Origin of the sequence: Actinomadura chokoriensis (genome assembly GCF_041463665.1) — a bacterium.
Lineage (GTDB): Bacteria > Actinomycetota > Actinomycetes > Streptosporangiales > Streptosporangiaceae > Spirillospora > Spirillospora chokoriensis_A.
In genome coordinates, this window is sequence record NZ_JAXCEJ010000016.1 from 113,032 (window position 1) to 169,838 (window position 56,807).

Here is a 56,807-nt window from a genome sequence, read left to right on the forward strand (position 1 = left end):
ACCTGCTGCCCGGCGACGAAGGCGAGCGCGGCCTCCTTGGCGCTGCCGATGTGCTCGGAGTTCTCGGTGCCGCGCATCCGGAAGACGGCCTGGCCCCACGCGAACATCGCGAGGTCGCGCATGGTGAACAGCTTGCGGGCGGCGAGGCCGCGCGCGAAGTAGTAGATGGACGCGCCGCGCATCATCGTGTTGTCGACGTCGAAGAACGCCGCCGCGGTGGGGTCGGGCGTGGGGACCGGGCCCGGCGGGGCCACGACGGTCGCGGCCGCGGCGGCGGCCTCCCCGGCCTTCTTGTGGTCCACGTCGCGCTGCCAGAATCGCCGCATGAGGCGAAGCCTAGTCAACCGCCTCCCGATGGCCACCGTCACGGCGGTGGTTGCGGCAGTCTTCACTCGCGTCGTTCGCGGCCGCCATCAGCCGTTCACGCAGTGTCTCGCGGAACCGCGGATCCGGTCCCGTGGCGTTCGCCCGAAGCCGGGCCAGCGCGTCCCCCCGCTCGACGGTCCTCTCTCGCCTGGTCTTCACAGCCCGGTTCTCATCGGCCGCTCCCTCGCGGAAATCCGGGCGCGCAAAGCGCCTCTGCCCGCAAAACGATCGGGCGGCGCGGCGGGTTACGGCCAGGAGATTAATTGATAAACAGTCCAATAATGCCGTCCGAAGACCGGGTGCGGCGGCGCGTCACCGGCGCAGGTCGTCCGGGAGCATACGGCCGAGCGACCGGACGGCGCGGTACTGCAGCGCCTTGATCGCCCCCGGCTTCTTGTCCATGACCAGCGCGGTCTCGGCGACCGACAGCCCGTGCAGGAACCGCAGGACGACGCACTCCTGCTGCTCGGACCCGAGCCGCCGGACGGCCAGCAGCAGCGTCCGGTTGGTCAGCGCGTCCAGGACGGCCCGCTCCGGCCCCTCGTGGTGGTCGCCCGGCTCGATCAGCTCGCCGGTGCAGATCTCCAGCCGGTAGCGGCCGGACTTGAAATGGTCGGCGACCAGGTTCCGGGCGATCGTCACCAGCCAGGCGCCGAAGTCCTTGCCCTGCCAGTGGAAGTCGCAGATCCGGCGGAGGGCGCGCAGGAACGTCTCGCTCGTCAGGTCCTCGGTGAGGGAATGCGTCCCGACCCGGTAGTAGATGTACCGGTAGACGAGTTCGACGTAGTGGTCGTAGAGCGAACCGAACGCGTCGGCGTCGCCGTCCCGCGCGCGCAGCACCAGCGCCTTCAGGAGCTCCGCCCGGTCGGCCCCCGGCTCGGCGGGACGGGCGGGGCGCTTCAGGGAAGGCCGAGGAAGCGGGATGACCCCGGCGTCGAGGGACAAGCTGCTCATGCAGTTCTCCTCGGGGCGTACGCGACCTCCGGCGTGATCTGCCACTCTAGATACCGGAAGGTACGGGAAGCAATGGCCTGTTACATGGCGCTTTCCGTGGCACGGTCACCGGTTTTGCACGGTGCGGTTACCCGTCCGCCCGCGGCATCGGGCACCATTAGGCGCGATGGTCGATGCTCTTCTCGCGCTCCTGGCGACCCTCGGTGCCCTGGCGGCCACGGGGTTGCTGGTTCAGCGCGCCCACAAGGACCGGCTGCTCTACCTCATCGCCTGGTCGTTCACCCAGGTCGGGCTGACGCTCGCCCTGCTGTGCATGGCCTTCGGCTTCATGATGGGGTTCAACGGCCCGCTGTTCCGCGTCATGGAGCTCGGCGCCGCGCTGATCGGGCCGGTCTGGCTCGCGCTCGGCATGATCGAGCTGATCGCGCGGTACGTGCAGGTGCGGTTCGCCGCCTGGCTGTTCGCGATCTCCTACACGGTCGTCGCGATCGTCATCCTCGTCCTGGACCCGCTCAAGGGCTCGCTCTCCAAGAGCCTGCCGAAGCCGGGCTCCACCTACGGCGCGCTGCCGCTGCTGCTGGTCGACGGCGCGCACGTCGTCGCGGTGATCGCCCTGGCCGCGTGCACCGGCGTCACGGCGTGGCTGGCCAGCAAGCAGGACCAGGAGGCCGGCGAGCTGCTGATCCCGATGGCGCTGATCGCGCTCGCGGGCGTCCTCGTGGTCAGCGGCACCCGCGGGTTCCTGCCCGCGCCGCTCGCGGTGATCGCGCTCGGCGCCGCCGCCGGCCTGGTCTGGTACGGCGGGATGCGCACCGTCCCCGTGTACGACGAGGAAGAAGAGGGGTACGACGGCCGCGGCGAGTACGGGGACGAGCCCGCGAGCGGCTACGAGGGACAGGCGTACGCGGCGAAGGCCGAGCAGCCCGTCCCGGCGCCGACCCCCTCGCCGGAGTCGAGGGCGCCCGAGCCGAGGCGCGGCGAGCTGCGGTTCCCCGAGCCGGCCGCCGAGGAGCTGCGCTTCCCGTCCGGCAATCCCGCCGGGCCCACCGCCGTCGACGGCCTCGGCGGCCCCCCCGGGCTTCCCGCCCCCGCCGGGCTCCCCACGCCTGCCGGACTTCCCGGCCCCGCCGGGCTTCCCGCCCCTGCCGGGCTTCCCACGCCTGCCGGGCTTCCCACGCCTGCCGGGCTTCCCACGCCTGCCGGGCTCCCCACGCCTGCCGGGCTTCCCGGCCCCGCCGGGGTGGCGCCGAAGGGCGCCGAGCTGGCGAACGCGTGCGGCCAGATCACCGTCTACACGCTGCTGGACGGACGCGAGGACGCCTTCGACCGGCTCGCCGCCGACCTCGTGAAGGCCGCGCTGGCGACCGAGCCCGACACGGTGATCTTCGCCTGCCACGAGGTGGTCGGCGGCCCCACGCAGCGGATCTTCTACCAGCTCTTCCGGGACGAGGCGGCGTTCGCCGCGCACCGCGGGCAGGCGCACCTGCGGCGGTTCCTGGCCGAGTCCCGCACCCACGTGCTGGCCACGAACGTGATCGAGCTGAAGCTCGGCCCCGCCAAGGTGCCGCTGCCGGCGCCGGAGATCCCCGGGAGGTGACATGCCGGACGAGATCGTGATCACGTTGCTCGGCAAGCCCGGCTGTCACCTGTGCGACGACGCCCGCGCGGTGATCGAGCGCGTCGCCCGCGACCTCGGCGTGGCGTGGGAGGAGCGCGACATCACGCAGTCGGAGGACGACCACGAGCGGTACTGGGAGCAGATCCCGGTCACGCTGGTCAACGGCGTCCAGCACGACTTCTGGCGCGTCGACGAGGGCCGCCTCCGCGCCGCCGTCACCGGACTGCGCTGATCCGCCTTCGATCGTGCCGATCCGCCCTTTCGGGGTGTCTGGTCGGTCACATCCGAACGAGATTCGGGTAACGTGGCCGTAACCTGTAAGTCCTTGATGGACGGCCTTTTCGCGGTGCCGTCCGGCCCACCCGACCGGAGGGTGACTTTGTGCGCGTGTTCACAAAGGCTTACCCTGGTGGCCAGCCCTGGGGCGGTCAGGCCGCGGTTGTCAGGCCGCTACCGAGCCGCGCGAGCCGGGGCGAGGGGTTCACCGAGCGCCCCGTCCCCAGCGTCGAGCCCGAAGAGCAGGCCGTGACACCTCGACAGAACCGGCACCGCGACCGCGGCGGCCGTGGCATCCCCGAAGCCACCGTGGCGCGGCTCCCGGTCTACCTGCGGGCCCTCACCGGGTTGCAGGAGCGCGGCGTCGCGACCGTCTCGTCCGAGGAGCTGGCGGCGGCGGCCGGCGTGAACTCGGCCAAACTCCGCAAGGACCTGTCCCACCTCGGCTCCTACGGGACGCGCGGGGTGGGCTACGAGGTCGAGTACCTCGTCTACCAGATCTCCCGCGAGCTGGGCCTCACCCAGGACTGGGTGGTCGCCATCATCGGGGTCGGTAACCTGGGCCGCGCGCTGGCCGGCTACGGCGGTTTCGCGTCCCGCGGCTTCCGCGTGGCGGGCCTGCTCGACGCGGACGAGTCCATCGTCGGCCAGGAGATCTCCGGCATGACGGTGCGGCACATCGACCGGCTGGAGGAGATCATCGCGGGCCACGGCGTGTCCATCGCCGTGATCGCGACCCCCGCGGCCGCCGCCCAGGGGGTGTGCGATCGCGTGGTCGCCGCGGGCGTGACCAGCGTCCTGAACTTCGCTCCCGTCGTCCTGTCGGTGCCGGACGGCGTCGACGTGCGCAAGGTCGACCTGTCCATCGAGCTGCAGATCCTCGCGTTCCACGAGCAGCGCAAGGCCGGCGGCCCGGACGGTCTCGAACCGCTCGCCACCGGCGACGCGCCCCCCGGCGCGGCGCAGTACGTAGAGACGGTGGAAGCATGAGGACGGCGAACCGGGGGCCGGCGGGGGGCCGCCCCCCGCGGGCGGCAGGCATGAGTCGGACGATCGCGAGCGAGGGTGCGGCATGAGCATTCTGGTGGTGGGCCTGAGTCACCGCAGCGCGCCCGTGGCGGTGCTGGAGCGGGCGGCGGTGGCCGGGGACGACCTGGTCAAGCTGCTGCACGCGGTGCACGAGTCCGCGAACATCGCCGAGTCCGCGATCGTCTCGACGTGCAACCGGGTCGAGATCTACGCGGTGGTCGACAAGTTCCACGGCGGCGTCTCGGCGATCTCCGAGCTGCTGGCGCTGCACTCCGGCGTCCCGATGGACGACCTGTCGCGGCACCTGTACGTCCACTACGAGGAGCGGGCCGTCCAGCACGCGTTCGCGGTGGCGTGCGGGCTGGAGTCGATGGTCGTCGGCGAGGGGCAGATCCTCGGCCAGATCCGGCAGGCGTTCAGGCTCGCGAAGGACGAGGGCACCCTCGGCCGCGACCTGCACGACGTCCTGCAGCAGTCGCTGCGGGTGGGCAAGCGCGCGCACCACGAGACCGGCATCGACAAGGCCGGCGCGTCGCTGGTGAGCGTCGGGCTGGACGTCGCCGCCCGGCATCTCGGGCCGCTGGAGGGCCTGCGGACGCTGGTGGTCGGCGCCGGTTCGATGAGCTCGCTGGCCGCGGCCACGCTGAGCCGCGCGGGAGCGGGCGAGGTCGTGGTCGCCAACCGCACGCACGCGCGCGCCGTCCGCCTCGCGGAGTCGCTGGACGTCCCGTCCCGCGCGGTCGAGTTCGCGGGCCTGGACGCGGCGATCGCCGACGCCGACCTTGTGGTGTCGTGCACCGGCGCCACCGGCCTCGTGCTGACGGCCGAGCGGCTGGAGGCGCGCGGCGTCGGCGACGACGGGCGGCGCCGGTTCTTCCTCGACCTCGCGCTTCCGCACGACATCGACCGGTCCGTCCGGGAGTTGCCGGGCGTCGGGCTCGCCGGCCTGGACGATCTGCGGACCGCGCAGGAGGCCGTGCATGCGGTCGGCCCGGCGGCCGTCGAGGCGGTCCGGCGGATCGTGTGCGAGGAGGTCGAGGCGTTCCTCAGCGCGGCCCGCGCCGCCGCCGTGGCGCCGACCGTCGTCGCGCTGCGCAGCAAGGCCGCCGAGGTGGTGAACGCGGAGCTGGCCCGGCTGTCCGGCCGGGTGCCCGAGATGGACGACCGGGACCGCAGGGAGATCGAGCAGACCGTGCGCCGCGTGGTGGACAAGCTGCTCCACGCGCCGACCGTCCGGGTGAAGGAGCTGGCGGCGGCGCCGGGCGGCGACTCCTACGCCGACGCGCTGCGCGAGCTGTTCGACCTGGATCCGAAGGCCCCCGAGGCGGTGGCTCGCGCCGACCTGCGCGAGGACGAGCCGGTCGCGCGGACCGCGCCCGACTGCGCCGAGGCCGACTGCGTCAGCCCGGCGCCCGCGAGCGGAGCCGCCCCGGCGAGCGGCGTATCGGCCACGACGGCGCAGGCCGGCGCGGCGCCGCCGGACGGTGTGAACGTGGAGACGGTGAACGCCCAGGCCGCGAGCGTCCGGGCGGTCAGTGCCCGGGACGCGGTCCCGGGGCGCGAAGGAGACGAGACGTGAGTACTGGCAGGGGCCCGCTGCGGCTCGGCACCCGCAAAAGCCTGATGGCGACGACCCAGTCGCAGGGCGTCGCGGACGCGTTGACGCAGCTGACGGGGCATGCCGTGGAGCTGGTCGGGGTAACCACGCAGGGTGATGTCTCCAAGGCCCTGCTCGCCCAGATCGGCGGGACGGGGGTGTTCGTGAACGCGCTCCGCGACAAGATCCTCTCCGGCGAGGTGGACTTCGCCGTGCACTCGCTGAAGGACCTGCCGACGTCGCAGGCGCCGGGGATCGCGCTGGCCGCGACGCCGCCGCGCGACGACCCGCGGGACGCGCTGTGCGGGCCGGGCAAGCTCGCCGACCTGCCGCGCGGCGCCCGGGTGGGCACCGGCTCGCCGCGCCGGGTCGCGCAGCTGCGCGCGCTCCGTCCGGACCTGGAGATCGTTCCGATCCGCGGCAACGCCGACACCCGGCTCCGCAAGGTCGCCGATGGCGAGCTGGACGCCGTGGTGCTGGCGCACGCCGGCCTCAAGCGGATCGGCCGGCTGGCGGACGTCGGCGAGGTCTTCGACCCCGACCAGATGCTGCCCGCGCCCGGGCAGGGGTCGCTCGCCCTCGAATGCCGTTCCGACCGTGCCGATCTGCGCGAGCTGCTCGCGGCGATCGACGACGCCCCGACCAGGCGTGCCGTCACCGCCGAGCGGACGGTGCTGAACGTGCTCGAGGGGGGCTGTTCCGCTCCCGTGGGGACATACGCTGCCGAAGTAGATGAAAAGCTGCATCTGACGGCGACCGTCGCGGCGTACGACGGGAGCCGGCAGATCAGGCTGTCCGCAAGCGGCCACCCGGATGCCGCCGAGCAGCTCGGACGCGACCTCGCGGCCCGGCTGCTCGCGCAGGGGGCCGACCAGTTGATGGGGGAGCGCGATTGAGCCCCGCCGCGAAGAGCACCGCCGCCGCCGGCAAGACCGCTGACGGCGCGGTCGCCGAGAGCACGGTCGCCGAGAGCACACCTGCCCCGGGCAGGACCGGCGCCAAGGGCGCCAAGAACACGGCGCCCGCCGCCGCCGAACCGGCGGCGGCCCGCCGGACGGCCGACCCCGGGACGGTCGCGATCGTCGGCATGGGCCCGGGCGACCCGGGGCTGCTGACGCTGCGCGCCGCCGCGGAGCTGGAGCGCGCCGACACCGTCATCGTGAGCCGCGCGCACTGCCCCGCCGAGATCCTCGGGCACTGCCGCGCGGACGCGGAGATCCTCGACACCGCCGAGGGCGACCCGGTCAAGCTCGCCGTCCGCGCCGCCAAGGCCGGCCGCCGCGTCGTCCGCATGTTCGCCGGCGACCCGGGCGTCGCCTGCAGCCTCGCCGCCGAGGGCGCCGCGCTGCACAAGGCGGGCGTGCCGTTCGAGGTCGTCCCGGGCGTGTCCGCCGTGACCGGCGTGCCGGGCTACGCGGGCATCCCGCTCACCGACGCCGAGCACCGCGAGTTCCGGTTCGTGGACGCCTCGGGCGGCGGCGTCGACTGGGAGGCGTTCGCCGGCCCGGGCGCCACCCTCGTCATCGCCGGCGCGGAGGGCGCGGTCGCCGAGGTCGCCAAGGGCCTGATCGCGGCCGGGCGCGCCGACTCCACCCCCGCCGCGATGACCAGCCTCGGCACCACCACCGAGCAGGAGACCGTCGTCTCGACGCTGAGCAAGCTCACGTCCGACACCAAGGGCATGGAGTCGCCCGCCCTGATCATCGTCGGGGACGTGGTGCGCTGGCGCGACAGGCTGTCCTGGTTCGAGACGAAGCCGTTGTTCGGCTGGCGGGTGCTGGTGCCCCGCACGAAGGAGCAGGCCGCGTCGCTGTCGGACCAGCTGCGCGGGTACGGGGCCGTCCCGGACGAGGTGCCGACGATCTCCGTCGAGCCGCCGCGGACCCCCCAGCAGATGGACCGGGCCGTCAAGGGCCTCGTCACCGGACGCTACGAGTGGGTGGTGTTCACCTCGACCAACGCGGTCCGGGCCGTCCGGGAGAAGTTCGTCGACTACGGCCTCGACGCCCGCGCGTTCGCCGGGCTGAAGGTCGCCGCCGTCGGCGAGCAGACCTCCGCCGCGCTGGTCGAGTTCGGCGTGCAGCCCGACCTCGTCCCGTCCGGGGAGCAGTCCGGGGAGGGCCTCGCCGCCGAGTGGCCGCCCTACGACGAGGACCTCGACCCGATCAACCGGGTGCTGCTGCCGCGCGCCGACATCGCCACCGACGTGCTCATCGCCAAGCTGACCGAGCTGGGCTGGGAGTGCGAGGACGTGACCGCCTACCGGACGGTCCGGGCCGCGCCGCCGCCCGCGCCGATCCGCGAGGCGATCAAGGGCGGCGGGTTCGACGCCGTGCTGTTCACCTCCTCGTCCACGGTGAAGAACCTGATCGGGATCGCCGGCAAGCCGCACAACGTGACGGTGATCGCGGTGATCGGGCCGCAGACCGCCAAGACCGCGCAGGAGTACGGGCTGCGCGTCGACGTCATGGCGGACAAACCGTCCGTATCGGCCCTAGCCGAGGCGCTCGCGGAGTACGGTGCGAACCGCCGGGCGGCCCAGATCGAGGCGGGAGACCCGCTCCGCAAGCCCAGCCAGATGCGTCGGGGGGCCCGGCGCCGGAAGTAGCCCCACGCGCCTGCAACCAACCCAGAGGGAAACCATGTCCGCACAGTTCCCGGTCGCCAGGCCGCGGCGGCTGCGCCGCACGTCCGCGCTGCGCCGGATGGTCGCCGAGACGCGCCTCGCGCCGGCGGATCTCGTCCTGCCGATGTTCGTCAAGGAGGGCATCGCCGACCCGCAGCCGGTCGCGTCCATGCCGGGCGTGTTCCAGCACACCCGAGACAGCCTGCGCAAGGCGGCGCACGAGGCGGCCGAGGCCGGCGTCGGCGGCATCATCCTGTTCGGGATCCCGGCGGTGAAGGACGGCACCGGGTCGGCCGCCGACGACCCGGACGGCATCGTCCAGCGCACGCTGCGCGACCTCGCCTCCGACCTCGGCGACTCGACCGTGATCATGACAGACCTGTGCCTGGACGAGTACACCGACCACGGTCACTGCGGAGTCCTCACCGGCGCGGGCGAGATCGACAACGACGCCACGCTGGAGCGCTACGCCTCCATAGCCCTCGCGCAGGCGGAGGCGGGCGCGGCGGTGCTCGGCCCGTCCGGCATGATGGACGGCCAGGTCGGCGCGATCCGCGCGGCCCTCGACGGGGCCGGCCACTCCGACGTCGCGATCCTCGCCTACTCGGTGAAGTACGCCTCCGCGTACTACGGCCCGTTCCGCGACGCCGCCGAGTGCGCGCCGCAGTTCGGCGACCGCGCGTCCCACCAGCAGGACCCGGCGAACGCCGGCGAGTCGCTCCGCGAGGTCCTCCTCGACCTCGACGAGGGCGCCGACATGGTCATGGTGAAGCCCGCCGGCGCCTACCTCGACATCGTCCGCCGCGTCCGCGACGCCGTGGACGTGCCCGTCGCCGCCTACCAGGTGAGCGGCGAGTACGCGATGATCGAGGCCGCCGCGGAGAAGGGCTGGATCGACCGCGAGCGCACCATCATGGAGTCGCTGCTGTCCATACGCCGCGCCGGCGCCGACATCGCCCTCACCTACTGGGCCACCGAGGCCGCCCGTCTCCTGCGGCGCGCATAGTCCTTTGGGATCGTTTTCCGGGGGTTGCCGTGCCACGGCATGACCCCGGCGGGCATCATCGGTAACCAAGGAACCCACGCGCGACCTTGGGCTATTGGGGGGGCGAGATGCTGGCGGTCACGGGGCACAGGCGGCAGAAGTCGGGACGGAACCGGATGGCCGCGGCGGCGCGCGAGTACGCCGATCTCGGCTGGCCGTCCTTTCCGGGGGCGCATGCCGGCGGTGACAGGGCGTGTTCGTGCGACCGGATCGGCTGTCCCGACCCGGGCGCGCACCCGGTGTCGGCGGCCTGGGCGCACCAGGCCAGCGTCGACCCCGAGGTGATCGAAGCCTGGTGGGTGAAACGCCCGGCCGCCAACATCATCCTGCCGACGGGCCGGGTCTTCGACGTGTTCGACGTCCCGGCGGCCGCCGGAGCCATCGCCCTCGACCGGATCGAGCGGGAGGACGTTCCCGTCGGTCCGGTCGCCTCGTTCGGGGGCGAGCGGCACCTGTTCTTCGTCGCGACCCGCGGCGCGCCCATGGACGAGGACGAGTGGTGGTCGTGCCATCTCGACACCCTGCCGGAGGACGTCGCCGAGACGCCCGGGATGCGCTGGCACTGCCGCGACAGCTACGTGGTCGCGCCGCCGTCCGTCCTGCCGGCCGGGCGTGAGGTCGGCTGGCTGAGGCCCCCCGTCCGGGACACGCTCCCCGACCCGCTGCGCCTCCTCGAGGTCCTCGCGGATGCCTGCGAGGACGCCTGAGCCCGCCCCCGCCGGCCCGGCCGCCGCACCGCCCGCGCGGGCTAGTGCGGGGCCTTGACGGCGGGCTTCGCGCCCCATTGGGAGTAGGAGCCGCGCTGGATCTGGTTGCGGCCCTTCTCCGCCCCGGCCCGGACCCAGAACTTGACGGGACGGTGCCCCGCGTCGAACTTGATCGCGAAGACGATCTGCTGGGCGCCGGTCGCCTGGGCCATCCGCGCGTACATGGGGCCGAGGCCGGGCGCCTGCGCCAGCTTCGCAGCCGGGGCCTCGCCCTCGTAGATCCCGCCCGACTCCGTGAGCTTCGTCGCCGACCGCAGCAGCGTGGTCAGGTTCGTGACGGAGCCGCCCTGGCGGACCTGGTCGGCCGCCGCCGGGTAGCCGCGCCCGCCGAGCGCGGACGACTTCCACTTCTTGCCCACGAGGACGTACAGCCGGTTCTGGACGAGGACGGCGCGCACCGGCTTGCGGGCCGTGCCCGTCCCGGCGAGCGTCATCGAGAAGGACGCCTGCCCGCCCTGCAACCCGAACGTGCCGCGGCTGTTGACGGGGAACCCGCAGCAGCCGGTCTGCTGGTAGCTGAACGCGGCGCCGGGCGCGGCGGCGACGGCCTGGTCGATCCGGGCGATGAGCGGCGCCGGGTCGACGCCGCCTTCGGGCAGCGCCGGCTGCGGGGTGCTGCTCTGCGCCGTGGTCGGGATGGGCGGCGACTTCTTGTCGTCCTTCTTCAGCAGCGTCATCGCGCCCGCGCCGCCCCCGGCGAGGAGCAGGACGGCCACGGCGGCGACGATCCAGCGCGTCCGGGACCCGCCGCCGGGCTGCTGGCCCGCGACGACCGGGTTGCGGCCGCTGGCGCGGGACGGCTTCGGCTTCGGCGGCTCGGGCTGCAGCGCCGCCTGCGCGGCGAGTTCGGTGAGCCGGCCGCGGCCCTGCGCCTCCCAGGACGGCCCGTAGGCGGAGACGGCCGCGTCCTCCAGCGCGCCGAGGAAGTCGGCGGCGGACTTCGGGCGCTTCTCCGGCTCCTTCGCGAGGCCCTGGTGGACGAGTTCGCGCAGCGGCCCCGGCACCTCGTCGGCGGGGATCGGCGCCTCGCGGTGCAGCCGCGCGAGGTTCCGGCCCGCGTACGGGGGGCGTCCGGTGAGGCACTCGTAGAAGATCGCGGTGGCGGCGTACAGGTCGGTGGCGACGGTGGCGGGCTCGCCGTCCCACAGTTCGGGCGCCGCGTACTGCGGGCCGAACCGCGCCTCGGTGCCCGCGGGCGCGGTCGCGAAGTCGGTGACCTGGGCGTTGCCCTCGGCGTCCACGAGGACGTTCGCCGGGCGCAGCGCGCCGTGCACGACGCCGTGCTGGTGCGCCGCGGCGAGGCCGAGGAGGATGCCGCCCAGCATCGACAGGGCCGCGAGCGGGCCGCTCGACCCCTGCACGGCCAGCACCCGGCGCAGGCTGACGCCCTCGACCCACTGCATCACGATCGCGGCGCCGTCCGCGGACTCCACGAAGTCGTAGAAGTCGACCACGTTGGGGTCCTCGAGCTGGGACAGGGGACGCGCCGCCGTTCGGAACCGCGTCACAAACGCCTCGTCGGCCGCGAGCGCGCCGTCGAGGTATTTGATCGCGACCTTCGTGCCGGTCGGGTCGTCGACCGCCAGCACCACCCGGCCCGCGGCTCCGCCGCCGAGCTCCCGCTCGTGGGTGAAGCCCGGGACCGTCCAGCCGTCAACCACGTTGAAAGCCATCCCTCCGATGTCGTACTTGGTGGAATATCGGCCCGTACGCCATGAGGTCAAGGCAAGTCGCCGAACTGCAACTGAGAGACTGCAACCGTGACTGATTTCGAGCGTTCTCGGCAGTTGTTCGACCGCGCCGCCGGGGTGGTCCCCGGCGGCGTCAACTCGCCCGTGCGGGCCTTCGGCGCCGTCGGCGGGACGCCCCGCTTCATGGCGTCCGCGCGCGGCCCGTACCTGACGGACGCCGACGGGAACACCTACGTCGACCTGGTGTGCTCGTGGGGTCCGATGATCCTCGGGCACGCGCACCCGGCCGTGGTCGAGGCGGTGCGGGACGCCGCCGGCCGCGGCACCTCCTACGGCGCGCCGACGCAGGGCGAGGTGGAGCTCGCCGAGGAGATCGTGTCGCGGACGCCGGTGGGCAAGGTCCGGCTGGTCAACTCCGGCACCGAGGCGACGATGTCGGCGATCCGGCTGGCCCGCGGGTTCACCGGACGCACCAAGATCGTGAAGTTCGCGGGCTGCTACCACGGGCACGTCGACTCGCTGCTGGCCGCGGCCGGGTCGGGCGTCGCGACGTTCGGGCTGCCCGACACGCCGGGCGTGACCGGCGCGACCACCGCGGACACGCTGATCCTCCCGTACAACGACGTCACCGCCGTGGAGTCGGCGTTCGACGAGCACGGCACCGACATCGCGTGCGTCATCACCGAGGCCGTCCCGTGCAACATGGGCGTGGTGCCGCCGCTGGCCGGGTTCAACGCGCTGCTGAAGCGGCTGTGCGAGCGGTACGGGGCGCTGCTCGTCGTCGACGAGGTCCTCACCGGGTTCCGCGCGTCCCGGTCCGGCTGGTTCGGGATCGAGGGTGTGGCGGGCGACCTGATGACGTTCGGGAAGGTGATGGGCGGCGGGCTGCCCGCCGCCGCGTTCGGCGGGCGCGCCGACATCATGGACCACCTCGCTCCGGCCGGTCCCGTCTACCAGGCGGGCACGCTGTCGGGGAACCCGCTCGCGACCGCCGCCGGGCTGGCCACGCTGCGCAACGCCACCGGCGAGGTGTACGCGGCGATCGACCGGTCGGCGGAGATCGTGTCGAAGGCCGCGTCGGAGGCGCTGGAGCGCGAGGGCGTCCCGCACTCGGCGCAGAGCGCCGGGAACCTGTTCTCGATCTTCTTCAGCGATCGGGCGGTGGGCGACTTCGCCGCCGCCCAGCGCCAGGACTCCAGGGCGTACGCCGCGTTCTTCCACGCCGCCCTGGAGCGCGGGGTGTACCTGCCGCCGTCGGCGTACGAGGTGTGGTTCCTGTCGTCGGCGCATGACGAGGAGGCGCTGGGTCGCGTCCTGGACGCCCTCCCGCACGCCGCCCGCGCGGCTGCCCGAGCCTCGTCCTAGAGGGTCCGGAAAGCCCGCATGGCGGCGGCGACCGACGCGGGACGCGGTGCGCGCAACCGAGCGCGCACCGCCGGGCCGTCGGGCTGGAGCGCCGGGCTCCGCCGCGCCCACCGGAGAGCCGCCGTCGCAGACGCCATCACGGTGGCCAGCAGGACATGGCGGGTTCTCACTCCGCGATCGTCTCCGCCGGCTTTCCTTTAGGACAAGCGACAATTACTTGAAACCTCGTTTTAGTATTGCTTCATGCTTGATCTGGAACGGCTGCGCGCCCTCCACTCGGTCGCGACCTACGGCTCGGTCAGCGCCGCCGCCGACGTCCTGCACGTGACCACCTCGGCGGTCTCCCAGCAGCTCGCGAAGCTGGAGCGGGAGACCGGGCAGAAGCTCCTCGAACGCAACGGCCGCGGCGTCCGGCTCACCGACGCCGCCGAACTGCTCGTCGCGCACGCCGAGCGGATCCTGTCCCTCGTCGAGCAGGCGCAGGCCGACCTCGAGGCGCACCGCGGCTCCGTCGTCGGCCAGCTCACCCTCGCCGCGTTCCCCACCGCCGTCCGCGGGCTCATGCCCGCGGCGCTGCGCGCGCTCCGCGCCGACCACCCCGACCTGCGCGTCCTGCTCCGCGAGGAGGACCCGCTCCGCAGCATGCCGCTCGTCTCGCGCGGCGACATCGACATGGCCGTCGTCCAGGACTGGAACAACGAGCCGCTGCCCCTGCGCGAGGGCCTGCACAAGGGCATCATCTGCGACGACGTCGCGGACGCGGCGCTGCCGGCCGACCATCCGCTCGCCGGGCGCGACACGATCGACCTCAAGGAACTGGCCGGCGACCCGTGGATCAGCTCCTCGCCGGACAGCATCTGCTGCGACTGGCTGCTGCGCACGCTCCGCGCCGTCGACATCGAACCCAACATCGACCACATGGCCTACGAGCTGGCCACCCAGCTGTCCCTGGTCGCCGCCGGGCTCGGCAACGCGATCCTGCCGCGCCTCGGCCGCTGCGACGTCCCGCCCGGCGTCGTGATCGTGCCGCTGTCCGAGCCGCTGTCGCGCCGCGTGTACGCGGTGTGGCGGGAGGAGGCCGCGCGGCGCCCGGCGATCCGCGCCGCCGTCACCGCGCTGCGCACCGCCGTCCCGGCGAACCTCCCGGAGGTCGTGTCCGTCCCTGGTTGACCTGGTTCCGGACGGCTCGCCGCGAACAGCACCTATTCGGTAGGTTCTTCGCGATCATGGGGCGGGCGGGGCGGAGGGGCACGTGGACAGTGCATGGCGGGTCGAGGGGTACACCGAAGTGCGCGAACTCGGCGCGGGCGCCCAGGGACGGGTCGTGCTCGCCCGGCACGACGCGTCCGGGACCCCGGTCGCGATCAAGTACCTGGCCGCCCGGGCGGGCGAGGCGGACCGCGAGCGGCTCCGCCACGAGGCCCTGATGCTCGGCCGGGCCGGGAGCCCGCACGTGGCGCGCCTCTTCCGGCTCGTCGAGGGGCCGGAGACCGCCGCCGTCGTCATGGAGGCCATCGACGGCGTCTCCCTGAAGGAGCTGCTGGAGCGGCACGGCGCGCTCGGCCCGGAGGCGTCGCTGTCCGTCCTCAAGGGGTCGCTGCTGGGGCTCGCCGCCGCGCACGCGGTCGGCGTCGTCCACCGCGACTACAAGCCCGCGAACGTGGTCGTCCCCGCGGACGGGCGGAGCCGCCTCGTCGACTTCGGCATCGCGACCCCCGCCGGTCAGGAGGCGGGCGGCGCGGGCACCCCGTACTACATGGCGCCCGAGCAGTGGAGCCGGCACGTCGCCACGCCCGCGTCCGACGTGTACGCGGCGACCTGCGTGTTCGTGGAGTGCGTGACGGGGCGGCGGCCCTACACGGGCGGCCGCGCCGACCTGATGCGGGCCCATCTCACCGGAGAGATCCCGGTCGATGCGGTCCCGGAGGCGCTGCGCCCGCTGGTCCGGCGGGGCATGGCCAAGGAGCCGCAGGACCGCCCCGGGGGCGCCGCCGTCTTCGTGGACGACCTGGAGCGCACCGCGCGGGAGACCTACGGCCCGGACTGGGAGTCGCGGGGCGTCCACGCCCTGTCGGCGGGCGCCGTCGCGCTCGCCGCGCTGTTCCCGCTCGCCGCCTGGCTGATGCCCGGCGCGGCGGGCGCGGCGACCGCCGCCGGGGCCGGGGCCGGGGCGGGGGCCGGGGTCTCCGCGGCCGGTACGGCGTCCGCCGCGGGGAAGGTCGCCGGAGCCTCGGCGATCAAGGCGTTCCTCGGCACGGGCGCCGGGATGACCGCCGCCGCCGTCGGGGCGGCCGCGGTCGTCGGCGCGGGCGCCATCGCCGTCCAGCAGGTCACGAAGCAGGACCCGGCGCCCAGGCCGACCGCGACGGCCCGGGTCGCGGCGACCGTCGCGGACGTGCGGCCGTGCGTCACGCAGGTGCCGGGCGCGGTGATCACACCGTCGGAGGGCCCCGCGAAGGTCACGCTGCCCGCCCAGGTCAAGCTGCCGAAGAACGCCACCGTGTACCGCTCGGGCCAGGGGCTCCTGATCGGGCCCGCAGGGGCTCAGTGCGAGGGATCGGTCGGCGCGAACGCCGGCTCCAGCACGGTCGGCGACTTCGGGACGGCGCAGGTCTCGCAGAACTGGCAGGGCTCGATCGGCGGCATCCGGAGCCAACTCTGCGAGTACTTCCCGGACTCCGCGCAGGCGCGGCGCGAACGCGCGCAGGGCAACGAGTGCACGTCCATCCTGGGCACCTGGGAGCCGCTGGAGACGGGCGTCCCCGGCGTCGAGGCCGTGCTCACCCGCGGGCCGGGCACCGACGATCTCCCGCCGTCGCCCGCCGTGAAGGCGGAAGTGGCCGTCCTGACGCCGCAGGGAGTGGCCTGGCCGATCACCTGCATCGCCCCGGCGGCGAACGCCGACATCTGCAAGTCGGCGCTCACCTACTGGTTCATCCAGCGGCTGGGGGACGTCAAGCCCGCCAAGGCCGACCTCGACCGGGCCGCCGAGCGCATCGCCGGGTTCGTCGACGCCACCCGCATCTGAGGCACGCCCTTGCCATCAGGGCCGGAGGGCGGGACAGGACGGCGGCGCGGGTAATCTGACCGCGATGAGTGAGACGACGATCGTTCACCTGCTGCGGCACGGTGAGGTGCACAATCCCGAGGGCATCCTGTACGGGCGGCTGCCCGGCTACCGCCTGAGCGAGGACGGCGTCCTCATGGCGAAGGCCGCCGCCAAATGGTTCGGCGAGCGGGACGTGGCCGCCCTCTTCTCGTCGCCGATGCAGCGGGCCCTGGAGACGGCCGCGCCGCTCGCGGACGCGTTCGACCTTCCGGTGACCGTGGACGATCGTCTGATCGAGGCCGACAACCACTTCGAGGGGCTGACGTTCGGGGCCGGGGCCGGCTCGCTGCGCCGCCCCGAGCACTGGCGCCATCTGGTCAACCCGTTGAAGCCGTCCTGGGGCGAGCCGTACCGGGAGCTCGCCGCGCGGATGCGGGCCGTGGTGATCCGGGCGCGGGAGGCGGCGCGGGGCCACGAGGCCGTGTGCGTGAGCCACCAGCTGCCGATCTGGATCCTGCGGCTGCACGCCGAGCACCGCAGACTGTGGCATCACCCGAGCCGGCGCGAGTGCGGGCTGGCCAGCCTGACGAGCCTGACGTTCGAGGGCAGCCGGCTGGTGGAGGTCGCCTACTGCGAGCCCGCCGCCGGGATCGCGAAGGGACCCAGTGTCGCCGGTGCGTGACCGCACCGCTAAGTTGTGTACTACGTCTTGTAGTAGTAGGAGGGTCCGTTGAGCCCCCGAATCTCCCCGTTCCGCGTCGCCGCGTCGGCCGTCGCGCTGTGCGGCCTGCTGGCGGGCTGCGCCGGGACGAACGCCGCCGGGAGCGGGCCTGACGGCGGCGACAACCGGTTCATCTCCGGCGACGGCAACGTCACGGAGTACAAGCCCTCCGGCCGCAAGAGCGTGCAGGACGTCACCGGGGAACGTCTCGACGGCACGGCGTTCAAGCTGTCCGAGCTCAAGGGCAAGGTCGTCGTCGTCAACTTCTGGGCGTCGTGGTGCGCCCCGTGCCGCGGCGAGGCGCCGTCGCTGGAGCAGGTCCACACCGAGAACAAGGCCAAGGGCGTCGACTTCGTCGGCGTCAACTTCAAGGACTCCAAGCCCAACGCGCAGGCGTTCGAGCGCAAGTTCAAGGTCACCTACCCGAGCCTGTTCGACGCGGACGGCCAGGTCACGCTGGCCTTCCGCGAGGTCCCGCCGAGCGCGATCCCGAGCACGCTCGTCCTCGACCGGCAGGGCCGCGTCGCCGCCCGCGTCATCGGCGCGACGACGTACTCCAAGCTGAGTCCCCTGGTCGCCAAGGTCGTCGCAGAGCAGTGACGTCGCGAACAGGCGCCTGCCCGCCGCCGAGCGGAACGAGGCCATGAGCACGGTCGACGAGACGGTCGTCAGCGGGTCGCTGGTCGCGGCGGCTCCGCTCGCCGCCCTCGCCGGGCTCGTCTCGTTCGCCTCGCCGTGCGTCCTGCCGCTCGTCCCCGGCTACCTGTCGTACGTGACGGGGATGAGCGGCGTCGATCTCGCCGAGCAGCGGCGCGGGCGGCTCGTCACCGGCGCGCTGCTGTTCGTCGCGGGCTTCAGCGTCGTGTTCGTCAGCTACGGCGTGCTCTTCGGCGGCCTCGGGCGGTGGCTGCTGGAGTACCAGGACACGATCACCCGCGTCCTCGGCGTCGTCACGATCGTGTTCGGCCTCGCGTTCATGGGCCTCGTCCCCGGCCTGCAGCGGACGATGAAGTCGGGCCGCCTGCCGGCGGCGGGGCTCACCGGCGCGCCGCTCCTCGGCGTCCTGTTCGGGCTCGGCTGGACGCCCTGCATCGGGCCGACGCTCGGCGCCGTGCAGTCCCTCGCCGTCACCGAGGCCAGCGCCGGACGGGGCGCGCTGCTGTCGGTGGCGTACTGCGCCGGCCTCGGGCTGCCGTTCGTGGCCACCGCGATCGCCTACCGCAGGGCGCTCGGCGCGTTCGGCGCCGTGAAACGCCACTACCCCCTGGTCATGCGGATCGGCGGGGGGATGCTCGTCCTCATCGGGGTGCTGCTGGTGAGCGGGCTGTGGGGGAACCTGACCATCGAGCTGAAGTCGTGGATCAGCGGCTTCGAACCGGTGATTTGAGATGACTGAGACAACGGAATCGGGCACCGAGGCGCCCGCCGCGCGGCAGGCTCCCGAGGAGGTGCCGCGCCCGAAGGGCCTCGGCCCGTTCGGCTGGCTGCGCTGGGCCTGGCGGCAGCTCACCACGATGCGCACGGCGCTGATCCTGCTGTTCCTGGTCGCGCTGGGCGCGGTGCCCGGGTCGGTCCTGCCGCAGCGGGGCCAGGCGCCGGAGAAGGTCGCGGCCTACCTGGACGAGCACAAGACACTCGGCCCGTGGCTCGACAAGCTCTCCATGTTCGACGTGTTCGCCGCGCCCTGGTTCGCGGCGATCTACATCCTGCTGTTCGTGTCGCTGGCGGGCTGCGTCCTGCCGCGCGCGGTCAAGCACTACAGGTCGATGCGGGCCCGCCCGCCGGCGGCGCCGCGCAACCTGTCCCGGCTGCCGCAGTCCGCGACGTACGAGACGGACGCCTCCCCCGAGGACGTCCTCGCCGAGGCCCGCGGGGTGCTGCGCGGGCGCCGGTTCCGGGTGGACGTGTCCGGCGGCGCCGCGTCCGCCGAGAAGGGCTACCTGGGGGAGAGCGGCAACCTGCTGTTCCACCTGGCGCTGCTCGCGCTGCTGTTCGCGCTCGGCCTCGGCAACCTGTTCGGCTACCGGGGGAACGTCCTGCTGACGGAGGGCAAGACGTTCGCGAACTCGCTGAGCCTGTACGACCAGTTCCAGCCGGGACGCGCGTTCAGGGGCGGCGAGCTGTCCCCCTTCACCGTCAAGCTGGACGACTTCCGGGCGCAGTACGAGACCGAGGGCGCCAAGCGCGGCCAGGCCACCGACTTCACCGCGAAGATCCACTACCGGGAGAGCCCGTACGGCGGGGAGAAGCCGTACGACCTGAAGATCAACCATCCGCTGAAGGTCGGCGGCGCGAAGGTGTACCTGCTCGGCCACGGGTACGCGCCGGTGTTCACCGTCCGGGACGCCAAGGGCGACGTCGCCTTCCAGGACACGGTGCCGTTCCTGGAGATGGAGCCGCGCAACCTGACGTCCGAGGGCGTCATCAAGGTCCCCGACGCGCAGCCGGACCAGCTCGCCTTCTACGCGATCCTGTGGCCGACCGCGACCGCCAGCCAGGACGGCAAGCAGATCATCTCGGCGTTCCCCGCCCCGATCCGCCCGGTCATCACCATCACCGCGTTCAAGGGCGACATCGGGCTGGACGACGGCTCCCCGCAGTCGGTCTACAAGCTGGAGGGCATCGGCGAGAAGCTCCAGCCCGTCAAGGACGGCCAGAAGCTGCTGGAGCCGGGGGAGACGTTCAAGCTGCCCGGAAACGCCGGCTCGATCACGTTCGACGGGCTCAAGGAGTGGACGAGCCTGTCGGTCAACCACGACCCCGGACGCATCCCCGCCCTGATCGCGGCGATCCTCGCGGTGCTCGGCGTGGCGACCTCGTTCATGGTCCGGCGGCGCAGGGTGTGGGTCCGTGCGAGCGCCGGAGAGGGCGGGCGTACGGTTGTGGAGGTCGGCGGTCTCACGCTGGGGAACCCGACCTCGGAGTTCGACGACATCGTGACCGCGCTGCGCGGTCCGGAGGACGGGCCCGCCCTGGAGCCCGGCCAGGAGCCTGACCCCGAGCCCGACCCCGAGCCGGCCGCGAGCGACCCGGGCACCGATCAGGACCCCGGGCCGGCCCCCGAACCGAAGGAGTGACGAGGTGAGCACTGCCGACCTGGCGAACCTGAGCGACAAGCTCATGCTGACCACCGTCGTGTTGTACATAGTCGCGATGGTGGCCTACGCCGCCGACCTCGGCTTCGGCCGCCGCCGCGCCGCCGTCGTGGCGGAGAGGGCGGAGGCGAAGGTCCTCGTCGGTGCCGGCGGCGCCGGGACCGCGACGGACGACGCGTCCACCGCGGCCACCACCACCACCACGGCGGCGGAGGCGGCGGCGGACGGCGGCGACTCCGAGCGTCCCCAGGTCGACTGGGCCAACCTCGCCGTCGTGCTGAACGTGCTGGGCTGGGGCGCGCACCTCGGCGTCCTGGTGACCCGCGGGCTGGCCGCGAACCGGTGGCCGTGGGGGAACATGTACGAGTTCCTCACCGCCATCGCCTTCGCCGCCGTCACCGCGTACCTCGTCGTGATGTTCCGGTACAAGGCGCGGTTCCTCGGCGCGTTCGTCATGGTCGCCGCCGCCATCGCCCTCGGCGTCGCCAACATCTGGCTGTACGACTCGGTGGGCCCGGTCAGCCCGGCGCTGAACTCCTACTGGATCGCCATCCACGTGACCGCCGCGATCATCGCGACCGGCGCGTTCACCGTCGCGGGCGCCGCCACGGTCCTGTACCTGGTGAAGGACCGCGCGGAGTCGCGCGGCGGCGCCGCGGAGGGCGGCGTCCTGTCCCGGCTGCCGTCGACCGAGGCCCTGGACCGCCTCTCGATGCGCGTCACGATGTTCGCGTTCCCGATCTGGACGGCCGCGATCATCATGGGCGCGATCTGGGCCGACCAGGCGTGGGGCCGCTACTGGGGCTGGGACCCGAAGGAGGTCTGGTCCTTCATCACCTGGGTCATCTACGCCGCCTACCTGCACGCCCGCGCCACCGCCGGCTGGAAGGGCCGCAAGGCCGCGGTCCTGTCGCTGATCGCGTTCGCCGCGCTGATGTTCAACTTCTTCGGCGTCAACTACATCTTCTCCGGCCTGCACTCCTACGCCTGAGCGCGCCCGCGCCCGCCCGGCGCGTGACTCTCGGGGATGACGGAGTGTCGGGTTCCGGCTTACCCTGCCTCCGGGGGACCCGGTCCGGCGGCGCGCGCCGCCGGATACCCCGCGGTCCCGCGGACAGAGGAGCCCGATGCGCTTCAAAGGCGTCCACCGCAAACCCCGGGAGCCGCGCGCCCGGGAGGCGCTGCGCGGCGGCCGGCTGCGCGCCGACACGGCCGGGGACGGCGTCGCCTACGCCCCGTCCCCGCCCGACTCGGGGCAGGTGCGGGCGCGCAGCAACCAGCCGCGCGACCGGTTCGGCCGGTTCCGCAAGGCGGGCCGCGACGACGACTTCGCGGTGGACGGCCAGGACGGCATGGACACGGCGGGCGGACCGCGCGGGCTGACCGGCCGGCTCGCCCGGCGCGGGCTCGGCCGGCCGCGCGCCGGCGACTACTCCTGGAGCGACTTCGAGCTGGAGGACGAGGGGCCCCGCGTCGAGCCGTACCCGCCGGGCATGCCGCAGGTCGCCGACGGCCGCCGCGACTGCGGCGTGCTGGAGGGCGTCCTGCACCGGCAGTGGGACGTCCGGGACGGGCCGCCGCCGGCCGAGGTGATCGGCGCGGTGGAGAGCCTGGCCGCGCTGCCCGAACCGCTGAAGGAGAAGCTCGCGGCCGGGCTCGACGGCATCTACGTGGGTCCGGGCGGAGTCCCGCAGCTCGACGACATGGGGCATCTGCGCGACCGCCCGCTGCCGTCCGGCCGGGCGACCTGGGACATCTGCGCGGGCGCGTACGGCGACCGCAAGATCGTCGTCGGCGACCGGCCGTCCCCGACCCCGGACGTGATGCTGCACGAGGTCGGGCACGCCCTCGACGACATCGACGGCGACGACGGGGAGTGGACGTCCGACAGCCCCGCCTTCCGGAAGCTGTACGAGGAGTGCCTGCCGCACCTCGCGAGCGCGTTCCACCGGCAGCCGGACGCGCTCGGCCGCCGCGAGTTCTTCGCCGACGCGTTCGCCGCGATCTCCTCCCGGCAGCGGCCCGCGCTCGTGGATATGCTCGCCGGCAACATCAGGACGGCCCTTGAGGTCATGCTCTTCTTCAACCGCAGGTACGGGATTTAGGACACCGTGATGACAGGCCGCGCTACGCAGGACGGCGAGGGAGACCGACGATGCACGTGATCCGGCTCCCCGACGGCACGCTCCGGGTTCCGCACAGCGTCGTCGCCGACGCGGACGGGTCCGGGGCCGCGCCGGAGGCGCGCGAGGGACGGATCATCGCCGACGCCTACGTCGAGATCGGACCGGGCGACCCGGACTACGACAGGCTCCTCGGCGAGTCGCTCACGGAGGAGGAACTGGCGGAGCGGCGGCGCCGCTGGCGGGACGAGGACGCCGACCTGCTGCGCCGGTTCGAGGAGTGGAAGGGGGACGCGGGGGACTGAGTGCGCGGAGACGTCGTGTCGGGCGGGGTGCGCGGCGGGCGGGGTGCGCGGCGGGCGGGGGTGCGCCGCGGGCGCGCGGGTCGTGCGATGCCCCGGCCGCCCGGCTGGAGGACCGATCCGTGGCGCGGCGGTCCGGGCGGCCAGAGCCCCGTCAGCGGGCCGAATGCTCGGCGACGGGCTCCTCGCCGCGCAGCAGCGCGTGCACCTCGGACTCGCGGAAGCGCCGGTGGCCTCCCGGAGTGCGGATGCTGCTGATCCGGCCCGCGGCGGCCCACCGGGTGACCGTCTTCGGGTCGACCCGGAAGAGGGCGGCGACCTCCCCCGGGGTCAGCAGGCGCTCGCTCGTGCTCTCCACGTTTTCTCTCCCCCTTTGTCCCGCTCTCGGCGCGGGTGGACTGTTTAACAGTGTGGCGGGTCAAGACCGATTTCTCCCTTGTTTTCGGAAAAGATCACTGACCGTAGTTTCCCGAGCAGGACCGATCGCGCTCAGTGTTCGGCCCTCCCGGCGCAGTGTTCACGCTGACCCCGGTTGACCTGCCAAGTCACGCCCGAAACCGCGCCCGCGCGCACGTCGCGCGGCGGGCCTTAAGTAGTCTCGCGACCATGTCGGATCTCGTATCGCTGCCGGAGATCGAGCGGGCCGCCGAGCGCATCGCGGGCGTCGCCGTCCGGACCCCGCTCGTCCCGTTCCCCCGCGACCCGGCCCCCGTCCCGGGACAGGAGCCGGCACTGCTGGTGAAGGCCGAGTCGCTGCAGCCGATCGGCGCGTTCAAGGTGCGCGGCGCCTACGCGGCCATAGCGTCCCTCGCCCCGGACGAGCGCGCCGCCGGCGTGGTCACGCACTCCAGCGGCAACCACGCGCAGGCCGTCGCCTACGCGGCCCGCGCCCTCGGGATCAAGGCCGTGCTGGTCATGCCGCACACGACCCCCGGCGTGAAGGTCGAGCGGTGCATCGCGCTCGGCGCCGAGGTCGTCTACGTCGAGCCGACCGCGCAGGCCCGCGCCGAGACCGCCGAGAAGCTCGCCGCCGCGCACGGCCTCACCATGATCCCGCCCTACGACGACGCGCGGGTCATCGCCGGGCAGGGCACCGCCGGGCTGGAGATCGTCCAGGACCGTCCGGACGTCGACGTCGTGCTCGTCCCGATCAGTGGCGGCGGCCTCATCGCCGGCGTCTCCGCCGCCGTCAGGGCGCTGCGCCCGGAGGCCAGGATCGTCGGCGTCGAACCGGAACTCGCCGCCGACGCCCGCGACTCGATGGCCGCCGGGCACCCGGTCTCCTGGACCGCGGAGAAGACCGGCCGCACCCTCGCCGACGCCCTGCGCGTCCAGCGGGTCGGCGACCTGCCGTTCGCGCACATGCGCGCCCATGTGCACAGCGTCGTCACCGTGACCGAGGACGAGATCCGCCTGACGATGCGCCGCCTGGCCCGCGAGGCCCGCCTGATCGCCGAACCGGCCGGCGCCGTCGCCACCGCCGCCTACCTCTACCACCGCGCCGAGCTTCCGGCGGGGCGCACCTACGTCTCCATCCTCTCCGGCGGGAACGTCGAGCCGGCGCTCCTCCTCGACGTCCTCAAGTGACCCGCCGGGGCAGACCCCGGAGACCGACCGCGCGGAACCGGGGTTAACCTCGAAGGGTCATGCGTTCCGTCATCCTCTACAGCCTCGCGCGGCTCGCGATCTTCGCGGCGACCGCCGGCGTGCTCGCGCTCTTCGGCGCCCGCGGCTTCCTGCTCCTGCTGATGGCTCTGCTCGTCAGCGGCATCGTCAGCTACGTTCTGCTGTCCGGGCAGCGAGACCGGATGTCCGCCGCCGTCACCCGCGGCGTCCGGACCCAGCGCAGCAGATTCGAGAAATCCCGCACCAAAGAGGACGGGGTGCGCCCCGGCGCGGAGTAGCCGCGCCCCCGGTGCGCCGGGCGGTGCGCACGGCGGGTCCCCGGCCCTTCTAGGGTGGGGGCATGACCCGCGCCTCTTTGGATAAGCAGCCCGCCGCCGTCGCGGCGATGTTCGACGGGACCGCCGAGCGCTACGACCTGCTGAACACGCTGATGACGGGCGGGCAGGACCGGCGGTGGCGGCGGGAGGTCGTGCGGGCGCTGGAGGCGAGACCGGGCGAGCGGATCCTCGATCTCGCGGCCGGGACGGGGACGTCCTCGGTGCCGTTCGCGGCGGCGGGCGCCGAGACGGTGGCGTGCGACTTCTCCCTCGGCATGCTCCGCGTCGGTGTGCGGCGTCAGGCGGGCGTGCGGGGGCTGAGGTTCGTGGCGGGCGACGCGCTGCGGCTGCCGTTCGCGGACGCCTCCTTCGACGCGGTCACGATCTCGTTCGGGCTGCGCAACGTCGCCGACACCGGGCGGGCGCTGCGCGAGCTGCGCAGGGTCGCCAAACCGGGCGGGCGGCTGCTGGTCTGCGAGGTGAGCCATCCGCCGAACGCGCTGCTCGCGCTCGGCCACCGGACGCACCTGCGGTTCGGTCTGCCGCTGCTCGCGCGGGTCAGCTCCAATCCCGACTCCTACCGCTACCTCGCCGAGTCGACGCTCGCCTGGCCCGACCAGGCGGCGCTGGCGCGGCTCATCCAGGACGCGGGGTGGGACGGTGTGCGCTGGCGTGATCTCACGTTCGGGGTCGCCGCGCTGCACCGCGCGGTCAACCCCGGCTGACGGGACTCGGACCGGTCCAACACCAGACCGACCCAGAAGTACCCACCAGCCGTGATAAAGGAATAGACTCCCCATCGGATCCTTGTGAAGTGCTTCACAAGCGAACGAGCTGAAGAGGAACGCCGTGACCGACTCCACCCGACACGCGGACGTGATCGTCGTCGGGGCAGGCCCCGCAGGATCGTCGACCGCCTACTGGCTCGCGCAGGCCGGCCTGACCGTGTTCCTGCTGGAGAAGGCGACCTTCCCGCGGGACAAGATCTGCGGCGACGGGCTCACCCCGCGCGCCGTCCGGGCGCTCATCGGCATGGGCGTCGACATCAACGACCCCGGCTGGGGGCGCAACAAGGGCCTGCGGATCTACGGCGGCGGCGTCAAGGTCGAGCTGCCCTGGCCGGAGCTCGCGTCCTTCCCCGACTTCGGGCTCGTCCGCAAGCGGACGGACCTCGACCAGCTCCTCGCCGAGCACGCCGCCAAGGCCGGCGCGCGGCTCCTGCAGGGCTGCAACGTGACCGGCCCCATCGTGGACGAGCGCACCGACCGCATCATCGGCGTCACCGCCGTCCTCGACGGCGAGGAGGTCGAGTTCCGCGCGCCGCTCGTCGTCGCCGCCGACGGCAACTCGACCCGGCTGTCCCTGGCGATGGGGCTGCGGCGGCGCGAGGACCGTCCGATGGGCGTCGCGGTCCGCCGCTACTTCCAGACGCCGCGCCACGACGACGAGTTCATGGAGGCGTGGCTCGAACTGTGGGACGGCGAGCGCCTCCTGCCCGGCTACGGCTGGGTGTTCGGCGTCGGGGACGGGACGTCCAACGTCGGGCTCGGCCTCCTCAACACCAGCAAGGCGTTCCAGAACGTCGACTACCGCGGCATGCTGAAGCGCTGGTGCGCGCAGATGCCGGAGGACTGGCAGTTCGACGAGGAGCACGCCACCTCGAAGATCCGCGGCGCGGCGCTGCCGATGGGCTTCAACCGGCAGCCGCACTACACCCGCGGCATGCTGCTCGTCGGCGACGCCGGCGGCATGATCAACCCGTTCAACGGCGAGGGCATCGACTACGCGCTGGAGTCCGGCCGGCTGGCCGCCGACATCATGGTGCAGGCGCTCGCCCGCCGCACCCCGGCGCAGCGCGAGCGGACCCTGTACGAGTACCCGCGCATCCTGAAGGACGAGCACGGCGGCTACTTCACCCTCGCCCGCGTGTTCGTGCAGGCGATCGGCGACCCGCGCGTGATGAAGTTCCTGACCTCGCACGGCCTCCCGCACCCGACGCTGATGCGCTTCACGCTCAAGCTTCTGGCCAACCTGACCGACCCCAAGGGCGGGGACGCGATGGACCGGGTCATCAACGCGATGCAAAAGGTGGCGCCGGCGGCATGAGCGCACCCCTCGAATTCAAGCTTCCGCAGGTGAGCGGACTACAGTGCATTACCCGACCCCCTGAGGGGAGCGCTATTGATCACCTTGGTTAGGGTGGCGGGTCGCGGTCGGCCCGCCCCGTACAACGTCGTACGTCCCGAGGAGAGGTCGTAGAGACATGGATCTCTATATTCCGATCATCGTGCTTGGGGTGCTCGCCTTCGCCTTCGCCGCCGGCTCGGTGCTGATGGCCGCGTTCACCGGCCCGAAGCGCTGGAACCGGGCCCGGCTGGACGCCTACGAGTGCGGCATCGAGCCGACCCCCCAGCCGGTCGGCGGCGGCCGTTTTCCGATCAAGTACTACCTGACGGCGATGCTCTTCATCGTCTTCGACATTGAGATCATCTTCCTTTATCCCTGGGCGGTCGCGTTCGACCGGATGGGGCTGTTCGGCCTTGTCGAGATGGTTCTTTTCATCGTCACCGTGCTCGTGGCGTACGCCTACATCTGGCGGCGCGGCGGTCTGGAGTGGGACTGACATGGGCCTAGAGGAGAAACTTCCCAGCGGGTTCCTGCTGACCACGGTCGAGCAGGTCGCGGGATGGGCGCGCAAGAGTTCGGTGTGGCCGGCCACGTTCGGCCTCGCCTGCTGCGCGATCGAGATGATGGCGGCCGGAGACCCGCGGCACGACTTCTCCCGGTGGGGGATGGAGCGTGCCTCGGCGACGCCGCGGCAGGCCGACCTGATGATCGTCGCGGGCCGGGTGAGCCAGAAGATGGCGCCGGTGCTGCGGCAGATCTACGACCAGATGACCGAGCCGAAGTGGGTCATCGCGATGGGCGTGTGCGCCTCGTCCGGCGGCATGTTCAACAACTACGCGATCGTGCAGGGCGTGGACCACATCGTCCCGGTGGACATCTACCTGCCGGGCTGCCCGCCGCGGCCGGAGATGCTGCTGGACGCGATCCTGAAGCTGCACGACAAGATCCAGAACACCAAGCTCGGCGCGCAGCGCGAGAAGCAGATCGCCGAGCTGGAAGAGGCGAAGCGCCGCCGGCTTCCGCTGCTCGGACAGGGGGCCTGAATGATGACCGGAACGGAGCGCAGCGGAGTGCAGGTCAGCGTTCAGGCCCAGTTGCCGGGGGGTCTGGGGGGTCGCCTCCCCAGGAGGAGGACGCGATGAGTTCCGAGCACCCTGAGCAGCGGGCCGAGCAGTCCGCCGACCAGCTGCCCGCGCACGCCGAGGAGGAGCGCCGGGAGCAGCCGATCGTCCGCAAGGGCATGTTCGGCGCGAAGACCACCGGCGACACCTCCGGCTACGGCGGGCTGGTCGTCCGGCAGAGCCCGAAGGTGTCGGCGCCGCGCCCCTACGGCGGGCCCGGCGGCGCGGCGGAGGCCGGCGAGTTCGACGAGATCGCCGACGAGCTGGAGCGCGCCTACCCGGGCTTCGGGGACGCGATCGAACGCGTCGTCGTGCACCGCGGCGAGCTGACGTTCCACGTCAAGCGCGAGCACCTGCGCGAGGTCGCCAGGACCATGCGGGACGAGCCGTCGCTGCGCTTCGAGCTGTGCTCGGGCGTGTCCGGCGTGCACTACCCGAAGGACGAGGGCGCCGAGCTGCACTCCGTCGTCCACCTGCTGTCGATCACGCACAACCGGCGCGTCCGGCTGGAGGCGAGCTGCCCCGACGCCGACCCGCACGTCCCGTCGCTGGTCCCCGTCTACCCGACGGCCGACTGGCACGAGCGCGAGACCTACGACTTCTTCGGGATCGTCTACGACGGCCACCCCGCGCTGACGCGCATCGAGATGCCCGACGACTGGGTCGGGCACCCGCAGCGCAAGGACTACCCTCTCGGCGGCATCCCCGTCGAGTACCGCGGAGCGGAGATCCCGCCGCCGGACGAGCGGAGGTCGTACGTATGAGTTCGACGAAGTACACCGAGTACGACGCCTACGCCGCCGAGGAGGCGGCCGAGGGCCGGGTCTTCGACGTCGGCGGGCAGGACTGGGACAAGGTCGTCGCCGCCACCGAGGACCTCGGCGACGAGCGGCTGGTCGTCAACATGGGCCCGCAGCACCCGTCCACGCACGGCGTGCTCCGGCTGATCCTCACGCTCGACGGTGAGACGGTGACCGAGGCCCGGGTGGGCATCGGCTACCTGCACACCGGCATCGAGAAGAACATGGAGTTCCGCACCTGGACGCAGGGCACCACGTTCTGCACCCGGATGGACTACCTGGCCCCCCTGTTCAACGAGGCGTCCTACTGCCTGAGCGTCGAGCGGCTGCTCGGCATCGAGGACCAGGTGCCGGAGCGGGCCCAGATCATCCGCGTGATGATGATGGAGCTGAACCGGATCTCCTCGCACCTGGTCGCGATCGCCACGTTCGGGCTGGAGCTCGGCGCGACGACCGTGATGCTGAACGGGTTCATCGAGCGCGAGTACACCCTCGACCTGTTCGAGGAGATCACCGGCCTGCGGATGAACCACGCCTACATCCGTCCGGGCGGGGTCGCGCAGGACCTGCCGAGCGGCGCCACCAGCAAGATCCGCGACTATCTGGACCGGATGCCGAAGCGGATCCAGGCGCTGCGCAAGCTGATGGACGACAACCCGGTCTTCAAGGCCCGGACGCAGAACGTCGCGTACCTGGACCTGACCGGTTGCATGGCGCTCGGCGTCACCGGCCCGGTGCTGCGCTCGACCGGCCTCCCGTGGGACCTGCGCAAGTCGCAGCCCTACTGCGGCTACGAGACCTACGACTTCGAGGTCCCGACGCAGGAGACCTGCGACGTGTACGGCCGCTACCTCGTCCGGATGGACGAGATGGAGCAGTCGCTGCGGATCGTCGAGCAGTGCCTGGAGCGGCTGCAGTCGGCCAAGGGCCCGGTCATGATCGAGGACAAGAAGATCGGCTGGCCGGCGCAGCTCGCGATCGGCGCGGACGGCATGGGCAACTCGCCCCGGCACATCGCGCACATCATGGGCACCTCGATGGAGGCGCTGATCCACCACTTCAAGCTGGTGACGGAAGGCTTCCGGGTGCCGGCCGGGCAGGCGTACGTGCCGATCGAGTCGCCGCGCGGCGAGCTCGGCGCCCACGTGGTCAGCGACGGCGGTACCCGCCCGTACCGCGTCCACTTCCGCGAGCCGTCCTTCGTCAACCTGCAGGCCGCCCCGGCGATGAGCGAGGGCGGCATGGTCGCCGACATCATCGCCGCGGTCGCCAGCATCGACCCGGTCATGGGGGGAGTGGACCGATGACATACGAACCCGACGTACGCGAGCGGCTGGAGCGGGACGCCAAGGAGATCATCGGCCGGTACCCGCGGCCGCGGTCGGCGCTCCTGCCGATGCTGCACCTGGTGCAGTCGGCCGACGGCTACGTCACCCAGGACGGCGTGGAGTTCTGCGCCGAGACGCTCGGCATCACGCCCGCGCAGGTGATGGGCGTCGTCACGTTCTACACGCAGTACAAGCGGGAGCCGGTCGGCGAGTACCACGTCGGCGTCTGCACGAACACGCTCTGCGCGATCATGGGCGGCGACCAGATCTGGGACGAGCTGAGCGAGCACGCCGGGGTCGGCCACGACGAGGCCACCCCGGACGGCAAGATCAGCCTGGAGCGGGTCGAGTGCAACGCGGCCTGCGACTTCGCCCCCGTGGTGATGGTCAACTGGGAGTTCTTCGACAACATGACTCCCGAGAAGGCCAAGCAGCTCGTCGACGACCTGCGCCTCGGCAAGGACGTGCTCCCCTCCCGCGGGCCGAACCGCCTGGCCACCTGGAAGGAGGCGTCCCGCGTGCTCGCCGGGTTCCCCGACGGGCTCGCCGGTGAGGGCGTGTCGGCCGGGCCCGAGTCGCTGGTCGGCCTGAAGCTCGCGCAGGAGCGCGGGTGGGAGGCGCCGGCCGCCGACGTCGACCGCGAACGGCCGGAGGAGCCGGTGAAGCCGGAACAGATCGCCGAGCCGCCGCACGAGCCCGGCAAGCCCGTCCCGGGCGAGGCCAAGCCCGGCTCCCAGGAAGGACGGAACAAGTGACGACGCTGACCCCCGTCCTCACCAGGAACTGGGACCAGGGCGACTCCTTCACCCGCGCCGGCTACGAGCGCGGGGGCGGCTACGAGGCCCTGCGCAAGGCGCTGCGGATGGAGCCGGACGAGATCGTCCAGGCGGTCAAGGACTCCGGGCTCCGCGGACGCGGCGGCGCCGGATTCCCCACCGGGATGAAGTGGGGCTTCCTGCCGCCGTCCAGCCCGAACCCGCGCTACCTCGTCGTCAACGCCGACGAGTCCGAGCCGGGCACGTGCAAGGACATCCCGCTGATGATGGCGAACCCGCACGTCCTCGTCGAGGGCGTCGTCATCAGCTCCTACGCCATCAGGTCGAACCAGGCGTTCATCTACGTGCGCGGCGAGGTCCTGCACGTCATCCGCCGCCTCCAGCAGGCGGTCGCGGAGGCGTACGCGGCCGGCTACCTCGGCAAGGACATCCTCGGGTCCGGCTACGACCTGGACGTGGTCGTGCACAGCGGCGCCGGGGCCTACATCTGCGGCGAGGAGACGGCGCTGCTGGACTCCCTCGAGGGGTTCCGCGGTCAGCCCAGGCTGAAGCCTCCCTTCCCGGCCGTGGCGGGCCTGTACGGCGGGCCCACTGTCATCAACAACGTCGAGTCGATCTCCTCGGTTCCCGCGATCATCGGGAACGGGCCGGAGTGGTTCGCCGCGATGGGCACCGAGAAGTCGCAGGGCTTCGGGATCTTCTCGCTGTCCGGGCACGTCACCCGGCCCGGCCAGTACGAGGCGCCGCTCGGCATCACGCTGCGGGAACTGCTCGACATGGCGGGCGGCATCCGCGAGGGGCACCGGCTGAAGTTCTGGACGCCCGGCGGGTCGTCCACGCCGATCTTCACCGACGAGCACCTGGACGTGCCGCTGGACTTCGAGTCCGTCGGCGCCGCCGGGTCCATGCTCGGCACCCGGGCGCTGCAGATCTTCGACGAGACGACCTGCGTCGTGCGGGCCGTCCAGCGCTGGTCGGAGTTCTACGCGCACGAGTCGTGCGGCAAGTGCACGCCGTGCCGCGAGGGCACCTACTGGTACAAGCAGATGTTCAAGCGGCTGGAGGCCGGCGAGGGCACCGAGGAGGACCTGGAGACCCTGCTGGACATCTCCGACAACATCCTCGGCCGCGCGTTCTGCGCCCTCGGCGACGGCGCGACCAGCCCGGTCGTGTCGTCCATCAAGCTGTTCCGGGACGAGTACCTCCAGCACTTCGAGCAGGGCGGCTGCCCGTTCGACCCGGCCAAGTCGACCCTGTGGGGAGGTGCGAAGTGACCGTCACCGACCCCAAGTCGGAGGTGGCGGAGGTCGAGATGATCTCCTGCACCATCGACGGCTTCGAGATCGAGGTGCCGAAGGGCACGCTGATCATCCGGGCCGCCGAGCTGCTCGGCATCCAGATCCCCCGGTTCTGCGAGCACCCGCTGCTCGACCCGATCGGCGCCTGCCGGCAGTGCCTGGTGGAGATCCCGGACGCCGGCAACGGCCGCGGGATGCCGAAGCCGCAGGCGTCCTGCACGACCGCGGTGATGCCGGGCATGGTCGTCAAGACCCAGCTCACCTCGTCGGTGGCCGACAAGGCCCAGCACGGCATCATGGAGTTCCTGCTCATCAACCACCCGCTGGACTGCCCGGTCTGCGACAAGGGCGGCGAGTGCCCGCTGCAGAACCAGGCGATGTCCAACGGGCGGGGCGAGACCAGGTTCCAGGAGACCAAGCGGACGTGGCCGAAGCCGATCCCGCTGTCCAGCCAGGTGCTGCTGGACCGGGAGCGGTGCATCCAGTGCACCCGCTGCACCCGGTTCTCCGAGCAGATCGCCGGCGACCCGTTCATCGACCTGTTCGAGCGGGGCGCGAAGGAGGAGGTCGCGACGGCGCAGGACCGGCCGTTCCACTCCTACTTCTCCGGCAACACCGTGCAGATCTGCCCGGTGGGGGCGCTCACCGGCTCCTCCTACCGGTTCCGGTCCCGGCCGTTCGACCTCGTGTCGGCGCCGAGCGTCTGCGAGCACTGCGCGTCCGGCTGCGCGATCCGCGCCGACCACCGGCGCGGCAAGGTCACCCGCCGGCTGGCCGGCGACGACCCGCGGGTCAACGAGGAATGGAACTGCGACAAGGGCCGCTGGGCGTTCACCTACGGGACGCGGCCCGAGCGGTTCACCCACCCGCTGATCCGGAACGAGGACGGCGTGCTGGAGCCGGCGTCGTGGCCCGAGGCGCTCACCGTCGCGGCGCGCGGCCTCGCGGCGGCGCGCGGCTCGGCCGGCGTGCTGACCGGCGGCCGCGTCACCCTTGAGGACGCCTACGCCTACGCCAAGTTCGCCCGGATCGCGCTCGGCACCAACGACGTCGACTTCCGGGCCCGTCCGCTGTCGGAGGAGGAGGCGCAGTTCATCGCCTCGTCCGTCGCGGGCCGCTCCATCGAGGTGTCCTACACCGACCTGGAGAAGGCGCCCGTCGTCGTCCTCGCCGGCTTCGAGCCGGAGGAGGAGTCGCCGATCGTGTTCCTGCGGCTCCGCAAGGCGTTCCGCAAGCACCGGCTGCCGGTGTACGCGGTCGCGCCGTTCGCGACCCGCGGGCTGACCAAGGTGGGCGGCACGCTGCTGCCGACCTTGCCCGGCGCGGAGGCCGAGACGCTCGGCTCCCTCGTCGAGGACGAGAGCCGCGCCGGAGTCCGGACGCTGCTGGAGACCCCCGGCGCCGTCATCCTCGTCGGGGAGCGGCTCGCCACCAGCCCCGGCGCGCTGACCGCGGCGGTCCGGCTGGCGCAGGTGACCGGCGCGCGGCTCGCGTGGGTGCCGCGCCGGGCCGGGGAGCGCGGCGCGATCGAGGCCGGGGCGCTGCCCGGGCTGCTGCCGATCGGCCGTCCGGTCACCGACCCCGACGCGCGGGCCGAGGTCGCCCGCACCTGGGGCGTCGCGGAACTGCCCGCGGGGCCCGGCGAGGACACCGCCGGGATCATCGCGGCGGCGGCGCAGGGGCGGCGCGGCGCGCTGCTCGTCGGCGGCGTCGACCCGGGCGATCTGCCAGACCCCGATGCGATGCTGCGGGCCCTCGACGAGACCCCGTTCGTGGTGAGCCTGGAGCAGCGGCCGAGCGCGGTCACCGACCGCGCCGACGTCGTGTTCCCGGTCGCGGCCGTCGCGGAGAAGTCCGGGACGTTCGTCGACTGGGAGGGCCGGGGCCGCCCGTTCGACATCGTGCTGAAGTCGGCCGGGAAGATGTCCGACCTGCGGGTGCTGGACGCGCTGGCCGACGAGATGGACGTCCACCTCGGCCTGCCCGGCCCGGAGGCGGCGCGCCGCGAGCTCACCGAGCTCGGCGGCCACCGCGGCCGGCGTCCGGACGCGCCGGAGACCGCGCAGGAGCTGCCGCCGCACCCCGAGCAGGGCGAGGCGCTGCTCGCGACGTGGCGGCTGCTGCTCGACCGGGGCAGCCTGCAGGACGGCGAGCCGTTCCTCGCCGGCACCGCCAAGCCCGCCGTCGCCCGGCTGTCGCCCGCGACGGCCGCGGAGATCGGCGCGACCGGCGCGGTGACGGTGTCGGCGGCGCGCGGTGAGGTGACGCTCCCGCTGGAGATCACCCCGGACCTGCCCGACCGGGTGGTGTGGCTGCCGACGAACTCGGCCGGCTGCGCCCTGTACCGCGATCTGGGCGCGGCCGCGGGCGGCGTCGTCAAGATCGCGAGCGGGGTGCTCGCGGGCGCCGCGCAGAACGCTGGAGGTGTCGAATGAGCCCGCTCGCCGCGGCCCCGGCGGCCGAACCGACGCTGAAGGACTTCGGCACCGATCCGTGGTGGCTGATCGGCGGCAAGGTCCTGGCCATCTTCGCGTTCCTCGTCGTGACGGTCCTGATGACGATGTGGATCGAGCGGCGCGTCATCGGCCGGATGCAACTGCGCGTCGGCCCGAACCGCGCCGGGCCCCAGGGCCTGCTCCAGGGCCTCGCGGACGGCGTGAAGCTGGCGCTGAAGGAGGACATCGTCCCCCGGCAGGTGGACAAGGTGGTCTTCGTCCTGGCGCCGGTGATGGCGGCGGTGCCGGCGTTCATCTCGTTCATCGTGATCCCGTTCGGCCCGACGGTGTCGGTCTTCGGGCACCACACGGCGCTGCAGGGCACCGACCTTCCGGTCGCGGTGCTGCTCGTCCTCGCGATGTCGTCGATGGGCATCTACGGCATCGTGCTGGCCGGCTGGTCGTCGATGTCGCCCTACTCGCTGCTCGGCGGGCTCCGCTCGTCCGCGCAGATGATCTCCTACGAGATCGCGATGGGGCTGTCGTTCGTCGCGGTGTTCATGTTCGCCGGCTCGATGTCCACCTCCGACATCGTCGCGGCGCAGCACGACAAGTGGTTCGTGGTGCTGCTGCTGCCGTCCTTCGTGGTCTACGTGATCACGATGATGGGCGAGTCGAACCGCATCCCGTTCGACCTGCCCGAGGGCGAGGGCGAGCTGGTCGGCGGCTTCCACACCGAGTACTCGTCGCTGAAGTTCGCGATGTTCTTCCTCGCGGAGTACATCAACCTCACGACGCTGTCGGCGCTCGCCACCACGATGTTCCTCGGCGGCTGGCGCGCCCCCGCGCCGATCTCCACGGTGTGGGCGGGGGCCAACTCCGGCTGGTGGCCGGTGCTGTGGTTCCTGATCAAGGTCTTCCTGTTCATCTTCTTCTTCATCTGGCTGCGCGGCTCGCTGCCGCGCGTCCGCTACGACCAGCTGATGAAGCTCGGCTGGAAGGTGCTGATGCCCTTCTCGCTCGGCTGGATCATGCTGGTCGCGACCATCCGCGCGCTGCGCAACGACGGCTACGACATGCGGCAGATCGTGATCGTCGCCGCCGTGGTCGCCGCGATCGTGCTGGTGGCCACGGTGATCTGGGAGATGGTCCGCGGAGGCGAGGACGGCAAGGAGATCGTCCCGGGCGCGGCGGAGGGGCCGCGCACCGATCCCGCCGCGGGCGGGTTCCCGGTGCCGCCGCTGGACGCGCCCCACTACCACGGCCGCGCCCGCGAGCCGGTCCGGCCCGCCACGATCGAAACCCCCTCCGAGGAGGTCACCAGTGGGACTCACTGATTTCCTGAACCCGGTCAAGGGGTTCGGGGTCTCGTTCCACCAGATGTTCATGAAGAGCGAGACCGTCCAGTACCCGGAGGTGAAGAAGCCGACCGCGCCGCGCTTCCACGGACGCCACCAGCTCAACCGGTGGCCGGACGGCCTGGAGAAGTGCATCGGCTGCGAGCTGTGCGCCTGGGCCTGCCCGGCGGACGCCATCTTCGTCGAGGGCGCCGACAACACCCCGGACGAGCGGTACTCGCCCGGGGAGCGGTACGGCCGCACCTACCAGATCAACTATCTGCGCTGCATCCTCTGCGGGCTGTGCATCGAGGCGTGCCCCACCCGGGCGCTCACGATGACCAACGAGTACGAGCTCGCCGACGAGAGCCGCGAGAGCCTGATCTACACCAAGGAGATGCTGCTGGCGCCGCTGCGGGAGGGCATGGAGGTGCCGCCGCACGAGATGCGTCTCGGCGACACCGAGGAGGACTACTACCGCCTCGGCCTCCAGCCCGACGAGGGCGGTGAGGGCAAGTGAGCACCGCGCACATCCTCGCCGCCGAGGTCGCCGACAAGCAGTCCGGCGAGCCGTTCTTCTTCTGGCTGCTGGCGGTCGTGTCGGTCCTCGGCGCACTCGGCATGATCTTCGTGCGGAAGGCGGTGCACTCGGCGCTGCTGCTGGCGACCGTGATGCTCAGTCTCGCCGCGCTGTACGCGGTCCAGAACGCGCCGTTCCTGGCGTTCGTGCAGGTCATCGTCTACACCGGCGCGGTGCTGATGCTGTTCCTGTTCGTCATGATGGTCGTCGGCGTCAGCTCCACCGACTCGCTGGTGGAGACGATCCGGGGCCAGCGCTTCTGGGCCGTGATCGCCGCGATCGGGTTCATCGTCCTGCTGACCGTGGGCCTCGCGAACGCGGCGCTCGGCGGCTCGGTGGGCCTCACGCAGGCCAACGCCGACGGCAACGTGGTCGGCCTGGCCCGGCTGCTGTTCTCCAAGTACGTGTTCGCGTTCGAGGCGACCAGCGCCCTGCTGATCACGGCGGCGCTGGGCGCGATGGTGCTGGCGCACCGGGAGCGCACCGAACCGAAGCCGACGCAGAAGGACCTGTCCAAGGGGCGGTTCCTGTCCGGCGACCACCCGGGCCCGCTGCCGGGTCCCGGCACCTACGCCCAGCACAACGCCGTCGACATGCCGGCGCTGCTGCCGGACGGGACGCCGTCGAAGCTGTCGATCAACCCGGTCATCGCGGCCCGCACCGACACGGCCGAACGGCACGCCGACCTGTACGGCGGCACCGAGCAGGAGGCGGTGGAGCGGAACGTGGCCGCGGTCAGGGCGACCACCGAAGAGGCCGCGAACGCCGACGCCGAGTCGCGCTCGGTCAAGTCGGGGTCGCCGGCGACGGGCGGTAATGAAGGCGAGGCTGGTCAATGAGTCCGGGGCATTACCTGGCGCTCTCGGCGATCCTGTTCACCATCGGGGCGCTCGGCGTCCTCGTGCGGCGCAACGCGCTCGTGGTGTTCATGTGCATCGAGCTCATGCTGAACGCGACGAACCTGGCGTTCGTCTCGTTCTCCCGCATGCACGGCAATCTCGACGGTCAGATCATCGCCTTCTTCGTGATGGTGGTGGCCGCCGCGGAGGTCGTGGTGGGCCTGGCGATCATCATGACCATCTTCCGGACCCGCAGGTCCTCGTCGGTCGACGACGCGAACCTGCTGAAGTACTGAGAGGTCGGGGATGAAAGCGGAAGGCATCCAGGCCGCGTCCTGGCTTCTCATCGCGCTGCCGCTCGCCGGCGCCGCGGTCCTCCTGCTCGGCGGGAGGCGCACCGACAAGTGGGGGCACCTGCTCGGCGCCGCCATGTCGGTCGCGTCGTTCGGGGTCGGCGTCGCGATGCTGGTCCAGATGCTCGGGTACGACGCCGAGGCACGGCGCCGCACCCTGCACCTGTGGGACTTCATCGACGTCGGCTCGTTCAAGGTCGGCATGGACCTGCTGGTGGACCCGCTGTCCATCAGCTTCGTCCTGCTGATCACCGGGGTGGGCTCGCTCATCCACATCTACTCCGTCGGCTACATGGCCGAGGACCCGGACCGGCGCAGGTTCTTCGCCTACCTGAACCTGTTCGTCGCGGCGATGCTGCTGCTGGTGCTCGGGAACAACTACCTGGTCATGTTCCTCGGCTGGGAGGGCGTGGGCCTCGCGTCCTACCTGCTGATCGGGTTCTGGCAGCACAAGCCGACCGCGGCGACCGCGGCGAAGAAGGCGTTCGTCGTCAACCGCGTCGGCGACATGGGGCTGGTCATCGCGATCGCCCTGCTGTTCTCGACGTTCGGCACGATCGACTACGGGCCGATCCTCGGCACCGGGCCCGAGCACGCGGGTCTGGCGACCCACCTGAGCTCCGGCACCGCCACCGCGATCGGGCTGCTCCTGCTGCTCGGCGCGTGCGGCAAGTCGGCGCAGCTGCCGCTGCAATCCTGGCTGCTGGACGCGATGGAGGGCCCGACCCCCGTGTCGGCGCTCATCCACGCGGCGACGATGGTGACCGCCGGCGTGTACCTGATCGTCCGGTCCGGGCCGATCTTCGAGATGTCGGAGACGGCCCAGCTCGTGGTGACGATCGTCGGTGCGGCCACGCTGCTGTTCGGTGCGATCATCGGGTGCGCGAAGGACGACATCAAGAAGGCCCTCGCCGGGTCGACGATGTCGCAGATCGGCTACATGACGCTGGCCGCCGGGCTCGGCAGGGCCGGCTACGTCTTCGCCATCGCGCACCTCATCGCGCACGGCTTCTTCAAGGCGGGCCTGTTCCTCGGCGCCGGCTCGGTCATGCACGGCATGAAGGACGACGTGAACATGCGCCACTACGGCGCGCTCCGCGCGGTCATGATGACCACCGCGGTCACGTTCGGGCTCGGGTACCTCGCGATCATCGGGTTCCCGTTCCTGTCCGGCTGGTTCACCAAGGACGCCATCATCGAGGCCGCGTTCGACAAGGGCGGCACGTCCGGGATGGTCCTCGGCACCTGCGCGGTGATCGGCGCGGCCGTCACCGCCTACTACATGTCGCGCGTGATGTTCATGACGTTCTTCGGCGAGAAGCGCTGGGCGGACGACGTCCACCCGCACGAGTCGCCGAAGGTCATGACGATCCCGCTGATGCTGCTCGCGGTCGGCTCCGTCGCCGCCGGCGGGTGGCTGATCCTCGGCGGGTTCGCCGACTTCCTCGAACCGGTCGTCGGGACGCCCGAGCACCCGCACGAGTTCAAGCCCCTCACCGGCCCCGGCATCGCCGTCTTCGTGCTGATGGTCATCGGCGCCGCGATCGCCTGGCGGCAGTACGGCAGCCGCAAGGTGCCGCGCGAGGCGCCCAAGGGCTCGTTCGTCACCGTCGCGGCCCGCAAGGACCTGTACGGCGACGCGCTCAACGAATCGCTGCTGATGCGTCCCGGGCAGTGGCTGACCCGGCTCGCGGTCTGGTTCGACGGGCGCGGCGTCGACGGCCTCGTCAACGGCACGGCCGCCGGGGTCGGCGGCAGCTCCGGGCGGCTCCGCCGGGTCCAGACCGGTTTCGCCCGCTCCTACGCACTCTCGATGCTGGGCGGTGCGGCCCTGGTGGTCGCGGCGCTCCTGGTGGTGAACGTTTCATGAGCGACTTTCCCTGGCTGAGCGTCCTCATCGGACTGCCACTGGTGGGCGCGCTGCTGCTCATCGCCGTCCCGCGCGAGCGGGAGACGCTGGTCAAGCAGTTCGCGCTCGGCGTCTCCCTCGTCGTCGCGGCGCTCACCGGCGTCATGGCGGCGGGCTTCGACGCGGGCGGGGCGCGGTTCCAGTTCACCGAGAAGTACTGGTGGATCAAGGAGTTCGGGGTCCACTGGGCGCTCGGCGTCGACGGCGTCGCGCTGACGCTGATCCTGCTGTCGGTCATCCTCGTCCCGCTGGTCATCCTGGCCTCCTGGAACGAGGCCGACCGGTCCGGCGGCTCCGACGTCCCGGCGAAGCGGTCGGCGAAGACGTACTTCGCGCTGCTGCTGTCGCTTGAAGCGGCCATGATCGGCGTCTTCGCGGCGACCGACGTGTTCCTCTTCTACGTCTTCTTCGAGGCGATGCTGATCCCGGTGTACTTCATCATCGGGTCCTACGGCGGCGCCCAGCGCTCCTACGCCGCGGTGAAGTTCCTGCTGTACTCGCTGTTCGGCGGGCTGCTGATGCTCGTCGCCGTCATCTGGCTGTACCCGCTGTCCGCAAGGTCGGTCGACGCGGGCGGGCTCGGGCACGGGACGTTCATGTTCGACGAGCTGTCGAAGATGAGCATCGACGGGGCGACGGCGAAGTGGCTGTTCCTCGGCTTCTTCGTCGCCTTCGCGATCAAGGCGCCGATGTTCCCGGTGCACACCTGGCTGCCGGACGCCGCGCAGCAGTCCCCGCCCGGCGCGCTGGTGCTGATCGTCGGCGTCCTGGACAAGGTCGGCACGTACGGGATGCTCCGGTTCTGCCTGGAGCTGTTCCCCGGCGCGGCCAAGTGGGCGACGCCGGCCGTGCTCGCGTTCGCGGTCGTCAGCATCATCTACGGCGCGATCCTCGCGATCGGGCAGGTCGACATGAAGCGGCTGATCGCCTACACGTCGATCTCCCACTTCGGGTTCATCGTGCTCGGCATCTTCGCGATGACGTCGCAGGCCCAGTCGGGCGCGGCGCTCTACATGGTGAACCACGGCTTCTCCACCGGCGCGCTGTTCCTGATCGTCGGGTTCCTGATCGTCCGGCGGCGGTCGGCGCGGGTGTCGGACTTCGGCGGCGTGCAGAAGGTGGCGCCGGTGCTCGCCGGGACGTTCCTCGTCGCCGGCCTGTCCGGGCTGTCGCTGCCCGGCCTGTCGACGTTCGTGTCGGAGTTCCTCGTCGTGGTCGGCACGTTCAGCCGCTACGAGTGGGCCGCCGCCGCCTCCATCATCGCCATCGTGCTCGCCGCCGTCTACATCCTGTGGATGTACCAGCGGACCATGGGCGGCCCGCCGGTCCCCGCGGTCGAGGGCATGAAGGACCTGTCCGCCCGGGAGAAGTGGGTCATCGCCCCGATCATCGCGATCATCGTGGCGATGGGCTTCTTCCCGCAGCCGGTGCTGCACGTGATCAACCCGTCGGTGGGCCACACGCTGGCCCGGGTCGACCAGCACGACCCGGCGCCGAGCATCACCGGTAACGTCGCCGAGAACGGAGCCCGTCCATGAGCACCACCAGCCACGTGAGCGCGGTCCTCGCGCAGGGGGGTGACATCCCCGCGCCGCACATCGAGTACGGGCAGCTCGCCCCGCTCCTCCTGGTCCTCGGCGTCGCCGTCGTGGGCGTGCTCGTCGAGGCGTTCGTCGGCCGCAACGCGCGCTACTACGTGCAGGTGCCGCTCGCGTTCCTCGGCCTCGCCGGCGGGTTCGCGTGGACGGCCGCGCTGGCGTGGCGCGACAACCCGCACCATGTCGCGGCCGAGGGCGCGCTCGGCGTGGACGGGCCGACGCTGTTCATCCAGGGCACCATCCTGCTGCTGGCGCTCGTCAGCCTGCTGCTGATCGCCGAGCGCGGCGGCGGCCGGGGCGTCGGCGGCCACTTCGCCGCGCAGGCGTCCGCGCTGCCCGGCAGCGAGGCCGAGCAGCGGACCGCCGAGGCGGGGATCACCCAGACCGAGGTGTTCCCGCTGATGATGTTCGCCGTCGGCGGCATGATGATGTTCCCGGCCGCGAACGACCTGCTCACGATGTTCGTGGCGCTGGAGGTCCTGTCGCTCCCGCTGTACCTGCTGTGCGGGCTCGCCCGCCGCCGGCGGCTCCTCTCGCAGGAGGCGGCGGTCAAGTACTTCCTGCTCGGCGCGTTCTCGTCGGCGTTCTTCCTGTACGGGGTGGCGCTGCTGTACGGGTACGCCGGGTCGGTGCGGCTGTCGGACATCTCCGCGCAGATCGGCAAGGACGCCGGCAGCGAGACCCTGCTCCTCGCGGGCGTCGCGCTGCTGACCGTCGGGCTGCTGTTCAAGCTCGGCGGCGTCCCGTTCCACATGTGGAAGCCGGACGTCTACCAGGGCGCCCCCACCCCGATCACGGCGCTGATGGCGTCCTGCACGGTCGTCTCCGCGTTCGGCGCGATCCTGCGGGTGTACTTCGTCGCGTTCGAGACGCTGCGCTGGGACTGGCGGCCCGCCATGTGGGGTGTGGCGATTCTCACGATGGTCGCCGGGTCGATCATCGCGATCACGCAGACCGACATCAAGCGGATGCTGGCCTACTCGTCCATCGCGCACGCGGGCTTCCTGCTCATGGGCGTGATCGCCAGCTCCCCGAACGGCCTGTCGAGCACCCTGTTCTACCTGCTCGCCTACGGCTTCACCTCGGTCGGCGCGTTCGCCGTCGTCACGATGGTGCGGGACGCGGGCGGCGAGGCCGGGCACCTGTCGCGGTGGGCCGGGCTCGGAAAGCGGTCCCCGGTCGTCGCCGGCGTCTTCGCCTTCTTCCTGCTGGCGTTCGCCGGGATCCCGCTGACCAGCGGGTTCACCGGGAAGTTCGCGGTGTTCAAGGCGGCCGTCGAGGAGGGCGCGACGCCGCTGGTGATCGTCGCGGTCATCTCGTCCGCCGTCGCCGCGTTCTTCTACGTCCGCGTGATCGTCGTCATGTTCTTCAGCGAGCCGGACGCGGAGGGGCCGGTCGTAGTGGCCGGGCCGGCGACCGCGGTCGCCGTGGCCCTCGGTGTGACGGCTACTGTGGTACTCGGCGTGATCCCGCAGCCGGTCCTGGACCTCGCGGGCCAGGCCACGACCCACATGTTCGTCCGGTAGGGAGTCTTGGGTGAGCAACCCATCCGCTGAGAAGTCCGGCGGGCCGGCCATCGAGGAGACCGGCCCGTTCGGGCTTCCCATCGATGCCGCGCTCGCGGCCGGTGCCAAGGCACGGCTGGCCGAGGTCGAGGCCATGCTGCTCGACTGCGTGCGCGGGGAGGACCCGCTGCTCACCGAGGCGTCCGAGCACCTCGTCGAGGCGGGCGGCAAGCGGTTCCGGCCCATGCTGGTGCTGCTCGCCTCCCACTTCGGGGATCCCGCCGCGCCCGGTGTCGTGCCCGCCGCCGTCGTCGTCGAGCTGACGCACCTCGGCACCCTCTACCACGACGACGTGATGGACGAGGCGACCGTCCGCCGCGGGCAGCAGTCCGCCAACTCCCGGTGGACGAACACCGTCGCGATCCTCACCGGCGACTACCTGTTCGCGCGCGCGTCCGACCTGCTGGCCGACCTCGGCCCGGAGGCCGTCCGCATCCAGGCCCGCGCGTTCGCCCGGCTCGTCCGCGGCCAGATCCAGGAGACCGTCGGCCCCACCCCGGACGCCGACCCCCTCAAGCACTACCTCCAGGTCGTCGCCGACAAGACCGCGTCCCTCATCGCCGTCTCCGGCCAGTTCGGCGCCCTGCTGTCCGGCGCGCCCTCCCACGTCGTCGACACGATCACCTCCGCGTGCGAGAAGATCGGCGTCGCGTTCCAGCTCTCGGACGACATCCTCGACATCGACTCCGAGACCGAGGCGTCCGGCAAGACCCCCGGCACCGACCTCCGCGAGGGCATCCGCACCCTCCCGATGCACCTCGTCCTCGCCGGTGCCGGCTCCGGCCCGGACGACGCCCGCCTCCGCGAGCTCCTCGTCCAGGACCTCACCGACGACGCGCTGCACGCCGAGGCGCTCGCCCTCCTGCGCGCCCACCCCGCCATGGACCGCGCCCGCGCCGACCTCCGCCGCTGGGCCGAGGACGCCCGCAACGAACTCCTCACCCTCCCCGACATCCCCGCCCGCGACGCCTTCACCAACCTCTGCGACTACGTCGTCTCCCGCACCGGCTGAGACCCGTGAAGAAGCGGGGCCGTTCGCGCACCAGCGCGAACGGCCCCGCTTCTTGTTTCTCAGGCGTTCTGGGGTTCGGGTTCTCCGGTGAGTCCGCGGACCTTCATGGCGTGCAGGACGAGGTCGATGAGGACCTCCTTGCAGGAGCTGAGGCTGCGGGCGTCGCAGAGCATGACGGGAACCTTGGGGCCCAGGTTGAGGGCCATCTGGATCTCCGCGAGGTCGTACTGCGTGGCGCCGTCGAAGCAGTTGACGGCGACGATGAACGGAGTGCCGCGGCGCTCGAAGTAGTCGACCGACGGGAAGCAGTCGGACAGCCGGCGGGTGTCGGCGAGGACGACCGCGCCGAGCGCGCCGAGGGACACCTCGTCCCACATGAACCAGAAGCGCTCCTGGCCGGGGGTGCCGAACAGGTAGAGCACGTACTCGTTCCGCATCGTGATGCGGCCGAAGTCCATCGCGACGGTGGTGGTGCTCTTGCGCTCCACCCCGGAGATGTCGTCGACGCCGATGCCCTGGTCGGTGAGCAGTTCCTCGGTGCGCAGCGGCCGGGTCTCCGAGACCGTGCCCACCATCGTGGTCTTGCCCACCCCGAAGCCGCCCGCGATCACGATCTTGACCGCGGTGGGGAGCCGGCGGGCGCGTACGCCCCTAGAGGGCCCGGAGTCCATCGATCACCGCCTTGTAGAGCCTGATGTCGTGCATGTCCGCCTCCGGTTCGGGTTCCTGCATGGAGACGAACCCCTTGTCGAGCAGGTCGCCGAGCATCACCCGAACGGTCGCGACCGGCAGGTCGAGGTGCCCGGTGACCTCGGCGACCGACATGACGTTCTGGCAGAGCCGGATGATGGACAGGTGCTCGGGGCCGAGACCGATCGAGCCCTCTGGGTCGGGGCCGACCGACACCACCAGGGTGATCAGGTCGAACTTGCCGCGGGTGGGCTCCATGCGGCCGCTGGTCATCACGTACGGCCGCACCATCGGGCCGGCCTGGTCGTCGAGGAGCCGGTCGTGCAGGGGGCGCGGCGCCGGATCGTCCGCCCAGGGCTCCGGCGGGGGGTCTTCGGGGGGCATCATGCCGGCCGTCCCTCCCCGGCGGGCTCCGATCGCGACGGCGAGGTCAGGTGGTGGCCCATGGCCGTCACGAGCATCGCCATCTCGTAGGCGATGAGGCCGACGTCGGCGTCCTCCTCGGCCAGCACGGCCAGGCAGGCGCCCTTGCCCGCCACCGTGACCAGCAGGAACGCCGAAGCCATCTCGACGATCGTCTGCCGGACGGGGCCGCCGCCGAAGCGGGCGCCGGCCCCCTTGGCGAGGCTCTGGATGCCCGCGGCGACGGCGGCGAGGTGCTCACCGTCGTCCTGCGTCATGCCCTCCGAGGACGCCATGAGCAGGCCGTCCGCCGACAGCACCACCGCGGTGCGGGTGTGCGGCAGGCGGCGGACCAGGTCGTCCAGCAACCAGCCGAGATCGGATGAGGAACCGGTCTTCTGTGTCACTGATCTTCCTCGCCTTCCGCTGCGTTGTCGTCCAGGCCGGTGCCGCCGTCTTCCGAGCGGGCCGCGTCCGAGCGGCCCTGCCGGGTGCCGCGCTGGTAGGAGCCCATGATCCGCTGGATTTCCGCTGGGGAGCGCACGGGGGCCTCCTCCTCGTCCTGCTCGACGTCGGCGGCCTCGTCGGTGCGCAGCGGCTCGGCCAGGTTCGCCTGCGGCACCCGGACGGGCAGGCCGGACGGTGTGGTGGAGATGTCGGGCACGGGTGGCTTGTCCTCCGGCTGGGTGGTGTCGGGACGTTCCCCGTCCACCGGCACGTCGCGGTGCCGAGCGGGCGGTTCCGGCATCGGGGCCTCGGGTTCTGCCTTCGGTTCGGCGGTGTTCGCGCCGGGCGTCCGCGCGGGCGGCACGGCCGGCGCGGACACGGGCAGGTCGGACACGGGTGATTCGGACGCGGGCGGGGGCACGGCCACCAGCGCGGGCCCGACGGGCTGCGGGCCGGTGGTCGTCTGGGGCAGCGTCGCCGTGGCGGCGGAGCCCGCGCCCGCGGCGGTGGCGGCGGCGGCGCCGACGGTGGTCGGGCGGCGCACCTCCAGCCCGTTCTGGGTGGTGGTGCCGGCGGCGACGGGCGACGGGCCCTGCTCGACGATCAGTTCGCGAGGAACGACGACGACGGCGGTGGTGCCGCCGTACGCGGACCGCTTCAGCGACACCTGCAGGTTGTACCGCTCGGCGAGCTTGCTGACCACGAACAGGCCGAGCTGCACCGAGCTCTGCAGGTTGAAGTCGGGCGGGTCCGCGATCCGCCCGTTGATCTCGGCGAGCCGCTCGTCGGTCATGCCGAGCCCGCGGTCCTCGATGTCGATGGCGAAGCCGCTGGCGACGAGGTGCCCGCCGATCTGCACCACGGTGTCGGGCGGGGAGAACGACACCGCGTTCTCGATCAGCTCGGCGAGCAGGTGGGTGACGTCGCCGACGGCGCGTCCGGCCAGCTCGACCGGGCCGAACGGAAGCACGGTGACGCGGGTGTAGTCCTCGACCTCGCCGACCGCGGCGCGGATGACGTCCACCATCGGGACGGCGTTGCGCCAGCCGCGGGCGGGAAGCGCGCCGGACAGCACGATCAGGTTCTCGGCGTTGCGCCGCATGCGCGTCGCGAGGTGGTCGAGCCGGAACAGCTCCTCCAGCTCCTTGACCTCGATGTCGCGGCGGCGCTCCATGGCGTCCAGCATGGTGAGCTGCCGGTGCACCAGCGTCTGGGTGCGGCGGGCCAGGCTGAGCAGGACGTCCCGGATACCGCGGCGCAGTTCCGCCTGCTCGACGGCGGTGCGGATCGCGGTCTCCTGGACGGCGTTGAACGCGCGTCCCACCTGGCCGATCTCGTCGCTGCCGAACTGCAGCGGCGGCGCCTCGACCGCGACGTCCACCTTCTCGCCGTGCCCGAGCCGCTCGACGACGCTGGGCAGCCGCTGCTCGGCCAGCTCCCAGGCGGCGCCGCGCAGCCGCTCCAGCTGCCGCACCAGGGCTCGCGCGGTGGTGATCGACACGATGATGGACGCGATGACCGCGAGGAGCCCGAGGCCACCGGCCAGCAGCAGCCGGATGATCACGCCGATGGCGATCGGTGTGGCGCGGTCCACCAGCCGGTCACCGGACGACTGGATCTGGTGGCGCATGTCGCTGAGGGCGGGTTCGGCCGCGGCGTTCCACTGGTCGGCCGTCACCGGGGCGCGCAGCGCTCCGCGGGCGTGCGGCGAGCTGAAGGCCCGGCGGCTCTGCATGATCTCGTCTTCGAGCGCCTGGATCCTGGCGAGCTTCGCGTTCTTCGTCAGCCCCGTGTACAGGGCCGTGTCCGAGTCCTGAATGGCGATGAGCTCCTGCGCGGTGTTGTGCCGCCGGGTGCCCACCGTCTGGGTGAGCGTGATGAGTTCGAGCTGGGTGATCCGGCCGGCCGCGAGGGAACCCGCCATCAGCGCGTCTTCCTGGGAAAGCAGTTCCCACATGCGGTTCAGCTCGAGCAGCGTGCGCGTGTCGCGCGCGAAATCCTTGTCGTCCAGCGTCGCCAGCGAGTCATATACCCGAAAAATGGACTCGACGACTTCGGAATATCCGGCGGCGACGCGGCTGCGGTCGGCCGCTCCGGAGTCGACCGAGCGCCGGGTGTCGTCCACGGCCTTAAGCCGGGCGAGCATCTGGTCGACGCGCCGTTCGAGGATGTCGCCGCCGAACCGCCCGACGTTTCCGCCGCGCGCGAGCCGGACGGCCTCCGCGCGCGTCTTGTCGGTCTGGGCGCGCTGCGCGATCAGCGCGGCCCTGGCCACGGGGCCGGGCCTCGCGAGCTGGACCATGGACAGCCTGCGCTCCCGCTGCAGGTCGGCGAGCAGGGGGTCGGTCGGCTGCGCGAGGGCGCTGTCCAGCGTGCTGACGCCGAGCAGATTGACGCCCTCGCGCAGTGTCACCCACGCGGCGAAGACCCAGAGTGCGACGAGGGAGAGCAACAGGGCCGTGATCTTGGTTCTCAGGCGCGAGTTGCGGAAGCGCATTACTATCGCCCCAACAATATATGAAATGGCTCGCAACCCGCTTCTACCTGGATTAGGCGGGGCGGGTCGCGCGGTGTGTGGTAGGTGCAAGGGCGACGGCTAGCCGCCGTTCCATACGGCGTAGAAGACTAGCAACACGGCCATAGCCCCTCAAGGTGAATCGTCAACGCGGAACACTTTGTCGTATTCGATGCGCGTGTCGGCTTACCGGGATGTGGCCAATTTCACCTCCGTGGAACATTGTCCCCGGACGCGGGCACGGTACGGGCCAGGTGCAGTGCCGCCAGCACCGCCGCACGCACGATCGCCGACGGCCGGTAGAGGTCCTTGTCGACCCACAGCGCCGGCTCGTCCGCGCCGTCGCCGTTCGCGCTGGTCAGCGAGCGAAGCAGGTGCGGGACGGCCCGCGCGACCGCGTCCCGCTCGGCCGCGGCGGGTGCCCGGCCAGTCAAGAGGAGGAGTTGCACCGCGTAGGCGGTCTCCTCCGGCGTCCCGTCCCAGCGGCCCCACGACCCGTCCGGCCGCTGCGATCCGAGGACCCACCGCCGGGCGGCGTCGACCGCGGCGGCCGACTCCGTCCCGCCGAAGCCCGCCAGCGCGATGGCGGTGCACGCCGTCGCGTAGAGGGGGGAGGCGTGCCAGCGGTCCGTCCAGCTGCCGTCCGGCCGCTGCCGCTCGCGGAGCCAGCCCGCGACCTTCGCGACGGTCGAGGCGTAGCGGGCGGCGTCCGCGCCGCGCCGGCCGCCGGTGCGGACGCTCGCGGTGACGTACTCCCCGAACGCCTCCAGCACGTGCGCGTTCGTCGTGATCGACGCGCCCTCCTCGCCCTGCCACGTGCAGAAGTGGGTGTCCATCTCGTAGGCGTAGAGGACGTCCGGGCGGTGGGGCGCGCCGAGCAGGGCGAGCGCGTACAGCGCGCCGGCCGTGGTGTCGGCGTCCGCCGGCAGGCCCTCCGCCGCCGGGGTGCCCGCCGGGCCGAGCGGCGCCGTCAGGCTGAGGACGAGCGCCGGCGGGACGGCGACCGGGACACCCGCGCGGACCAGCCACGCCAGCACCCAGCCGCGCTCGAACACCGTCAGCGGGAAGCCGCACGGCACGGGCCCGCCGTGCTGCGCCACCACGGTCTCCAGATACCAGCGGGCGGGGCTGCTCGGCTCGTCCGCCGCCCGCGCGGCCAGCCAGGCCGCGGTCGCCGCGGGCGACGCGCCGATCGTCCCGGTCGGCTCCGGTCGCAGCCCGTCCGGGCCGGCCGGCTCGTCCCCGGCGATCTCCAGGGCGTGCAGCAGCTTCTGCGGGACGTCCGCGCCGGAGCCGAGCAGCGCCCGCACGAACTCCAGCTTCGCCCCGCCGATCCCGGCGGGCGGGCCGAGTTCGCGGCCCGCCCAGTCGGCCAGCCCCGGGACCGGACGGTCGCGCAGCCGCGCCAGCGAGGCGTTGATCCGCTCGGTGAGGGCCGGTGCGATCAGCTCGATCGCGGGCAGGTCGGGCAGCTCCATGGAGGCCGCGGACGGCCCGCACATCCGATCGCCGATCGTCCGCAGCCCGGTGGCGGCCGACCGCACCAGCCGTGCGCCGTCCACGGTGGACCCGTGTCCGCCGCCCGCCGTCGCGCGGTCGCTCGTGAGCTCGGCGAGCAGCGCCTCGACCGCGCTCAGGGTCGGGACGAGCGCGTACCCGTCGGTCGGCGCTCCCCAGCTGCCGTCCGGCCGCTGCTTCTCCAGGAGATAGGAGAGGCGCCGGTCGTGGCCGCGCAGTCGCGGGGCGAGCGTCACCAGCCGCCCGGTCTCGTACACCGACGGCGAGACCTGCCCCCACGGGTGCGCGACGAGTCCGTCGATCAACTCGCGCGCGGCGCCGGCGGTGTCGTCGACGCGGGCGGACGGCTGCCGGGGGGACGGGACGGCGGTCGTCGTCACTGGACGGTCGTCGACGCTCACAAGGTGCCCCAGAAGTCGGTCACTCCGTAGAAGCCCGCGCAGAAGTCCATCTGCCGTTCCATGTACCGCGCCAGGTCCGGAACGCTCTCCGCGGCGTCCCGGAGCAGCGTCCGGGCCTCACTGGTCAACTCCCCGATGCGTTCCTCGACCTCCGCGCGCGTCCGGTCGAGGAGCAGGCCGTTCAGGTCGCCCCACTGGACGTCGCGCTCGTAGGTGCCGAGGTCGTTCAGCAGCCGGACGACCCGCTGGACGGCCCGGCTCGCCTCGCGCACCACCGGAACGTCTCCGCCGCCCCCGGACGCGATCCAGTGCGAGGCGAAGACGAAAGAGAAGCCCAGGTTGTCGGCGTTCGCGAGGTATTCCTCGAACGACGGCCCGGGCTCGCCCCGCTCGCGCGCGGCCTTCCAGTCCCATTCGAGCGCCATCGCGTCGAGCACGCGCTGCAACTCGTCCCGCCAGACGTGCCGGAGCGCCGGGAAGGCCGGCTCGGCCTCCAGTTCGGTGCGGACGGCGGCGAGGAAGCGTGCCAGCTCGTCCTCCGCGGAGGCCCCGTCCCCGGGGGGCGCGCCGTCGGCGATGTCGGCGCACAACCGGACGAGGCGCGCCACCTCCGCGCGGGACGACGCGGTGTAGTCGACCAGCCAGTCGAGGCCGAAGCACCACAGGCAGACCCGGTTGGCCATGCGCAGCCGCCCGGCGGTGAGCCCGGGGCCGCTGAACGCCGCCGCGAGCGCGAGCGTGCTGAACAGCGCCGGATCGAACGCCTTCGCCTCGTACAGCGCGGGATGCTCGGCGGCCCACGCGCGCATCTGCCGCTGCGCCTGGCCCGCGACGGCGCAGATCGTCCCGGCCTCAAGGGCGGGCGTGACCGGCGCGGCGGCTCCGGGGGCCGCCGTGTTCCGGCGGCCCGGATGATGAGGGTCGGTGAGTTCGTCGGTCGCGGTCTCCGTCATCGCGACCGCTTCATCGGCTGAAGCTTCAGGTAGAGCGGCTGGTTGGGACGGAGCGTCGCGCCGATCCGCGCCTCCACCGGACCGTCCGTCGGCACCAGCGACGGGCGGTACCGGCTCAGGATGGCGGTGAGAATCAGCTCCGCCTCCATGTTGAACACGTGCCGTCCGATGCACTGGTGCGGACCTCCCCCGAAGGGGTAGTAGGCGTAGCGGTGCCGGGTGCGGTTCGCTTCGGCGGTGAAGCGCTCGGGGTCGAAGTCGAGCGGCCGGTCCCATACCGATTCGAGGCGGTGCGTGAGGAAGGGGCTGACCAGCACGGTCTGCCCCGTCTTGATCGGGACGCCGCCGATGTTCGTGTCGGAGAGGGCGATCCGGGGGAAGATCCAGCCAACCGGGTACAGGCGCAGGAGTTCCTGGACGACCTGCTTCACGTACGGCAGCCGGTGCAGATGCTCGGGCTGGACGTCCTCGTCCCCGACGACCCCGGCGATCTCCGCGCGGAGCCGGTCGGTCACCTCGGGATGCCCGTCGAGCATCGGCCACAGCCAGGTCAGGGCCACGGTCGTCGTCTCGGTGCTGGTGGCCCACATGGCGAGCAGGTTGTCGCGGATCCACTGGTCGTCCAGGCCGCTGCCTTCGGTCATCCGGGCCTTGCACAGCGCGGTGAAGATGTCGTATCCCTCACCCGCGTCGTAGCGGAACCGGTCGACGAGCTCGTTGAGCGTCTCGTCCATGACCTCGAGCCCCTCGGCGAAGGCGCGGTCGCCGGGCAGCGGGATCGACTTCGGGACGAACGGCAGCAGGAAGCGGAACGCGATCGAGGTGGCCAGCCGCTCCATCGCCGGGATCATCCGGTCGGCCTCCGCCTGCCGGATCTTGTCGCCGAACAGTACCTTGATCACGGTGTCGTGGACGATGCGTCCCATCTCCGGCAGCACCTCGATGGGCCGGCCCTCGCGCGCCGGTTCGTCCAGTTGCCGGACGGCCTCGTTGATCGCCCGGGCCATGTGGTCGCTGAGCGACCTGATGGTGCGGGTCGAGAACACCGGCTGCAGGATCCGCTTGCTGAGCTCCCACTCGTCGTACTCGGACATGATGCTGTCGCCGAACAGGCCGTGCAGGGGGCGCCAGAACGTCCCGTCCCGGACGAAGTTCTGCGACTCCTTCCGCAGCACCTGCTGGACGTGGTCGGGGTGGGTCACCAGGTAGGGGTGGGAAGCGCCGAGGTCGAGCCGTGCGATCTCACCCCCCGCCGCGGTACTGATGCGCAAGATCTCCCGCAGCGGGTCTCGGACGAACCGGGAGACCGTGCGGTAGAGCGGGAAGTTCTTCGCTCTCTGGACAGGAACGGCGTCAACGTCGACGGACACTTCCGACTGCCCCCCAAAGTGAGGTTGAAAGCAATCGCCCCTCTGCCGTGACCGCTGTGCACGAGCGGCGGGGCAAAGGGGAGCGATTCGAGATCTCTGTAGGCGTCTGCGATGGTTGGGCGATTTGTATATTTCTGTGGGAGTATCACATGATCAATTGCCGCGATCAAGGGGGTGGAGGAAAGAAATATTGACCAGCTGCAAGTGGCGTTCATCACTTACCGGTCGGTTGTCTCACTTATTGAGACCGTTTGGGGGCGTCCGTCCAGGTGGCAGCCCGGAACGGCCTGCGCGTCAAGAGTCGAATGTGCGGGGCGGCAAGAATCGCCCGGCGAAAAATGTCCGCTTTATCCGAATTACTGACGGTTATGGTCGGTAGGCAGAAGGTCCGGCCATGCCAGGCGTCCCGCCACCCGCACCTCGCCGGTCACCGTCCGCGCTCCGCAGTGCGCGACGATCGCGTAGGTGCCCGGCTTCACTGCACCGCGAGCACCGCGCCCACCGCGACCAGCGACCACATGATCCGGTGCGCGAGGATCTCGACCGGCCCCGCCGGCTTCAGCAGCGGCCAGTACAGCGGGAACAGCCCCCATATCGCATAAGCCGCGATCCCGAACGCAACGCCCCGCTTCGCCACGTTCGGCAACCTACCACCCGTAACCAGCCAACTAGATCTACGCTCATGACCTGACCGGCGAGCTAATCTGAAAGACATGTTCGGCTTTGCGAAGACCCAGATGGTCACTCCGGAGAAGGCACTGCCCGGCAGGGACGAGCCCATGCCGGTACCCCCGCGCCACGAGGTCCTCGCCGCGCCCCTGGCCCCGCCCTTCCCGGACGGCGCCGAGATCGCCGAGTTCGCCCTGGGCTGCTTCTGGGGCGCCGAACGCAAGTTCTGGCAGACCCCCGGCGTCATCTCCACCGCCGCCGGCTACGAGGGCGGCTACACCCCGAACCCCACCTACGAAGAGGTCTGCAGCGGCCAGACCGGCCACACCGAGACCGTCCGCGTCGTCTACGACCCCGCCAAGGTCTCCTACGACGAACTGCTCCGCGTCTTCTGGGAGTCCCACGACCCCACCCAGGGCATGCGCCAGGGCAACGACGTCGGCACCCAGTACCGCTCGGCCGTCTTCACCCGCACGGACGTCCAGCAAAAGGCCGCCGAAGCCTCCCGAGACGCCTACCAGCAGGTCCTCAACAAGGCCGGCTACGGCCCCATCACCACCGAGATAACCAGCGCCCCCGACTTCTACTACGCCGAGGACTACCACCAGCAGTACCTCGCCAAGAACCCCAACGGCTACTGCGGCATAGGCGGCACGGGCCTGAGCTGCCCAGTGGGCGTGGCTCCAGCCGAGTAGCACTGGTCGCTCCAGCTTCTATGCAAAGTCGACCTTCGCCGTCCCCCAGGCCATAGCATTGATGCTATGGCTTGGGGTGCTGTGGAGCTTGAGCCGGAGGTGCGGCAGTGGTTGGAACTTCTACCGACTCCGCAGTTCGCTACGGCGGCGTTCTACATCGACTTGCTCGCCGATGAGGGGGTGCTGCTCGGGGAGCCGACACGCGGCAGCTCGATGGCAAGTTGAGGAGTTGCGTTTCCACCTCGACACACAGGCCGTACGTGTGACCTACTGGATCGCTTCTGGAAGACGAATCGTCCTGCTGACGGTGTTCCACAAAACACGCATGCGAGAAGATCGAGAGGTGGAACGCGCTCGTAGGTGCGCTGCGGCTGTGCTTACCTGCCGAGCTGCGTGGTCGGCGCGGGTCTGGCGGGGCCGATCCCGTCAGTGCTTTGTGATCTTTTGAATCGAGATATCAGGCCAGGGCGGCCGACGCAGTACCGCTGCGGTCGCCAGCCCCGCGGAGACCAGCCCGATCAACCCGCCCAGCAGCGCCATCCGGGACCCGTCGACTGCTGGCGTCCAGGACGCCTTCCCGTTGTGGACGACGAAGACGCCGAGGGGCGTGGCCCGCGGGTGCCTGCCGCCGATGACCCTGGCGACCGGAATCACCGTGGCGCCATCGGGCCTGTCGTACGGCTCACCGAACACACGCTGCGCTGCCTCACCGCTTCGCAGCCGTTCCAGGTGTTCTCCTGCTCCCATTCGGCCTCCCCGGCTCGCACCCGTGCTGATCGACACTACACACCCGTTGCCCACAGCCGGCCCTACGTATCCAGCCCGCTCGGACGCAGCGCCGAGGTCCTGGTCTGAGAGCGATCGATGAGGCTGGGGTGGCGACGAGTGATCGGGCTGTCGGGTGGTGGGCGTGGATCCGGCGTGGCGCAGCCGCTCAGCGGCGGGGGGCGACCCGAGCAGTGCGCTGGTACTCAGGTGCCGGGCGAGTGGGCAACCATGCTCGCCCGGCACCTCTCCACGACAAACGCTTTCGTCATGACCGGGTGAGGACCCTGGTCTCCGCTGCGTTGGTGACCGCGAGGCGGCGTCGGCGGCTCGGCATCATCATGGTCGGGTGGGAGATGCTCCAGGCCGCGCTGGCGCAGATCATCTCCTTGATCCGGGCGGCGGTCCGTCCCGTGATGACGGTGGACGTCACCTGGTCGTCGGCGGTCACGCGCTGGATGATTCCACCGCGGCGTCCGAGGCTGATGCACTGCACGGAGTAGCCGATCGTGGTCTCGGGAACCTCGCGACCGGCCAGGCGCGCGGCGATGACGTCGGCTGCCAGCCACGCCATCGGGTTCGCCGAGGCGCAGGACATCCGCAGCGGCTCGCCGCCCGCCCCGTCGGCCAGCGCGGCGTCGCCGACGGCGTACACATCGGGGTGGGAGACCGATCGCATGCCGGCGTCGACGACGATTCGGCCGCTGCCGGACACCTCGAGAGCGGTGGCGGCCGCGATCGGGTGGACGGCGAAGCCCGCGGTCCACACGGTCACCTGCGCCCGGATCTGTTCGCCCGCATCGGTGACCACGCTCTCCGCCTCGACGCGCGTGATGTCGGCGTGGTCGTGCACCGTGATGCCGAGCCGGTCCAGGGCGCCGCGCAAATGGCGCTGGGCCTTGTCGCTGAGCCAGCCGCCGACGCGGCCCCGGGCGGCGATCGCGACATCGAGGTCCGGGTGGGCTTCGGCGATCTCGGTGGCCGTCTCGATGCCGGTCAGGCCGCCGCCCACGATCAGCACGGTCCCACCGGGCTCGACCTCGTTCAGGCGCGCCCGCAACCGGAGAGCGGCCTGCTTGCCGGCCACGTTGTGGGCATGCTCGGCGACGCCCGGGACGCCGTGATCGGCGACGGCGCTGCCCAGGGCGTACACGAGGGTGTCATAGGCGAGGGTCTCACCGCCGAGATCGACGGTCTTGGCCTCCACATCGACGGCGGTGACCCGGGCCGTCCGGACCTGCACGCCGGTGCCCGCGTAGAGGTCGCGCAGTGGCCGAGGCCGCAGATCCTGTCCGCTCGCGAGCTGGTGCATGCGCACCCGCTCGACGAACTCCGGGTCGCCGTTGACCAGGGTGATCTCGACGTCGTCGCGGTGCAGCCGCCTGGCGAGGCGGCCGGCGGCGTTGGCTCCGGCGTACCCGGCCCCCAGGACGACGATGCGGTGCTTCATGGCTCGCTCCTATCTGGTCGCTGTCACCTCCTGAACCGGACAGCCGAGCGATCCCTGACAACGAGCGAGTGTGATCCGGGTCACCATTTTTCTGCCGGCGGGCGATGAGGACCAGCGGCCGCCCACTGGCGCGTGATGCGCTGAAGCTTGTCCGGGTTGACCTGGATGTGGACCGCGGCGACCCCGCCGGGAGTCGCGTCGAGGCAGATCACGCCGATGACCTGCTCCCCGACCTCGACCAGCACGGCAGGACCGCCGTTGACGACGGCGGCGTGGAAGGCGGGGCTGCCACCGGCGAGGGCTCGTTTGGAGTCGCTCGGCCGGAACATGCCGCGCAGGTACTTGGCGATCTCCATTGCCCCGATGACCGGGGTCTTGCGGGCGGTGACCTTGCCGCCGCCGTCGGCCACGCTGACCGCGTCGTCGGCGAGCAGCCGGATCAGCGGCTCGGTGTCGCCGCTGAGGGCCGCGGCGAGAAACTCCTCGACGATCTTCCGTGCGGCGACCGCATCGATCTCCGCGCGGGATCGTTCGGCGGCCAGATGCAGCCTGGCGCGCCGGTAGATCTGCTGGCAGTTCGACTCCGTGACGTCCAGGATCTCCGCGATCTCGCGGTGCGAGTACCCGAACGCCTCGCGCAGCACGTACACCACCCGCTCATTGGGGGACAGCCGCTCCATGAGGGTGAGCATCGCCATGGAGACCGACTCGCGCTGCTCGAGCGTGTCGGCGGGACCGAGGATCCGATCTCCGTCCAGCACCGGCTCGGGCAGCCACTGCCCTACGTAGGTCTCTCGCCTGGCCCGCGCCGAGTTGAGCTGGTTGAGGCAGAGATTGGTGAGCACCTTGGTCAGCCATGCTTGGGGCGTCTCGATCCGTTCCCGGTCCGCCGCATGCCAGCGCAGGTACGTGTCCTGCACCGCGTCCTCCGCATCACCGGCCGATCCCAGCAGCCGGTAGGCGATCGCCTCCAAGCGCCCCCTGGATCTCTCGAACAGATCGGCCTCGTGCGTGTGGAGCGACATTGCCCCATGATCGGGCATAACGCCAGGCCACGTCCACGCACCGCCGCCCCGACTGCCCGCCGGGTCCATCCGAGTCCAGCGACGGGTGCACGCCAGTGGCCGGTTCAGCTGGTGACACGTCACCAGCGCCGTTCGACTGTCCCCTTGGTGGCGACCCGCGCCTTTGTGCGAGAACGAAGCTTGGCGCGTCGGCTGCGCCGTTGCTCAACTCGGGCAAGGCGGCGCTCGACGGCCAGTCCGGCTTTCTCGCGACGAAGGCGCC

General features: G+C 71.8%; 52 protein-coding genes and 1 pseudogene (1 of these 53 running past the window's edge). 38 read left to right on the forward strand and 15 right to left on the reverse strand.

The window, feature by feature from the left end; all coding sequences use genetic code 11:
• Together SM418_RS23945 and SM418_RS23950 are read right to left on the reverse strand one after the other, a co-directional pair.
• Positions 1-326 carry the 5' portion of an HAD family hydrolase gene (locus SM418_RS23945; RefSeq protein ID WP_371943389.1) on the reverse strand. Its footprint begins 553 nt before the window's first position, so only the first 326 of its 879 coding nucleotides appear in the window; it begins with the start codon at positions 324-326; its stop codon lies beyond the left edge, outside the window.
• Between the two features lie 352 nt (positions 327-678).
• Positions 679-1,320 (reverse strand): sigma-70 family RNA polymerase sigma factor, encoded by a 642-nt coding sequence (locus SM418_RS23950; RefSeq protein ID WP_371943390.1) that lies wholly within the window; start codon positions 1,318-1,320, stop codon positions 679-681.
• A gap of 166 nt (positions 1,321-1,486) precedes the next feature.
• Between SM418_RS23950 and SM418_RS23955 the strand changes: the two genes are divergently transcribed.
• The 8 genes from SM418_RS23955 (at position 1,487) to SM418_RS23990 (ending at position 10,218) form a co-directional block, all read left to right on the forward strand.
• Positions 1,487-2,917 carry an antibiotic biosynthesis monooxygenase gene (locus SM418_RS23955; protein ID WP_371943391.1) on the forward strand — a complete coding sequence of 477 codons (1,431 nt, stop codon included), beginning with the start codon at positions 1,487-1,489 and terminating at the stop codon, positions 2,915-2,917.
• Position 2,918: 1 nt separating this feature from the next.
• Positions 2,919-3,170, forward strand: a complete 252-nt coding sequence (locus SM418_RS23960) for a glutaredoxin family protein (RefSeq protein WP_371943392.1) — start codon at positions 2,919-2,921, stop codon at positions 3,168-3,170.
• Between the two features lie 293 nt (positions 3,171-3,463).
• Entirely contained in the window at positions 3,464-4,204 is a 741-nt protein-coding gene (locus tag SM418_RS23965) for a redox-sensing transcriptional repressor Rex (RefSeq protein ID WP_371943393.1), read from the forward strand.
• 82 nt (positions 4,205-4,286) lie between these two features.
• A complete protein-coding gene (locus tag SM418_RS23970; protein WP_371943394.1) occupies positions 4,287-5,822 on the forward strand; it encodes a glutamyl-tRNA reductase in 1,536 nt (511 codons plus the stop codon).
• A 44-nt stretch (positions 5,823-5,866) separates the two neighbouring features.
• A complete protein-coding gene (hemC, locus tag SM418_RS23975) occupies positions 5,867-6,736 on the forward strand; it encodes a hydroxymethylbilane synthase (protein WP_371943474.1) in 870 nt (289 codons plus the stop codon).
• Positions 6,737-6,918: 182 nt separating this feature from the next.
• Positions 6,919-8,448 (forward strand): bifunctional uroporphyrinogen-III C-methyltransferase/uroporphyrinogen-III synthase, encoded by a 1,530-nt coding sequence (locus SM418_RS23980; RefSeq protein ID WP_371943475.1) that lies wholly within the window; start codon positions 6,919-6,921, stop codon positions 8,446-8,448.
• Between the two features lie 34 nt (positions 8,449-8,482).
• Positions 8,483-9,472 (forward strand): porphobilinogen synthase, encoded by a 990-nt coding sequence (hemB, locus tag SM418_RS23985; RefSeq protein WP_371943395.1) that lies wholly within the window; start codon positions 8,483-8,485, stop codon positions 9,470-9,472.
• 107 nt (positions 9,473-9,579) lie between these two features.
• Positions 9,580-10,218, forward strand: a complete 639-nt coding sequence (locus SM418_RS23990) for a bifunctional DNA primase/polymerase (RefSeq protein WP_371943397.1) — start codon at positions 9,580-9,582, stop codon at positions 10,216-10,218.
• 41 nt (positions 10,219-10,259) lie between these two features.
• Here SM418_RS23990 and SM418_RS23995 read toward each other — a convergent pair whose 3' ends face one another.
• Positions 10,260-11,951 (reverse strand): serine/threonine-protein kinase, encoded by a 1,692-nt coding sequence (locus SM418_RS23995; RefSeq protein ID WP_371943398.1) that lies wholly within the window; start codon positions 11,949-11,951, stop codon positions 10,260-10,262.
• An 87-nt stretch (positions 11,952-12,038) separates the two neighbouring features.
• Here SM418_RS23995 and hemL point away from each other — a divergent pair, with 87 nt between their 5' ends.
• From hemL to SM418_RS24045, 10 genes are all read left to right on the forward strand, one after another.
• The gene (gene hemL / locus SM418_RS24000; RefSeq protein ID WP_371943399.1) at positions 12,039-13,334 is read left to right on the forward strand and encodes a glutamate-1-semialdehyde 2,1-aminomutase; all 1,296 of its coding nucleotides are present in this window, start codon (positions 12,039-12,041) and stop codon (positions 13,332-13,334) included.
• 243 nt (positions 13,335-13,577) lie between these two features.
• Positions 13,578-14,504 (forward strand): LysR family transcriptional regulator, encoded by a 927-nt coding sequence (locus tag SM418_RS24005; protein ID WP_371943400.1) that lies wholly within the window; start codon positions 13,578-13,580, stop codon positions 14,502-14,504.
• Positions 14,505-14,586: 82 nt separating this feature from the next.
• Positions 14,587-16,362 carry a serine/threonine-protein kinase gene (locus SM418_RS24010; protein WP_371943402.1) on the forward strand — a complete coding sequence of 592 codons (1,776 nt, stop codon included), beginning with the start codon at positions 14,587-14,589 and terminating at the stop codon, positions 16,360-16,362.
• Positions 16,363-16,426: 64 nt separating this feature from the next.
• A complete protein-coding gene (locus tag SM418_RS24015; protein WP_371943403.1) occupies positions 16,427-17,065 on the forward strand; it encodes a histidine phosphatase family protein in 639 nt (212 codons plus the stop codon).
• A 48-nt stretch (positions 17,066-17,113) separates the two neighbouring features.
• Positions 17,114-17,704 carry a TlpA family protein disulfide reductase gene (locus tag SM418_RS24020; protein ID WP_371943404.1) on the forward strand — a complete coding sequence of 197 codons (591 nt, stop codon included), beginning with the start codon at positions 17,114-17,116 and terminating at the stop codon, positions 17,702-17,704.
• 43 nt (positions 17,705-17,747) lie between these two features.
• A complete protein-coding gene (locus tag SM418_RS24025; RefSeq protein WP_371943405.1) occupies positions 17,748-18,491 on the forward strand; it encodes a cytochrome c biogenesis CcdA family protein in 744 nt (247 codons plus the stop codon).
• Position 18,492: 1 nt separating this feature from the next.
• Positions 18,493-20,181: a cytochrome c biogenesis protein ResB gene (resB, locus tag SM418_RS24030; RefSeq protein ID WP_371943406.1), complete on the forward strand. Its 1,689-nt coding sequence runs from the start codon at positions 18,493-18,495 to the stop codon at positions 20,179-20,181.
• A 4-nt stretch (positions 20,182-20,185) separates the two neighbouring features.
• Positions 20,186-21,190 (forward strand): c-type cytochrome biogenesis protein CcsB, encoded by a 1,005-nt coding sequence (gene ccsB, locus SM418_RS24035; protein WP_371943407.1) that lies wholly within the window; start codon positions 20,186-20,188, stop codon positions 21,188-21,190.
• 136 nt (positions 21,191-21,326) lie between these two features.
• Complete coding sequence (locus SM418_RS24040; RefSeq protein WP_371943408.1) at positions 21,327-22,304, forward strand: hypothetical protein; 978 nt, start codon at positions 21,327-21,329, stop codon at positions 22,302-22,304.
• 50 nt (positions 22,305-22,354) lie between these two features.
• A complete protein-coding gene (locus SM418_RS24045; protein WP_371943409.1) occupies positions 22,355-22,627 on the forward strand; it encodes a hypothetical protein in 273 nt (90 codons plus the stop codon).
• A gap of 151 nt (positions 22,628-22,778) precedes the next feature.
• Here SM418_RS24045 and SM418_RS24050 read toward each other — a convergent pair whose 3' ends face one another.
• On the reverse strand, positions 22,779-22,982 hold the full coding sequence (locus SM418_RS24050) for a BldC family transcriptional regulator (protein WP_021593176.1): 204 nt from the start codon (positions 22,980-22,982) through the stop codon (positions 22,779-22,781).
• A gap of 248 nt (positions 22,983-23,230) precedes the next feature.
• Here SM418_RS24050 and SM418_RS24055 point away from each other — a divergent pair, with 248 nt between their 5' ends.
• The 19 genes from SM418_RS24055 to SM418_RS24145 all read left to right on the forward strand — a co-directional run bounded on the left by SM418_RS24055 (position 23,231) and on the right by SM418_RS24145 (position 43,645).
• A complete protein-coding gene (locus SM418_RS24055; RefSeq protein ID WP_371943411.1) occupies positions 23,231-24,211 on the forward strand; it encodes a threonine ammonia-lyase in 981 nt (326 codons plus the stop codon).
• Between the two features lie 59 nt (positions 24,212-24,270).
• A complete protein-coding gene (locus tag SM418_RS24060; protein WP_371943412.1) occupies positions 24,271-24,528 on the forward strand; it encodes a DUF4229 domain-containing protein in 258 nt (85 codons plus the stop codon).
• Positions 24,529-24,590: 62 nt separating this feature from the next.
• Positions 24,591-25,292, forward strand: coding sequence for a demethylmenaquinone methyltransferase (locus SM418_RS24065; RefSeq protein ID WP_371943413.1), 702 nt, complete (start codon positions 24,591-24,593; stop codon positions 25,290-25,292).
• 124 nt (positions 25,293-25,416) lie between these two features.
• Positions 25,417-26,673: a geranylgeranyl reductase family protein gene (locus SM418_RS24070; RefSeq protein WP_371943414.1), complete on the forward strand. Its 1,257-nt coding sequence runs from the start codon at positions 25,417-25,419 to the stop codon at positions 26,671-26,673.
• 157 nt (positions 26,674-26,830) lie between these two features.
• Positions 26,831-27,190: an NADH-quinone oxidoreductase subunit A gene (locus SM418_RS24075; RefSeq protein ID WP_138636821.1), complete on the forward strand. Its 360-nt coding sequence runs from the start codon at positions 26,831-26,833 to the stop codon at positions 27,188-27,190.
• A gap of 1 nt (position 27,191) precedes the next feature.
• Positions 27,192-27,737, forward strand: a complete 546-nt coding sequence (locus tag SM418_RS24080) for a NuoB/complex I 20 kDa subunit family protein (protein ID WP_371943415.1) — start codon at positions 27,192-27,194, stop codon at positions 27,735-27,737.
• Positions 27,738-27,832: 95 nt separating this feature from the next.
• Positions 27,833-28,579 (forward strand): NADH-quinone oxidoreductase subunit C, encoded by a 747-nt coding sequence (locus SM418_RS24085; RefSeq protein WP_371943416.1) that lies wholly within the window; start codon positions 27,833-27,835, stop codon positions 28,577-28,579.
• Positions 28,576-29,922, forward strand: coding sequence for an NADH-quinone oxidoreductase subunit D (locus SM418_RS24090; RefSeq protein WP_371943417.1), 1,347 nt, complete (start codon positions 28,576-28,578; stop codon positions 29,920-29,922). The genes SM418_RS24085 and SM418_RS24090 overlap by 4 nt, the downstream gene beginning before the upstream one ends.
• Positions 29,919-30,698, forward strand: a complete 780-nt coding sequence (nuoE, locus tag SM418_RS24095; RefSeq protein WP_371943418.1) for an NADH-quinone oxidoreductase subunit NuoE — start codon at positions 29,919-29,921, stop codon at positions 30,696-30,698. Before SM418_RS24090 ends, nuoE begins: the two co-directional genes overlap by 4 nt.
• Positions 30,695-31,993 carry an NADH-quinone oxidoreductase subunit NuoF gene (gene nuoF / locus SM418_RS24100; RefSeq protein ID WP_371943419.1) on the forward strand — a complete coding sequence of 433 codons (1,299 nt, stop codon included), beginning with the start codon at positions 30,695-30,697 and terminating at the stop codon, positions 31,991-31,993. The genes nuoE and nuoF overlap by 4 nt, the downstream gene beginning before the upstream one ends.
• A 38-nt stretch (positions 31,994-32,031) precedes the next feature.
• Complete coding sequence (locus SM418_RS24105; protein ID WP_371943476.1) at positions 32,032-34,452, forward strand: NADH-quinone oxidoreductase subunit G; 2,421 nt, start codon at positions 32,032-32,034, stop codon at positions 34,450-34,452.
• Positions 34,449-35,789: an NADH-quinone oxidoreductase subunit NuoH gene (gene nuoH / locus SM418_RS24110; protein ID WP_371943420.1), complete on the forward strand. Its 1,341-nt coding sequence runs from the start codon at positions 34,449-34,451 to the stop codon at positions 35,787-35,789. The genes SM418_RS24105 and nuoH overlap by 4 nt, the downstream gene beginning before the upstream one ends.
• A complete protein-coding gene (gene nuoI / locus SM418_RS24115) occupies positions 35,776-36,309 on the forward strand; it encodes an NADH-quinone oxidoreductase subunit NuoI (RefSeq protein ID WP_371943421.1) in 534 nt (177 codons plus the stop codon). The genes nuoH and nuoI overlap by 14 nt, the downstream gene beginning before the upstream one ends.
• Complete coding sequence (locus SM418_RS24120) at positions 36,306-37,208, forward strand: NADH-quinone oxidoreductase subunit J (RefSeq protein WP_371943422.1); 903 nt, start codon at positions 36,306-36,308, stop codon at positions 37,206-37,208. The genes nuoI and SM418_RS24120 overlap by 4 nt, the downstream gene beginning before the upstream one ends.
• Complete coding sequence (gene nuoK / locus SM418_RS24125; RefSeq protein WP_138636831.1) at positions 37,205-37,504, forward strand: NADH-quinone oxidoreductase subunit NuoK; 300 nt, start codon at positions 37,205-37,207, stop codon at positions 37,502-37,504. Before SM418_RS24120 ends, nuoK begins: the two co-directional genes overlap by 4 nt.
• A gap of 10 nt (positions 37,505-37,514) precedes the next feature.
• The gene (gene nuoL / locus SM418_RS24130) at positions 37,515-39,431 is read left to right on the forward strand and encodes an NADH-quinone oxidoreductase subunit L (RefSeq protein WP_371943423.1); all 1,917 of its coding nucleotides are present in this window, start codon (positions 37,515-37,517) and stop codon (positions 39,429-39,431) included.
• Positions 39,428-41,008 carry an NADH-quinone oxidoreductase subunit M gene (locus tag SM418_RS24135; RefSeq protein ID WP_371943425.1) on the forward strand — a complete coding sequence of 527 codons (1,581 nt, stop codon included), beginning with the start codon at positions 39,428-39,430 and terminating at the stop codon, positions 41,006-41,008. The genes nuoL and SM418_RS24135 overlap by 4 nt, the downstream gene beginning before the upstream one ends.
• Positions 41,005-42,594 carry an NADH-quinone oxidoreductase subunit NuoN gene (nuoN, locus tag SM418_RS24140; RefSeq protein ID WP_371943426.1) on the forward strand — a complete coding sequence of 530 codons (1,590 nt, stop codon included), beginning with the start codon at positions 41,005-41,007 and terminating at the stop codon, positions 42,592-42,594. Before SM418_RS24135 ends, nuoN begins: the two co-directional genes overlap by 4 nt.
• A 133-nt stretch (positions 42,595-42,727) precedes the next feature.
• Positions 42,728-43,645: a polyprenyl synthetase family protein gene (locus SM418_RS24145; RefSeq protein WP_371943477.1), complete on the forward strand. Its 918-nt coding sequence runs from the start codon at positions 42,728-42,730 to the stop codon at positions 43,643-43,645.
• Between the two features lie 59 nt (positions 43,646-43,704).
• Here SM418_RS24145 and SM418_RS24150 read toward each other — a convergent pair whose 3' ends face one another.
• The 8 genes and pseudogenes from SM418_RS24150 to SM418_RS24185 all read right to left on the reverse strand — a co-directional run.
• Complete coding sequence (locus tag SM418_RS24150; RefSeq protein ID WP_371943427.1) at positions 43,705-44,316, reverse strand: GTP-binding protein; 612 nt, start codon at positions 44,314-44,316, stop codon at positions 43,705-43,707.
• A complete protein-coding gene (locus SM418_RS24155) occupies positions 44,297-44,722 on the reverse strand; it encodes a DUF742 domain-containing protein (protein ID WP_371943428.1) in 426 nt (141 codons plus the stop codon). The genes SM418_RS24150 and SM418_RS24155 overlap by 20 nt, the downstream gene beginning before the upstream one ends.
• Positions 44,719-45,144 (reverse strand): roadblock/LC7 domain-containing protein, encoded by a 426-nt coding sequence (locus tag SM418_RS24160; RefSeq protein WP_371943429.1) that lies wholly within the window; start codon positions 45,142-45,144, stop codon positions 44,719-44,721. Before SM418_RS24160 ends, SM418_RS24155 begins: the two co-directional genes overlap by 4 nt.
• The gene (locus SM418_RS24165; protein WP_371966110.1) at positions 45,141-47,681 is read right to left on the reverse strand and encodes a nitrate- and nitrite sensing domain-containing protein; all 2,541 of its coding nucleotides are present in this window, start codon (positions 47,679-47,681) and stop codon (positions 45,141-45,143) included. Before SM418_RS24165 ends, SM418_RS24160 begins: the two co-directional genes overlap by 4 nt.
• Positions 47,682-47,905: 224 nt before the next feature.
• Positions 47,906-49,618 (reverse strand): prenyltransferase/squalene oxidase repeat-containing protein, encoded by a 1,713-nt coding sequence (locus SM418_RS24170; RefSeq protein ID WP_371943431.1) that lies wholly within the window; start codon positions 49,616-49,618, stop codon positions 47,906-47,908.
• Positions 49,615-50,571 carry a terpene synthase family protein gene (locus tag SM418_RS24175; RefSeq protein WP_371943432.1) on the reverse strand — a complete coding sequence of 319 codons (957 nt, stop codon included), beginning with the start codon at positions 50,569-50,571 and terminating at the stop codon, positions 49,615-49,617. Before SM418_RS24175 ends, SM418_RS24170 begins: the two co-directional genes overlap by 4 nt.
• On the reverse strand, positions 50,568-51,941 hold the full coding sequence (locus SM418_RS24180) for a cytochrome P450 (protein ID WP_371943433.1): 1,374 nt from the start codon (positions 51,939-51,941) through the stop codon (positions 50,568-50,570). The genes SM418_RS24175 and SM418_RS24180 overlap by 4 nt, the downstream gene beginning before the upstream one ends.
• 478 nt (positions 51,942-52,419) lie before the next feature.
• A pseudogene (locus SM418_RS24185) lies at positions 52,420-52,578 on the reverse strand (EamA family transporter RarD); the annotation flags it as partial.
• A gap of 76 nt (positions 52,579-52,654) precedes the next feature.
• Here SM418_RS24185 and msrA point away from each other — a divergent pair.
• On the forward strand, positions 52,655-53,305 hold the full coding sequence (msrA, locus tag SM418_RS24190; protein ID WP_371943434.1) for a peptide-methionine (S)-S-oxide reductase MsrA: 651 nt from the start codon (positions 52,655-52,657) through the stop codon (positions 53,303-53,305).
• Positions 53,306-53,731: 426 nt separating this feature from the next.
• Here msrA and SM418_RS24195 read toward each other — a convergent pair whose 3' ends face one another.
• The 3 genes from SM418_RS24195 to SM418_RS24205 form a co-directional block, all read right to left on the reverse strand.
• Positions 53,732-54,052, reverse strand: a complete 321-nt coding sequence (locus tag SM418_RS24195; protein WP_371943436.1) for a hypothetical protein — start codon at positions 54,050-54,052, stop codon at positions 53,732-53,734.
• Between the two features lie 286 nt (positions 54,053-54,338).
• Complete coding sequence (locus tag SM418_RS24200; RefSeq protein ID WP_371943437.1) at positions 54,339-55,520, reverse strand: NAD(P)/FAD-dependent oxidoreductase; 1,182 nt, start codon at positions 55,518-55,520, stop codon at positions 54,339-54,341.
• 80 nt (positions 55,521-55,600) lie between these two features.
• Positions 55,601-56,545: an RNA polymerase sigma-70 factor gene (locus tag SM418_RS24205; protein ID WP_371943439.1), complete on the reverse strand. Its 945-nt coding sequence runs from the start codon at positions 56,543-56,545 to the stop codon at positions 55,601-55,603.
• Positions 56,546-56,807: the final 262 nt, after the last annotated feature.

Bases quoted from the DNA above. Each gene is read 5' to 3' on its own strand.
- SM418_RS24075 (WP_138636821.1), top strand. From the start codon at position 26,831: ATGGATCTCTATATTCCGATCATCGTGCTTGGGGTGCTCGCCTTCGCC.
- SM418_RS23960 (WP_371943392.1), top strand. From the start codon at position 2,919: ATGCCGGACGAGATCGTGATCACGTTGCTCGGCAAGCCCGGCTGTCAC.
- SM418_RS23970 (WP_371943394.1), top strand. From the start codon at position 4,287: ATGAGCATTCTGGTGGTGGGCCTGAGTCACCGCAGCGCGCCCGTGGCG.
- SM418_RS24055 (WP_371943411.1), top strand. From the start codon at position 23,231: ATGTCGGATCTCGTATCGCTGCCGGAGATCGAGCGGGCCGCCGAGCGC.
- msrA (WP_371943434.1), top strand. From the start codon at position 52,655: ATGTTCGGCTTTGCGAAGACCCAGATGGTCACTCCGGAGAAGGCACTG.
- nuoH (WP_371943420.1), top strand. From the start codon at position 34,449: ATGAGCCCGCTCGCCGCGGCCCCGGCGGCCGAACCGACGCTGAAGGAC.
- SM418_RS24090 (WP_371943417.1), top strand. From the start codon at position 28,576: ATGAGTTCGACGAAGTACACCGAGTACGACGCCTACGCCGCCGAGGAG.
- SM418_RS23955 (WP_371943391.1), top strand. From the start codon at position 1,487: ATGGTCGATGCTCTTCTCGCGCTCCTGGCGACCCTCGGTGCCCTGGCG.
- SM418_RS24145 (WP_371943477.1), top strand. From the start codon at position 42,728: ATGCTGCTCGACTGCGTGCGCGGGGAGGACCCGCTGCTCACCGAGGCG.
- SM418_RS24105 (WP_371943476.1), top strand. From the start codon at position 32,032: ATGATCTCCTGCACCATCGACGGCTTCGAGATCGAGGTGCCGAAGGGC.
- SM418_RS24150 (WP_371943427.1), bottom strand. From the start codon at position 44,316: ATGGACTCCGGGCCCTCTAGGGGCGTACGCGCCCGCCGGCTCCCCACC.
- resB (WP_371943406.1), top strand. From the start codon at position 18,493: ATGACTGAGACAACGGAATCGGGCACCGAGGCGCCCGCCGCGCGGCAG.
- SM418_RS24155 (WP_371943428.1), bottom strand. From the start codon at position 44,722: ATGATGCCCCCCGAAGACCCCCCGCCGGAGCCCTGGGCGGACGATCCG.
- SM418_RS24065 (WP_371943413.1), top strand. From the start codon at position 24,591: ATGACCCGCGCCTCTTTGGATAAGCAGCCCGCCGCCGTCGCGGCGATG.
- SM418_RS23995 (WP_371943398.1), bottom strand. From the start codon at position 11,951: ATGGCTTTCAACGTGGTTGACGGCTGGACGGTCCCGGGCTTCACCCAC.
- SM418_RS24005 (WP_371943400.1), top strand. From the start codon at position 13,578: ATGCTTGATCTGGAACGGCTGCGCGCCCTCCACTCGGTCGCGACCTAC.
- SM418_RS23990 (WP_371943397.1), top strand. From the start codon at position 9,580: ATGCTGGCGGTCACGGGGCACAGGCGGCAGAAGTCGGGACGGAACCGG.
- nuoL (WP_371943423.1), top strand. From the start codon at position 37,515: ATGAAAGCGGAAGGCATCCAGGCCGCGTCCTGGCTTCTCATCGCGCTG.
- nuoE (WP_371943418.1), top strand. From the start codon at position 29,919: ATGACATACGAACCCGACGTACGCGAGCGGCTGGAGCGGGACGCCAAG.
- SM418_RS24080 (WP_371943415.1), top strand. From the start codon at position 27,192: ATGGGCCTAGAGGAGAAACTTCCCAGCGGGTTCCTGCTGACCACGGTC.
- SM418_RS24195 (WP_371943436.1), bottom strand. From the start codon at position 54,052: ATGGGAGCAGGAGAACACCTGGAACGGCTGCGAAGCGGTGAGGCAGCG.
- nuoN (WP_371943426.1), top strand. From the start codon at position 41,005: ATGAGCACCACCAGCCACGTGAGCGCGGTCCTCGCGCAGGGGGGTGAC.
- SM418_RS24200 (WP_371943437.1), bottom strand. From the start codon at position 55,520: ATGAAGCACCGCATCGTCGTCCTGGGGGCCGGGTACGCCGGAGCCAAC.
- SM418_RS24060 (WP_371943412.1), top strand. From the start codon at position 24,271: ATGCGTTCCGTCATCCTCTACAGCCTCGCGCGGCTCGCGATCTTCGCG.
- SM418_RS24205 (WP_371943439.1), bottom strand. From the start codon at position 56,545: ATGTCGCTCCACACGCACGAGGCCGATCTGTTCGAGAGATCCAGGGGG.
- SM418_RS23950 (WP_371943390.1), bottom strand. From the start codon at position 1,320: ATGAGCAGCTTGTCCCTCGACGCCGGGGTCATCCCGCTTCCTCGGCCT.
- SM418_RS24135 (WP_371943425.1), top strand. From the start codon at position 39,428: ATGAGCGACTTTCCCTGGCTGAGCGTCCTCATCGGACTGCCACTGGTG.
- SM418_RS24040 (WP_371943408.1), top strand. From the start codon at position 21,327: ATGCGCTTCAAAGGCGTCCACCGCAAACCCCGGGAGCCGCGCGCCCGG.
- SM418_RS24045 (WP_371943409.1), top strand. From the start codon at position 22,355: ATGCACGTGATCCGGCTCCCCGACGGCACGCTCCGGGTTCCGCACAGC.
- hemB (WP_371943395.1), top strand. From the start codon at position 8,483: ATGTCCGCACAGTTCCCGGTCGCCAGGCCGCGGCGGCTGCGCCGCACG.
- SM418_RS24165 (WP_371966110.1), bottom strand. From the start codon at position 47,681: ATGCGCTTCCGCAACTCGCGCCTGAGAACCAAGATCACGGCCCTGTTG.
- SM418_RS24025 (WP_371943405.1), top strand. From the start codon at position 17,748: ATGAGCACGGTCGACGAGACGGTCGTCAGCGGGTCGCTGGTCGCGGCG.
- SM418_RS24085 (WP_371943416.1), top strand. From the start codon at position 27,833: ATGAGTTCCGAGCACCCTGAGCAGCGGGCCGAGCAGTCCGCCGACCAG.
- SM418_RS24175 (WP_371943432.1), bottom strand. From the start codon at position 50,571: ATGACGGAGACCGCGACCGACGAACTCACCGACCCTCATCATCCGGGC.
- nuoK (WP_138636831.1), top strand. From the start codon at position 37,205: ATGAGTCCGGGGCATTACCTGGCGCTCTCGGCGATCCTGTTCACCATC.
- hemC (WP_371943474.1), top strand. From the start codon at position 5,867: ATGGCGACGACCCAGTCGCAGGGCGTCGCGGACGCGTTGACGCAGCTG.
- SM418_RS24015 (WP_371943403.1), top strand. From the start codon at position 16,427: ATGAGTGAGACGACGATCGTTCACCTGCTGCGGCACGGTGAGGTGCAC.